The following is a 56155-nucleotide window of genomic DNA, read 5'->3' as shown; positions in this document are numbered from 1 at the left end:
CGACGGTCAAGGTGACCCCGCCGATGGTCACCAGGCTCGGGGAGATCCTCAGCCACCACAAGGGCAACACCGAGGTACGGATCAAGCTCCAGGGCCCCCGCAAGACCACGGTGCTGCGCCTGGACCGGCACCGGGTGCAGCCGGACCCGGCGCTCTTCGGCGATCTGAAGGTACTGCTCGGCCCGTCCTGCCTGGCCGGCTGATCCGCCCTCCCGCACGCGGTTGCGGCGGGTACCGGAACAACAGAGGCGCGTGCCCGGGTCGTAGCGGTACGTGCGCACACAGAAGGGGCGCCCCCGTCGTCACGGGTGCGCCCCTTCTCGTCCTGCGCGGGGTCAGTTGTGACCGAACCGCTTCTGCCGGCCCTTGTGGGCAACATCGGACGGAGTGACCTGCGACTGCCGCTGTTCGGCCTGCGCCTCCATGGCCGAACTGCGGGCCTGCTCGGCGCCGCGCTCGGCCGCCGAGGACTTCTGACTTCGGTCACGGTTCTTGTTCTTGGCCATGGTGGTGCCTCCTGTGGGACGTAGGGCCAGGGCCGCTGTCAGACTCACATAGCAGAACAACCGCCGCATTTTGGATCATTACGGTGTGTAGTAGCGGGTTGTTGAGGGTAGGGGCGGAAGGATTCGCCACGCCGATGATCGAGTTCCGGCCGTTAACCCTCCCGTGGTCGGGCAGACTCGACGGAAACCCGGAACAATCCCCGATCCGGAACCTTCCCCGATCCCGAAGTTCCCGAAAGAGGGTGGAACGCGTGGACCGCTGCGTCGTCCTGGTGGACGCCGGATATCTGCTGGGTGCCGCCGCGAGCCTCCTCGCGGGAGAACCGGCGCGTTCCCGGATCACCGTCGACCACGCCGCTCTCATCCAGGGACTGCGCGAGCTCGCCGAGGCGGACACCCAGCGCCCGCTGCTGCGCATCTACTGGTTCGACGGCGCGCCCGACCGGGTCCCGCAGCCCGAGCACCGGCGGCTGCGCGTCATGCCGCGGGTCACCGTCCGTCTCGGCGCCCTGACCCGCAGCGACGGCCGCTGGGCACAGAAGGGCGTGGACGCCGCCATGCACGCCGAGCTCACCGAACTGGCCAGAAATCGCGCATGCTCGGACGTGGTGCTCGTCACCGGTGACGGTGACCTGCTCCCCGGTCTGATGTCCGCGAAGGAACACGGCGTCGCCGTCCATCTGTGGGCCGTACAGGCCGCCGACGGCGACTACAACCAGTCCGAGGACCTCGTGGCCGAGGCCGACGAACGGCGGGTGCTCGACCGGGCATGGATCACCCGCGCCGTACGGGCCAAGGAACTCAACGGGATCTGCGCCCCGCCGCCCGTGCCCCGCCCCGAGATCGCGGCGATCCTCTCCGCCCCGCTGCCCGAATCGGCGCTCGCCGCCTCCGCCGAGCGTGCCGCCGAGGCCGTACGCAACGGCTCACAGCCCGCACCCGTGGAGAACGGCTCCGCGCCCGCCCCGGCCCCGGCCACCTCCAAGGGCGTGCCCACCCCCAAGGACCTGGCCGGACTGCGCAGCCCCGGACAGCCCACCTCACCCCATCCGCCCGGCGCCACCCTGCGCTGGTCCTCCGACAAGGGCTGGGTGGAGCGGCCCGGCAGCGCGCTCGGTGAGCCGCCCGAGACCGCCTCCCTGCCTACCCTCGCCCAGCTCACCAGCGCCGAGCAGCGCTGGGCCGACCGTGAGGAGGACATCACCACGGTCGGTGGCGACCCGTTCGAGGTGGGCCAGGTCTTCGCCCGGCGCTGGATGGAACGGCTGCCGGAATCGAGCCATGTGCACAAGCTGTCCACCATGTACCCGCGCATCCCGCACCGCATCGACGGCGAACTGCTGCGGTACGCCGCCCGCTTCGGGCTTCTCGCCCACAAGGACGACCAGATCGACGAGCACGACCGCTATGCGATCCGGGCCGGTTTCTGGCGCGAGATCGATGTACGGGCGGCCGCCGAGCACACCCCCACGGGGGAGCAGGCGGGGCCCGAGGGCATCCGGGGCGGGCGGACCCCGTAGTCTCGTACCTCGTGAGTACGGTGTGCGTGGTGCGGGATCTCGTCAAGACGTACCCCGCCGCGCGCGGCAGGCGGGGGACGCCCGGGACTCCCGAGGTGCGGGCCACCGACGGGATCAGCCTCGATGTCGGGCGTGGTGAGATCTTCGGACTGCTCGGACCCAATGGCGCCGGCAAGTCCACCCTCGTACGCCAGCTGACCGGACTGATGCGTCCGGATTCGGGCGGTGTCGAGGTACTCGGCCACGATCTGGTGCGCCACCCCGAGCGGGCGGCCCGGCTCATCGGCTACCTCGGGCAGGAATCCACCGCACTCGACGAACTGACCGTCGCGCTCGCCGCCGAGACCACCGGTCGGCTGCGCGGGCTCACCGCACGTGCGGCGCGGGCCGAGCGCGACGCCGTCCTGGAGGAGCTCGGGCTGACCAAGATCGCCGGGCGCCCCCTGAGGAAGCTGTCCGGCGGGCAGCGCCGGCTCGCCTGTTTCGCGGCGACGCTGGTCGGCGAGCGGCCGGTCCTGGTACTGGACGAGCCCACCACCGGCATGGACCCGGTGGCCCGACGCGCGGTCTGGGCCGCCGTCGACCGGCGGCGGGCCGAGCATGGCGCGACCGTCCTTCTCGTCACCCACAACGTCATCGAGGCCGAGACCGTCCTCGACCGCGTCGCCGTCCTCGACCATGGCCGGGTCATCGCCTGCGACACCCCCGCCGGGCTCAAGGAACATGTCGCCGGCGAGGTCCGGGTCGAGCTGGTGTGGCGGGACCGGGCACCCCTGGACGTGCCCGAGGTCGCAGCGCTGCGCGACGTCGCGCAGGAGTCCGGGCGGCGCTGGGTGCTCCGGCTGGCACCGGAGGAGGCGCGGGCGGCGGTCGCGGCGGTGACGGGCGGAGCGGCGTTCGCTGCGCTCGACGACTTCACGCTGGCCACGCCGAGCCTGGAGGACGTGTACTTGGCACTCGGGGGGAACGCGACGAAGGGGCTGGTCAAGGCGTGAGCATCGGGTCCGCCGCAGAGGCGGTGGCCGGGCAGGCCATGACACGGAACGCGGTGGCGTCGTCGAACGGCACCGCGGCGCCACTGGCGCCGAGGGCACGGCTGCTGCCGGCGCTCGCCGCGGTGTACCGGGCGCAGCTGTCGCGGGCCCGGGTGGCCCGCATCCCGCTGCTGTTCGTGGCGACGTTCCAATCGGTCGGGATCATGGTCCTGATGCGCGGGGTCGTCGACGGCGAAGCGGAGGCAAGGGCGGTCGTCGCGGGGGCGAGCGTGCTCGTCGTCGCGTTCGTCGCACTCAATCTGCTCGCGCAGTACTTCGGGCAGCTACGGGCCGGTGGCGGCCTCGACCACTATGCGACCCTGCCGGTGCCACCGGCGGCCGTGGTGCTCGGGGCGGCCGGTGCGTACGCGTCCTTCACGGTGCCGGGGACGGTGGTCACGGCGGTCGCGGGAAGCGTGCTGTTCCAGCTGCCGCTGACCCATCTGTGGGTGCTGGCCGCGGTGATCCCGCTGTCCGGGGCGGCACTCGCCGGCCTCGGCGCGGCGCTCGGGCTGCTCGCGCCACGCCAGGAACTCGCGACGCTGCTCGGGCAGTTGGGCATGTCGGCGGCGCTGCTGCTGGGCGTGCTGCCGGCCGACCGGCTGCCGGGGCCCATCGGGTACGCCCGTGATCTGCTGCCGTCCACGTACGGGGTGGAGGCGCTGGCCCGGACCTTCGACGCCCGTCCGGACTGGCCGGCCGTCGTCCTGGACCTCGCGGTCTGCGCGCTCGTCGGGGCGGTGTCGCTCACCGTGGCGACGTGGGCCTACCGGCGGGCGGCAGTCCGGTGAGGCGGCGCGTCCGCCCGCCTGGCACGATGGCGGGGTGACCGCACCTCTGACGCCGCCGCACCAGCCACCGCCGAACGACAATCCGTGGCAGTCCTCCCCGCCGCCTCCGTACGACGGGGCCGAGAAGGCTGCCCCGGACCCGGAGGGGGACCTCAAGCGGGACCTGCGGGACGCGGCCGTGGTGGCGCTGGTCATGACGGTGCTGGGCGTGGCGCTGGGCCTGCTGTGGCTGTGGCTGGCGCCGAAGGTGCCGCTGGTCTCCAACGGCGAGGCGGTCTTCCTCAAGGACACCGAGGGCGAAGAGGCGATCGGCGCGGACGGAACGTTCGTACTGCTGGGCGTCGCGTTCGGAGCTGTCACCGCGGCAGCGGTCTTCTGGCTCCGCCGCCGCGGAGGCATCGCCCTGGTCGTCGCCCTGGCGGTGGGCGCCCTGCTCGGCTCGTTGCTGGCCTGGGGCGTGGGCGTCTGGTTCGACCCCGCGCAGGACGTGGCCCAGCGTGCGCGGGAGGTGGGCGAGGGCGTCCCCTTCGACGCGTACCTGAAGCTCGAGGCGCAGGGGGCGCTGCTGGCGTGGCCGCTGACGGCGATGGTGGTTCACCTGGGGCTGACGGCGCTGTTCGGCCCGCGGGACCCCGAGCCGGAGTGGGAGCAGGACATCTGACAGGGGTTCTTGACCGGGGTTCCGCCCGGACCCCCGCCATTTCTGTGCGCCCGCCGACGCGGCTCGCGCCTCGCGGCGGCGGCTTCGCGCCACCGGTGCGGCGGCGTGAACGTGCAGCTCCGCTGAGTGGGATCCGGGCGATCCCGGAGGCGGATTCGCAGGTTTCTTGCCTTGCCCCGGGCCGAGGCCCGACGACGGCACCGTCGGGCCGGCGGCGCGGGCGGTGCGAACGGTGGGTCCGCTCCGGCGGGCCCAGGTGCTTGCGTACAGCGGCGGCTTCGCGCCGCGGAACGGGACGGGGCACCGAGAGCCCGGGTTCCTTTCGGGATCGCCCTGCGCGGGCGCGTCCCCCCGTGGTGGCAGCCATGCCCTCCGGGGCTACGCGCGGCCGATCGGTGCCAGGACCGCGTCGGTGAGGGTGGCCAGGTCCGTGGGGGAGAGCTCGACCTCCAGGCCGCGGCGGCCGGCCGAGATACAGATCGTGGTGTGCATCGCTGCCGAGGCGTCCAGGACCGTGGGAAGGCGTTTGCGCTGGCCCAGGGGGGAGATGCCGCCCCTGACGTAGCCCGTCGTGCGTTCCGCCGCCGCCGGGTCCGCCATCGTCGCGCGCTTGCCACCGACCGCCGCAGCCAGGGCCTTGAGGTCGAGCTGGCCCGCCACCGGGACCACCGCCACGGTCAGGGCGCCGTCGACGTCCGCGACCAGGGTCTTGAAGACCCGGTCCGGGGAGACGCCGAGGGCTTCTGCCGCCTCCTCGCCGTACGACGGGGACGACGGGTCGTGGTCGTACGCGTGGAGGGTGAAGGGCGTGCCCGCCGCCGTCAGGGCCACCGTCGCCGGTGTGCCGTTCGGCTGCTTCTTCTGCTTCTTCGCCAAGACAGGGGTCCCTCGCGTCAGTTGGGGCTCGTCGGCTGCCGGGTCAGATCGATCGCAGGCAGCGACGGCAGGTGGCGGATGACCGCCGTCTCCGAGCGCAGCAGCGTCAGCTCCTCGCGCAGCCGCGTCGCCGTGTCCGGCGCCTGCAGCAGCCGCTGCCTGGTAGGTGTGTCCAGTACCGCCGCGGCCGCGACCAGATATGACACCACCGACGGCTCGTCCGGCAGGTCGGCCCCCGTCGACAGCGACCGCTCCCGTGCCCCCGCCAGCCGCTTCTGGTAGCTGCGGAAGGCCCGCAGCACCCCCTCGGCCAGCACTCCCGCGCCGTCCCCGGACTCCTCCGGGATCTCCTCCAGTTCGGCGGTCAGGAACGGTCCGCTCGCGTCCACCGAGAGCAGTTTGACCCGGGTCGTACCGGTCGCGAGAACCTCGAAGCTTCCGTCCCCGCGCTCGCGGATCGTCGCCGCGTCCGCGACACAGCCCACCTGGTGGAACGCCTGGACCGGGTCGGTCCCGAAGCCGGCCGCAGGTCCCCGCTCGGGCAGCGCCGTCCGGTCGGGCATGCCGGGAGCGGTCGGTGCGACCTCGAAACCGTCGCGGATGGCGACCACGGCGAAGCGGCGAGGCTCGGACTCGTCCGTCTTCAGCAGTTCCCGCATCATGGCGCGATACCGCTCCTCGAAAACGTTCAGGGGCAGCACGAGGCCTGGGAACAGCACCGAGTTCAGCGGGAAGAGGGGGAGGCGAGCGGTGGTCACAGCCGTTAAGAGTAATGGCCGCCGACCGAGCTCCGTCCGCGCTGTCCACGCAGTGGCCTCATCGCCGCGACCTCGATCCGTACTCCCTCCCTGGCCTGCAGGAACTGCCCCAGCGGATCGTCCGTCACAAACGTCCACGGGAACGAGGTCGCATACAGTCCGATCAGCCGGAACTGTTCCAGCGCATCCGCCCAGCGGCCCCGCGCCACCAGTACGTACGCCAGCAGATTGCGTACCTCGGCCGGCCACGGGTCCCCGGCTTCGTAGTCCTTGGAGAGCGTGATCGCCAGATCGGCGGCGGCATCGATCCGGTCGTTCTGCACGGACGACACGGTCTCGCCGCCCAGCAGCTGGGCGAACGCCGCCCGCGCCGGCAGTGCCTGCACCAGTGAGCCCGGCAGTGCGTCCTCGGCCGCCCGCTCGGCGAAGTCGAAGCACTCGCGGTGGGAGCCGTACCACTGGGCGGACAGATACTGCAGCGCCGCGACGTGGCACCCGTAGTGGTGCGAGGAGCGCCGTACCGCCTGCTCCCACAGTGACTCGAACGCCGTGTGCGTGGCGTGTGTGCCGCGCGCGTGGTCCAGCGCGATACGCCAGGGCACCGGATCGTTCTGCTCGGCGTCCGCAGCCGCGTCGATCAGCGGGCCGACCTCGCGCAGCCGTTCCGCACGCGCCGGCGAGTCCCAGGCCTGACGGACCGCGAGCTCCGCCTTGACCACGAGGGCGTCCGGGTCACGGGGCGCGGCCCTGAGCCAGTCGCCGAGCCATTCGCCGCGGTTGTGGGCGAAGGCGGCGAGCCGCATCACATACCGGTCGCGGTTCTCCCACTCGGCCGATTCCCGCGTGGTCGCCAGCAGCTTCGCGGCCGGTTCGTATTCACCCAGCGAGGCTGCGACCAGCGCCGGACCCAGCCGGTTGTCCGGGACGTCGAGCAGCACCGCGTCGTCGGGCGGGAGGCCGTCGGACAGGTGCGGCGTATGACGGATCATGCGTGCGGCACGAATCAGGGCGCGGAGCAATGACATGGTGCGGACCATTGAAAGCCGCAGGTGAAACGCGGCGCCAGAGGGTCGGCTGTGAAGAGTTCGTAGCGGCGGAATGGTTGTCCTGACGAAAGCCAAGAGAGCGTAAAGAAAGTGGCTCGGGCGAGACGATAGGCCGATCCGGCAGGCGGTTCCGGGCGGTCTCGGGTAAGGCTCCGGCGGGCTTCGGGCGGGGCTCCGGCGGTTCCGGGGTCTCGGGGCGGGGCCACGGGGATTCCGATGCGGCTCCGGTCCGGGTCCGGACCGGACCTCGGGCGGGTCTCAGGTGCGGCGCAGCAGCCTCGACGCCCCCGCTGCCACGGTGGTCGCGAGGATCCAGCCGAGCAGCACCAGCACCGCCGACACCCACTGCCACTGGTCGTCCAGCCGCCAGTACCCGTCCTGGCCGAGATTGATCACCGGCAGCAGCAGATCCAGGGCGAACAGCGCCGGGTTCCACTGCGGATGCTCATCGGCCTTGATCGGCGGCGGGGCGATCTGGGCGAAGGCGATCGCGCCCGCCGCCCACAGCACCGCCATCCACAGCGCGGCCCGGCCCGGCCGGTAGCCGTATGCCACCGTCCAGTCCTGCAGATAGCCCCAGAGCTTCGCAGCCAGCGGCAGCGTCTCGCGGCGGCGGCGCTGCTTGGCCAGCAGCACCTCGCGGGCATCCGCGTCCTCGCCGCAGTTGCGCAGCACGGTCGCCAGGCGCTCGTACGGTTCCGGCGAGTACTCCGGCGTCGCCGACGCCACCCAGTCCAGCCGCCGTGCCAGCGGGAACTCCTCGTACGGCACCAGGTTCTCGTAGACGAAGCCGCCCATCGCGAGACCGCCGGGCCCCGGCCAGCTGGAGGCCCGGTCGATCAGCGTCACCACCTTCGCGCCGTTCAGAACGACCCGCCCCTCCTCGGGGCGCTCGGCGTTGAAGCGCAGTTCGGGTGTCGCGATCCTGCGCAGCGACAGCTCCTCACGGGGGCTGAGCACGAACACGGCCCGTTGGAGGTCGATCGCGTCGCCGAACCGCCCGTCGTCCAGCCGTACCCCGCCATGGCACTCGAAGGGCCGCAGCCGGGTGCCGCGGCCCGACGCGCCGAGGGTGGCGACGCCGAACGGGGGAGTGGCGCCCTGGTTGCCCGTGAGCTCGCTCACCCAGGCGCCCGTCATGTACAGCGTCCGCTCCACACTCAGCTGCGGTGCGTTGAGCGCCCGCCGCTCGGCTGCTGCCCGCAGTCGGCTGCCGCGCAGGCTCATCGACACGCCGACCTTGGCGCCGCGCAGACTGAACTCGCCGTACGTCTCTATCAGTTCGGCCTGTAAATCCTGCGCGACCGACATGCCGTCGGCGGTGATCGCGCGGCCCCGGCGGTCGGGCCGCACATGGATCTGGTTGATCAGCAGATCGGTGCCGATCTGCGCGTCCGTGAGCCGGATGCCGTGCTCCACCCGGCAGCGCGGCAGATGCAGATCGCCCTCGGTTCGCAGTCGCGCGGCCTCTATGCGCGGGATCGCACAGCCGACCATGCGCACCGTGGTGAAGTGCGCCTCGGGCATGAGCAGCTCGCTCTCGAAGCGGCAGCCGTTCAGCTCCACGTACGGGGCGATGCGGCCGCCGGCGAGCTTGAGCGTGCCGGTGATCTGCACCCCGCGCAGTTTGAGGGCCGCGACCCGGCCGGGTCGGGCCGGGGGCCCGCTCAGCAGCAGCCGGGCCACGATGGAGGCACGGACACTGCGCTCGGGGCCCCAGGGGCGCGGCGCGAAGGGATCGTTCAGGAGGGGATCGGTGTCGCTGAGGTCGTGCGTGCTCCCGTTCCGGAAGGCGTTCCACATGAGCAGTTCGGTCGGGCTCAGTCCGTCCGGAGGCCCGTCGTCAAGCGGCTCGGTCACTGCCGCCCCTCCGCTTCGTTGGCTCGTACAGCTGTTCTTCCCGCTGGGTAGCGGTCTGAACGCTAGTGGTCATGGTCAAGAACTGAGGCATGTATCAGCCAGTGATACGGAAGACCAGAGGCCTGAGCCGGTCTGAGAGAATTGGTCCCGTGCTGCGATCTAATCTTCTGGCTCGAATCGACCTGCGCGGCGGCGCTCTCCCCGAGGGCGGCGCGCTGCGCGACCTGCTGCCCCGTGCCGAGTTCGACGTGGAAGCCGCCCTGGAGAAGGTGCGGCCCATCTGCGAGGCCGTGCATCATCGGGGCACCGCGGCACTGATCGACTACGCGGAGCGGTTCGACGGCGTGAAGCTGGAGCAGGTGCGGGTGCCCGCGGCCGCTCTCGCCGCGGCCCTGCAGCAGCTCGACCCCGCGGTCAGGGAGGCGCTGGAGGAGTCGATCCGGCGTGCCAGGACCGTGCACCGCGCACAGCGCCGCAAGGACCACACCACCCAGGTCGTGCCCGGCGGCTCGGTGACCGAGAAGTGGGTTCCCGTCCAGCGCGTCGGTCTGTACGCCCCCGGCGGCCGGTCGGTCTACCCGTCGTCCGTCGTCATGAACGTCGTCCCGGCCCAGGAAGCCGGCGTCGAGTCCATCGCGCTGGCGTCCCCGCCGCAGAAGGAGTTCGACGGCCTGCCGCACCCCACGATCCTGGCGGCGTGCGCGCTGCTGGGCGTCGACGAGGTGTACGCGGCGGGGGGTGCCCAGGCCGTCGCGATGTTCGCGTACGGCACCGAGGAGTGCGCCCCGGCCAACATGGTCACCGGCCCCGGCAATGTCTGGGTCGCCGCCGCCAAGCGCTACTTCACCGGCCGCATCGGCATCGACACCGAGGCGGGTCCCACCGAGATCGCGATCCTCGCCGACGCGAGTGCCGACCCGGCCCACGTCGCTGCCGACCTGATCAGCCAGGCCGAGCACGACCCGCTCGCGGCGGCCGTCCTGGTCACCGACTCCGTCGAGCTCGCCGACGCGGTCGAGCGGGAGCTGGAGCCCCAGATCGCCGCGACCAAGCATGTCGAGGACCGGATCGTCCCGGCCCTGAGCGGCAGGCAATCCGCGATCGTCCTCGTCGACGGCGTCGAGGAGGGCCTGCGGGTGGTCGACGCGTACGGCGCCGAGCACCTGGAGATCCAGACCGTGGACGCGCCGGCCGTGGCGAACCGGGTGCGCAACGCGGGCGCGATCTTCGTCGGCCCGTGGGCGCCCGTCTCGCTGGGCGACTACTGCGCCGGCTCCAACCACGTGCTGCCCACCGGCGGCTGCGCCTGCCACTCCTCCGGCCTGTCCGTGCAGTCCTTCCTGCGCGGCATCCACATCGTCGACTACACCCGTGACGCGCTGGCCGACGTCACCCACCACGTGGTCACGCTGGCCGAGGCGGAGGACCTCCCGGCGCACGGCGCGGCCGTGAAGGCGCGTTTCGTCGGAGGCGAACAGGACGAGCGCAGTGTCGGAGGCGAACAGGACGAGCGCAGTGTCGGAGGCGCACAGGACAAGCACAGCGGATGGAAGGTGCCCGGCCAGTGAGCATGTCCAGCACCGGTGCCGGCATCGGCATCGATGATCTCCCCATCCGTGACGAGCTGCGCGGGAAGTCCCCGTACGGTGCTCCGCAGCTCGACGTACCGGTACGGCTGAACACCAACGAGAACCCCTACCCGCTGCCCGAGCCGCTGGTGGAGCGCATCGCCGAGCGGGTGCGAGACGCCGCACGCCTGCTCAACCGCTACCCCGACCGGGACGCTGTCGAGCTGCGTACGGAGCTCGCCCGCTACCTCACCCGGACGACCGGGTACGAGGTCGCGCTCGCCAACGTCTGGGCGGCCAACGGCTCCAACGAGGTCATCCAGCAACTGCTGCAGACCTTCGCAGGGCCCGGCAGGACCGCGATCGGCTTCGAGCCCTCCTACTCGATGCACGGCCTGATCTCGCGCGGCACCGGCACCGGCTGGATCTCCGGCCCGCGCAGCGACGACTTCACCGTCGATGTCGCCGCCGCCACGGCCGCCATCGCCGAGCACCGCCCGGACGTCGTGTTCATCACCTCGCCCAACAACCCCACGGGCACCGCGGTCGACGCCGACACGGTGCTGGCGCTGTACGAGGCCGCCCAGGCCGCCAAGCCGTCCCTGGTCGTGGTCGACGAGGCGTACGTCGAGTTCAGCCACCGCGCCTCGCTGCTGCCCCTGATCGAGGGCCGCCCGAACCTGGTGATCTCCCGGACCATGTCCAAGGCGTTCGGCGCGGCCGGGCTGCGCCTGGGCTATCTGGCAGCCCACCCCGCCGTGGTGGACGCCGTCCAGCTGGTGCGGCTGCCGTACCACCTGTCCGCCGTCACCCAGGCGACCGCGCTGGCCGCGCTGGAGCACACCGATACGCTGCTCGGCTATGTCGAACAGCTCAAGACCGAGCGGGACCGCCTGGTCGACGAACTGCGTGCCATCGGCTACGAGGTCACCGAGTCCGACGCCAATTTCGTGCAGTTCGGCCGGTTCGACGACGCACAGCTGGTGTGGCGGCAGATCCTCGACCGGGGCGTCCTGGTCCGGGACAACGGGGTACCCGGCTGGCTGCGGGTGACCGCGGGTACGCCCGAAGAGAACGACGCGTTCCTCGATGCGGTTCGCGCACTGAAGAAGGAGCAGAGCTCGTGACTCGCGTTGGGCGTGTTGGAAGAATTGAGCGCACCACCAAGGAGACCTCGGTCGTCGTCGAGATCGACCTCGACGGCACCGGGAAGGTCGATGTCGCCACCGGCGTCGGCTTCTACGACCACATGCTCGACCAGCTCGGCCGGCACGGACTGTTCGACCTGACCGTCAAGACCGACGGCGATCTGCACATCGACACCCACCACACCATCGAGGACACCGCCCTCGCGCTGGGCGCCGCCTTCAAGCAGGCCCTCGGCGACAAGGTGGGCATCTACCGCTTCGGCAACTGCACCGTGCCGCTGGACGAGTCGCTCGCCCAGGTGACCGTGGACCTGTCGGGCCGCCCGTATCTGGTGCACACCGAGCCGGAGAACATGGCGCCGATGATCGGCACCTACGACACCACGATGACCCGGCACATCCTGGAGTCCTTCGTGGCGCAGGCCCAGATCGCGCTGCACGTGCACGTGCCGTACGGGCGCAACGCCCACCACATCGTGGAGTGCCAGTTCAAGGCGCTGGCCCGCGCGCTGCGTTACGCCAGCGAGCGCGACCCGCGCGCCGCCGGCATTCTCCCGTCCACGAAGGGCGCCCTCTAATCCCATGACCGGTCTTTCCACCATCCTCATCGTCGTCGGGCTCTTCCTCGCGGGCGGTGTGTACTCCTTCTCCAAGCAGAAGCTGCCCAAGGGCCCGATCGTGCTGCTGTGCATCGCGTCGGCGATGTGTCTGCTCGCCGGTGTCCTGCGGATTCAGGGGATCTGGCAATGAGCGCATCGACGTCGCCGAAGAAGGTCGTCGTCTTCGACTACGGGTTCGGAAACGTCCGTTCCGCCGAGCGGGCGCTGGCCCGCGTCGGCGCGGACGTGGAGATCACCCGTGACTACGACACGGCCATGAACGCCGACGGGCTGCTCGTACCCGGCGTCGGCGCGTTCTCCGCCTGTATGGACGGCCTCAGGAAGGCCCGCGGCGAGTGGATCATCGACCGCCGGCTCTCCGGTGGCCGTCCCGTCATGGGCATCTGCGTCGGTATGCAGATCCTCTTCGCCCGCGGTATCGAGCACGGCATGGAGAGCGAGGGCCTCGACGAGTGGCCCGGGACCGTCGGCCCGCTGAAGGCCCCGATCGTCCCCCACATGGGCTGGAACACGGTCGACGCGCCCGCCGACAGCCGCCTGTTCGCCGGTGTCGACGCCGACGCCCGCTTCTACTTCGTGCACTCCTACGCGGTGCACGAGTGGGAGCTGGAGATCACCAGCGCCGCCATGCGAGCACCCCGGATCACCTGGGCCACGCACGGCGAGCCCTTCGTCGCCGCGGTCGAGAACGGCGCGCTGTGGGCCACCCAGTTCCATCCCGAGAAGTCCGGCGACGCCGGTGCCCAGCTGCTGACCAACTGGATCGAGACGCTGTAATGCCTTCGAACAACCTCGAACTCCTTCCCGCAGTCGACGTCCGCGACGGCCAGGCCGTCCGTCTCGTCCACGGTAAGTCCGGTACCGAGACCTCCTACGGCTCGCCGCTCGAGGCAGCGCTCACCTGGCAGCGCTCGGGCGCAGAGTGGCTCCACCTCGTCGACCTGGATGCCGCCTTCGGCACCGGCGACAACCGGGCGCTGATCGCCGAGGTCGCCGGCGCCATGGACATCAAGGTCGAGCTCTCCGGCGGCATCCGCGACGACGCCTCGCTCGCGGCGGCGCTCGCCACCGGCTGCACCCGGGTCAACCTGGGCACGGCCGCGCTGGAGACGCCGGAGTGGGTCGCCAAGGTCATCGCCGAGCACGGCGACAAGATCGCGGTCGGCCTGGACGTACGCGGCACCACCCTGCGCGGTCGCGGCTGGACCCGCGACGGAGGCGACCTCTACGAGACGCTGGCGCGCCTCGACTCCGAGGGCTGCGCCCGCTACGTCGTCACCGACATCGCCAAGGACGGCACACTCCAGGGCCCCAACCTCGAGCTGCTGAAGAGCGTCTGCGCCGCGACCGACAAGCCGGTCGTCGCCTCCGGCGGCGTCTCCTCGCTCGACGACCTGCGGGCGATCGCCGCGCTGGTCCCGGACGGAGTGGAGGGCGCGATCGTCGGCAAGGCGCTGTACGCCGAGGCCTTCACGCTGGAGGAGGCGCTCGAGGCGGTGTCGACGCGATGAGCGACGGCATCCGGCGCATCGGCTCCGGCGGTCCGTGGGAAGAGGCCTTCGGCTACTCCCGCGCAGTGGAGCTGCCGAACGGCCTCGTCCTGGTCTCCGGCAGTACGTCGGTCAAGGACGGTGCGATCCTCGACGGCGGCCCGTACGAGCAGGCGGTCAACGCCTTCAACGCCGCCCTGGCCGCGCTGGGCGAACTCGGCCTCGGCCGCGAGCAGGTGGTGCGCACCCGGATGTACATCACCCACGCCCGGGACGTCGACGAGATCGGCCGCGCCCACAAGGAGCTGTTCGACGCCGTCCGCCCGGCCGCATCGATGATCATCGTCTCCGGTTTCGTCGACCCGCGTCTGGTCGTCGAGGTCGAGGTCGAGGCGTACCGGCCCGGAGACAACGGAGGTGCCGCATGACCCTCGCGGTCCGAGTGATCCCCTGCCTGGACGTCGACAACGGACGCGTCGTCAAGGGCGTCAACTTCCAGAACCTGCGCGACGCGGGCGACCCGGTCGAGATGGCCAAGCTGTACGACGCCGAGGGCGCCGACGAGCTGACCTTCCTCGACATCTCCGCCTCGTCCGGCAACCGTGAGACGACCTACGACGTGGTGCGCCGCACCGCCGAGCAGGTCTTCATCCCGCTCACCGTCGGCGGCGGGGTGCGCAGCCCCGAGGACGTCGACAAGCTGCTGCGGGCCGGCGCCGACAAAGTCGGCGTGAACACCGCGGCCATCGCCCGCCCGGAGCTGATCCGCGAGATCGCCGAGCGCTTCGGCCGCCAGGTGCTGGTGCTGTCGGTCGATGCCCGCCGCACCGCGTCCGGTTCGTTCGAGGTCACCACGCACGGCGGCCGCACGGGCACCGGGATCGACGCCGTCGAGTGGGCGCACCGTGCGGCCGAGCTCGGGGCGGGCGAGATCCTGCTCAACTCGATGGACGCCGACGGCACGAAGGACGGCTACGACACCGAGATGATCGCGGCGGTGCGCAAGCACGTCACCGTGCCGGTGATCGCCTCGGGGGGCGCCGGGAAGCTCGCCGACTTCCCGCCGGCGATCGAGGCCGGCGCGGACGCGGTGCTGGCCGCGTCGGTGTTCCACTTCGGTGACCTGCGGATTTCCCAGGTCAAGGACACGCTGCGGCAGGCCGGTCACCCGGTCCGCTGACGGCATGGCCGGGCCCGGTCGTTCCGCGACCGGGCCCCGCGCCGCGGTGCTCACCCGGCCCGCGGAGGGACAGTTGTCGGACTGTGATGACAAAAGTGCGCAAACCTCTGGGTACCGACCGGGCGGTATGTCATTCTGCGTCGGTCAGGAACATCCGGCACGTCTCCGGTCCCTTTCCTCCCGGAGCGAGCCGAATTCGTGGAGGCCGCCGTCATGTCTCACGTCATACGCTCGCGCGTCCGGGCGCTGCCCGCGCCCTCGGCCGCGCCGCCGCGTCACCTTCGCCTGGTCGACGCGGAGGCGATCGCCGTACTGCACCGCGCGGCCCAGGTGCTCATGGACGACCTCGCCGGACTGACCAGCAGCCTCGTGGCGGCGCTGCGTGAGCAGGAGCCGGCCTACCGTGCGGTGATCGAGGCCGATCCCGCCGAGGTGTGGCAGGAGATCCATCGCTCCCTGCGGCACAGCGTCGGCTCGCTGCTCCGGCCGCGGGAGTCGCGGGACGCCGCCCTGCGCACCTCCTGGCGGATCGCCGAGTACCGGGCGGAGCAGGGCATGCCGCTCGACGCTCTGCTGCACGCGTTCCGGCTCGGCGGGGCGATTGTGTGGCAGGGCCTGGTGGACGAGACCGCCCGGCGCGACCCCGAGGACGTGCGGCTGCTCGTCCATGTCGTGGCCGACGTCTGGAACTTCGTCGACGAGCACTGCAGCCTGGTCGCCGAGGCCTACCGCCGGACGGAGCGCCAACTGGCCTGGCGGCGCGAGAACCGGCTGAGGCTGACGACGGCCGCCCTGCTGGACGGCACCCTCCGCATCACGGACCTCCCCGACGCGGCGGCGATGCTGGACCTCCCGGAGCACGCACGGTACGCGGTCGTGGCGGTGGCGGCGCTGCACCCCGCCCCGCTGGCCCTGCCCCCGGGCACCCGGGCGATCTGGCACGCGTCGGGGGACGAGGAGCTCGCGATCGTGCTGCTCGGCGAGGACGAGCAGGAGTCCGCGGACGCCGCCCCGGACCCGGCGGACCACCCGGGCAGCGGATGCGCGCCGTGGGTCGGGGGCCGGGAGCCGGACCGTGGGAGACACGACGCGAGACCCGGGCCGGGAGGGGCGGTCGGCGGCCCGGGGCACGCGCACGCTCGTCCGCGTACGGAACCCGCCGAACTCGCCGCCCGGCTGGCGCCACCGCCGGGGGTCCGTGTCGGCGTCAGTTCCGCCGTGACGGGGCTCGCCGCCCTCGGTGACGCCCGCAGGCTCGCGGGCCTCGCCCTGCGCGCCTGCGCACGCGACGGCGGAGTCGTCATCCTCGACGAGCATCTGCCGGCCGCGCTCGTCGTCTCGTCCCCCGCGCTGGGCACCGCGCTCGCCGAGCGGGTACTCGGTCCGCTCGACGGGGTCGATCCGACCGACCGGGAGCTCCTTGTGGAGACGCTCACGGTCTGGCTCGACGAGGACGGCTCCGCGCAGCGCGCCGCGGCCCGGCTCTACTGCCACCGCAACACCGTCCTCAACCGGCTGCGCCGCTTCGAACAGCTCACCGGCCGCAGTCTGTCCCGGCCGTCCGACGCCGTCGAGGTGTCGCTGGCGCTCACCGCGCGGCGGCTGCTCGACATCTGACGGACCGGCAAGTGTGCTGCCGTGCAACCCGGGAGGACCCCCGGCTGCGCGGCCCCTGCTGCTGGTCACCTCGCCGCTCGACCCGGTGGCAGGTGGTCCGCGGCACAGCATGCTCTTCGCCGTGGTCGCCCGCGCCGTTCCCTGGCGCACGAAGTCCGGCTCGCGGGCCGGACGGTGGCCGGAGTCGGTGCCGCCGTTGTGCTGCTCCCGGCCCGGGCGCGGCCGCAATCCGCAGGCGCCGCTCACGCTCTCGTTCGCCGAGGCTGTGCTGCCGCCGGTGCTGCTGCAGGCGCGTTCCGGCGCGGGCCGGCTTTCCACAAGAAATCTTGCGCAAATTATATTGCGCAAAATTCCTTTTCTATTTATCGTCGGGGACATGGCAGACAGAGAACTGCGCAGGATCACCGACATCGACACCCTCAAGGCTTTCGGCCACCCCCTGCGCATGAGGCTCTACCGGGCACTCTTCGTCGCCCGCACCGCCACCGCGTCCCAGCTCGCCGACCAGGTCGACGAAGCCGTCTCGCTCGTCAGCTACCACCTGCGCAAGCTCGCCGACCACGGACTCATCGAGGAGACCGAGCGGCAGGGCGGCGACGGCCGTGAGCGCTGGTGGCAGGTCGCGTCCGAAGGCCTGACCACGCACGACGAGGACTTCCGGGACGACCCGGCCGAGGCCGCCACCCACGCCGCCGTCTCCCGGCTGTCCTTCGAGCAGCGCAGCGAGCTCTACCGCGGCTACCTGGACGCCCGGTCCGCCTGGGACGCCGCATGGCGGTCGGCCTCGTTCAGCTCCGAGTACCTGCCGCGGCTGACCGCAGGCGAACTGGAGCGGCTCGGCACCGAACTGCACGAGCTGATCAAGAAGTACGACGCGATCGGGCGCGCCGCCGAGGAGGCGGGCGACACCGCCGGCCGCGAGAACGTCGCCCTGCACATGTACGGCTTCCCGTTCCAGCCCTGAAGGGACCGCCCCGGTATGTCCGTCGTGGACACCTCCGTACAGACGGCGAACACGCCACCCGCCGAGAAGCCCGCGTACCGCGACGCGAATGTGCTGCGCTGGCTCGGCGCCTACGCCGCGTCCGCCGTCGGCGACAGCATCTACTACCTGGCCCTGTCCTGGGCGGCCACCCGCAGCGGCAGCCCCGCACAGGCCGGCGTCGTCCTGGCGGTGAGCGCCGTGCCTCGCGCCCTGCTGATGCTCGGCGGCGGAGTGGTCGCCGACCGCATCGGCCCGCGCCGGGTCGTCATCGCCACCGATGCCGCCCGCAGCCTGATCGTCCTCGGCGTCGCCGCCCTGCTGCTCGTGGCCGCACCCGGGCTGTGGCTGCTCGCCGCCGTCGCCGTGGTCTTCGGCGTCCTCGACGCCGTGTTCATGCCTGCCGTCGGCGCCCTCCCGCCGCGGATCGCCCGGCCCGGACAGCTCGCCAGGATCCAGGGCATGCGCGGTCTCGCCTCCCGCGCCGCCACCGTCGTCGGCGCGCCGCTCGGCGGCATCGCGGTGGCGCTCGGCGGCTCGGCGACCGCGTTCGGCCTGGCAGGTCTGCTGTTCGCGCTCTCCGTGCCCCTGCTGCTCGCCGTACGGATCACCCCGCTGCCCGGCGACGACGCGGGCCGGCCCGAGGCCACCGCGCTGCGGGACCTGGCCGACGGGCTGCGGTACGTACGCCGCCACCGGATCCTCGCCCCGCTGCTCGTCGTCATCGCCCTCGGCGACCTGGGCTTCGTCGGCCCGCTGAACGTCGGACTCGCGCTGCTCGCCGACGAGCGGGGCTGGGGCGCGTCCGGCATGGGCTGGATCCTCGCCGGGTTCGGCATCGGCGCGGGCGCGACCGCGCTGCTGCTGGCCGTACGGGGCCGGGTGCCGCGCGCCGGACTGCTCCAGGGGCTCGTCCTGACCGTAGGCGCCTCGGCCCTCGCGGGCCTCGCGCTCGTCCCGTCCCTCATGGCGGCGGTCGCGGTGGCCGTGATGATCGGGCTGCTCACCGGGCTCAGCGGCACCGTGTGCGGCGCGCTGCTGCAGACCCGGTCCGACCCCGCCTACCTCGGGCGGGTCACCTCGCTCGCCACCTTCTTCAGCCTCGGCCTCGCCCCGCTGAGCTTCCCCGTCACCGGCGCCGCCGTGGGCCTGTGGGGCACCACCCCGGTCTTCGCGCTCAGTGCGGCGATCTGCGCGGCCGGCGGGGTGTACGGGCTGTGCTCCAGGGACCTGCGCCGCGCCGAGCTGCCGCGCTGACCGGCGCGATCGACGCTCAGCGCTGCCAGTCACGGCCGAGAAGCGCCGGACCCGCGCCCCCGGTCACCGTCGGCCGCGCCCGGCAACGGAGGGCGTCGCCGGCGCCCTGGTGGGGCTCATCCCGCCACAGGCCCGGTCACCGTCGATCCGCCGCCACGGCCCGGATGCACGCACACCCCGGTCACCGGTCCTTGTGGTCGCCGCGGCCCGGATGCGCACCCCGGCGCCGTCCCGGGGCAGCGAGGCCGCCGTTGCGGGGAGACCGGGTGGCTCGGCGCCCCGCGGAGCACCCCCGTTTCCGCACCCCGCCGGGCGGCTGGGGCGACCGCCTCGGCGACCTGCGGAGCACCCCGCACGGAGCGGGAACGCGGCCCTTACATCCACACCCCGAGCGCGGCCTCCCGCACCCGGGCGATCGCGTCCTTGTCACCTTCCAGGTCCACCCGGGCCACGTCCTGCCGCCCGAACGCGAACAGTGTCAGCTCGCCCGGCTCCCCGGTCACCGTCACCACCGGGGTCCCGCGGTGGGCCACCGCCGTCTGACCGTTCGGCCGGCGCAGCACCAGCCCGACCGGCGCCCGGCGCCCGAGCAGCCGGGCCGCCTTCTCCAGCCGCGCCCACAGCACGTTCTCGAAGATCTGGTCCAGCTCGCGCGGTGTCCATTCGGGCTGCGCCCGCCGCACGTCCTCCGCGTGCACGAAGAACTCGAGGGTGTTCGCGGCCTCGTCGATCAGCTTGATCCCGTACGGCGACATCCGCGGCGGACCTGTACGGATGAGCCGGATCAGCTCGTCGTACGGCCTGGCCGCGAACTCCGCCTGCACCCGCTCCATACGGTCCTTGAGCACGCCGAGCAGTACACCGCCCGCCGCGTCCGGCCGCCGTTCGCGCATCACCACATGGGCGGCGAGCTCCCGGGTCCGCCAGCCCTCGCACAGGGTGGGTGCCTCGGGGCCCGCCGCCTCCAACAGATCGGCGAGCAGAAGCCGCTCACGCTTCGCATGGGTCGACATGCTCGCCAGCGTACGACCGGTCCCCGCGGTCCGCACAGTGGACGCACCGCCCGCAGAGCCGTCCCGGCACGGCACAATGGCCTGATGACCAGCAGTGTCCCCGCAAGCGCCCTCGACCCCGCCGTCGCCGCCCGCCTCAAGCGCAGCGCCGACGGTCTGCTTCCCGCCATCGCCCAGCAGTACGACACCGGTGAGGTGCTGATGCTCGGCTGGATGGACGACGAGGCGCTGCATCGCACCCTGACCACCGGCCGCTGCACCTACTGGTCCCGCAGCCGCCAGGAGTACTGGGTCAAGGGCGATACTTCCGGCCATGTCCAGCACGTCAAGTCCGTCGCCCTGGACTGCGACGCGGACGCCGTGCTCGTCAAGGTCGACCAGGTCGGGGCCGCCTGCCACACCGGGGACCGCACCTGCTTCGACGCCGACGTGCTCCCGCTCGTCGGCGAGTAGGGTCGGACGCCATGGATCTCGAGACGTTCCGCAAGCTGGCCGCCGACCGCCGCGTCATCCCCGTCACCCGCCGTCTCCTCGCGGACGGCGACACCCCCGTCGGGCTCTACCGCAAGCTGGCCGCCGAACGCTCCGGCACCTTCCTGCTGGAGTCGGCGGAGAACGGCCGCTCCTGGTCGCGGTACTCCTTCATCGGTGTACGCAGCGCGGGCACGCTCACCGAGCGCGAGGGCAGGGCGCACTGGCTCGGCACACCGCCCGTCGGCGTCCCCACGGACGGTGATCCGCTCGCCGCCCTGCGCGCCACCGTCGAGGCCCTGCACACACCGCACGACCCGGCCTCCGGACTGCCGCCCTTCACCGGCGGCATGGTCGGCTACCTCGGGTACGACATCGTGCGCCGGCTCGAGAAGATCGGCCCCGGCGAACGCGACGATCTGCGGCTGCCCGAGCTGACCATGCTGCTCACCTCGGACCTCGCCGTACTCGACCACTGGGACGGCACCGTCCTGCTGATCGCCAATGCGATCAACCACAACGACCTCGACACCGGTGTCGACGAGGCGCACGCGGACGCCGTCGCCCGCCTCGACGCGATGGAGGCCGACCTCGCCCGGCCACTGGCCTCCGCGCCCGCCGCGCTGCCGCCCTCCGAGCTGCCGGCCTTCTCCGCACTGTGGGGCGGCGAGGACTACCAGGACGCCGTCGAGGACATCAAGGAACGCATCCGGGCGGGCGAGGCCTTTCAGGTGGTGCCGTCCCAGCGGTTCGAAACCCCGTGCACGGCGAGCGCACTGGACGTCTACCGGGTGCTGCGGGCCACCAACCCGAGCCCGTACATGTACCTCTTCCGCTTCGACGGTTTCGATGTCGTCGGCTCCAGTCCCGAGGCGCTGGTCAAGGTCGAGGACGGGCACGCCATGCTCCACCCGATCGCCGGCACCCGGCCGCGCGGCGCCACCCCGCAGGAGGACCAGGCGCTCGCCGAGGAACTGCTCGCCGACCCCAAGGAGCGCGCCGAGCATCTGATGCTCGTCGACCTCGGCCGCAACGATCTGGGCCGGGTGTGCGAACCGGGCAGCGTCGAGGTCGTCGACTTCATGTCGATCGAGCGGTACTCGCACGTCATGCACATCGTCTCCACCGTCACCGGCAAGGTCGCCGACGGCCGTACGGCCTTCGACGTACTCACCGCCTGCTTCCCCGCGGGCACCCTCTCCGGCGCGCCCAAGCCCCGGGCGATGCAGATCATCGACGAGCTCGAGCCCTCGCGGCGCGGGCTCTACGGCGGCTGCGTCGGCTATCTGGACTTCGCGGGCGACTCCGACACCGCCATCGCCATCCGTACCGCGCTGCTGCGCGACGGCACGGCCCATGTGCAGGCCGGAGCGGGTGTGGTCGCCGACTCCGACCCGGTCGGCGAGGACACCGAATGCCGTAACAAGGCAGCCGCGGTGCTGCGTGCCGTCCACACCGCCAACCGCCTGAATGCCGGGCGGACCGGTAAGGGATAGTGGACGCGTGACTGCTGTACCCGTACCCCAGCCCCGCTCCGCGGCCGCCTCCGCCGGTGAGGGCAGCCGCCGCAGCCTGGCCGCCGCCCTTCTCCTCGGTGGCGTGGGCGCGACCGTTGTGCTCCTCGCCTCCGGCCAGATCTGGGCCGAGGGCACGGCAGCGGTCGGCGGCGGAAGCGTTTCGCTCGACGCCGACGGCGGCGATGTCACCGGTGTTCCCACCGCGCTGGCCATCGTCGGTCTCGCCGCACTCGTCGCCGTGTTCGCGGTCCGCAGCGGCGGCCGGATGCTTGTCTCCGCACTGCTCGCCCTGAGTGGCGCGGGCGCGGCCGTCGCCGCCACCCTCGGCGCGTCGGACAGCGACGCACTCGACGAGAAGGCCGCCCGGACCACCGGCGACGCCGCAGCCACCATCGACGCGCTCACCCATACGGCCTGGCCCTACGTGACCGCCGCCGGCGGTCTGCTGATCCTGCTCGCGGGCCTGCTCGCGCTGCGGTACGGCAAGCAGTGGCCCGCCATGTCCGGCCGCTACGAGCGTGACGGCAGCCCGCGGCCCCGCAAGACGGCCGTCGTCGACCCCGACCGGCCGGAGGACCTGTGGAAGGCTCTCGACCGGGGCGAGGACCCGACGCGCGAAGCGTGACCCCCTGATCACGCCGACGTCGGCGTACGGGACAATCAGTGGTGAGCGTCCGGCTCAGCACAGCGCACCAGCTCACGACAGAGCACCAGATACGAGGAGCATTCTCATGGCGGGCAGCAGCCACGGACACACCCCGGCCGCCTGGACCGGTGTCATCATCGCCTTCATCGGCTTCTGTGTCGCAGGCGTCTTCATGGTGGCGGACAACCCGGTCGGCTTCTGGGCGGGCATGGCCGTCATCCTCATCGGCGGTGCCCTCGGCGGTGCGATGAAGCTCGCCGGCCTCGGTACGCCGAACGAGCCGGACGCCGTGGTGCAGGCCAGGGCGAACGCCGCCCGCTCCGAGGCCGAGGCCGAGAGCGTCGCCTGACCCGGCTTTCCTGGAACTTGTCATCGGGCGCGGCCCGGCAGGGCCGGGCTGCGCCTTCACGTGCCGGCGGAGAGAATCACGGGGTGGACGCCATGCCTTCCTCCACCGACCCGGCCCAGGGGCCGGGCGGCCCGGCCTTCGAGCCGAGTGCGACGCACGAGTCCGCCGGTTCCCCGCAGGCGCTCGGCCACCCGGTTCCCCATGTCCCCGGCCCGGCCCGCGGGCCGCGGGCGGTTCCGTTCGCGCGGCGGATCGCCATGCCGATGGCGGCCATCGCCTCGGTCGCCGCGGCCTTCGCGTACGTCGGCACGGTCGATCCGAATGAGCCCGGCCACTACCCGGTCTGCCCGCTGCTGCGCTTCACCGGCATCTACTGCCCCGGCTGCGGCGGGCTGCGCAGCGCGCACGCGTTCATCCACGGCGATCTGGCCACCGCGCTCGGCTCCAACGCCGTCGCGGTCGTCGGCTACGGCATCTTCGCCGTGGTGTGGGTGATGTGGCTGATTCGCGCCGCTGGGGGCAGGCCCCTGCGGATCTCGCTCACGCCTGCCTGGTGGTGGTCCGCCGGCGGGGTTGTACTGATCTTCAGCGTGGTGCGGAACCTGCCGTTCGGCTCGGCGCTCGCTCCATGAGTTCCAGTCCGTGGGACAGCCGACGGCCGGATGTGAGCCCGGCGCCCTCCTGCGGATACCATCGACATGGCTGATCCTGAACCATCATCACCCTCCCGGAAGGGGGCCGCTCGCGTGAGTGTGCTCGACGAGATCATCGAAGGTGTGCGCGCCGACCTGGCAGAGCGGCAGGCGCGTGTCAGCCTCGAAGAGCTCAAGGAGCGCGCCGCCAAGGCACCCGCGGCCAAGGACGGCGTCGCCGCGCTGCGCGGCGAGGGCGTCAAGGTGATCTGCGAGGTCAAGCGCTCGAGCCCGTCCAAGGGCGCGCTCGCCGCGATCGCCGACCCCGCCGGACTCGCCGCGGACTACGAGGCGGGCGGCGCGGCCATCATCTCCGTGCTCACCGAAGAGCGCCGCTTCGGCGGATCGCTCGCCGACCTGGAAGCCGTCCGGGCCCGGGTCGACATCCCGGTGCTGCGCAAGGACTTCATCGTCACCGCGTACCAGCTGTGGGAGGCCCGTGCGTACGGAGCCGACCTGGTACTGCTGATCGTGGCCGCCCTGGAGCAGGAGGCCCTGGTCTCCCTGATCGAGCGGGCCGAGTCCATCGGTCTGACGCCGCTGGTCGAGGTGCACGACGAGGACGAGGTCGAGCGGGCCGTCGCGGCCGGTGCGAAGATCATCGGTGTCAACGCCCGCGATCTGAAGACGCTCAAGGTCGACCGGTCCACCTTCGAGCGGGTCGCCCCGGAGATCCCCGCGAGCATCGTCAAGATCGCCGAGTCGGGTGTGCGCGGTCCGCACGACCTGATCGCCTATGCCAACGACGGCGCCGACGCCGTACTCGTCGGTGAGTCCCTGGTGACCGGCCGTGATCCCAAGTCGGCGGTGGCCGACCTGGTCGCCGCGGGTGCCCACCCGGCGCTGCGGCACGGGCGGGACTGACCCGGCCATGACGCACCGTCGCCACTGCCTGCCGCCCCTGGGCTCGCGCCCGGGGGATCTCGGCATGCACGCGTCGACGGTCGGACAGCCCGCGACGGGAGCGCGCACCGCGGCCTGCGGCGCTGCCGGAGCCCCTCGTGACCCCTACGCCCGGCTCGCCCGCGGCTGCCGTCCACGCGGCTGCCGCGCGCCGGCCCGGCGGGTGCACGGACGGCGGGTCCGGTACGTGATCGGGGACGAGCCCGGCCAGGTCAACGGCATGCGATGGCGCCGGAGCGCGCGCGCCTAGGCCCTGCCTGGTTCTCCGAGCGGGTTGCGCCGAGTTCGGCACGGCCGGGCTCTGCCGCGGCGGCCTGTCGCCGTCGCGACGGTCCTTGCCCGGGCAGAGGCCGCCCTCGCGACAGGGCTGTCCGCATGATGAGACGGCTGCCGCGAGCACGGCCGAGGTGCTGGGCACCTTCGATCCGCCGCAGCGGCGGTCGTCCGGCACCGCGACCCGCACCGGTCGGCCGACCGCCGGTGGCGTGCGCGCACACACCGTGACCCCGTCAGACCTACACCCAGGGCACAACGCCCCTGCGAGGTTCGCATGACCAGCGAGTTCTTCATTCCCGACCCCGACGGTCACGTCCCGAGCGCCGAGGGCTACTTCGGCGCCTTCGGCGGCAAGTTCATCCCCGAGGCGCTCGTCGCCGCGGTCGATGAGGTCGCCGTGGAGTACGACAAGGCCAAGACCGACCCGGCTTTCGCCGCCGAGCTCAACGATCTGATGGTCCACTACACGGGCCGCCCGAGCGCGCTCACCGAGGTGCCTCGCTTCGCCGAGCACGCCGGGGGCGCGCGGATCTTCCTCAAGCGCGAGGATCTGAACCACACCGGCTCGCACAAGATCAACAACGTCCTTGGGCAGGCCCTGCTCACCAGGCGGATGGGCAAGACCCGGGTCATCGCGGAGACCGGCGCCGGCCAGCACGGCGTCGCCACCGCGACCGCCTGCGCCCTGTTCGGCCTCGAGTGCACCATCTACATGGGCGAGATCGACACCCAGCGCCAGGCCCTGAACGTGGCCCGGATGCGGATGCTCGGCGCCGAGGTCGTCGCGGTGAAGTCCGGGAGCCGCACCCTCAAGGACGCCATCAACGAGGCGTTCCGCGACTGGGTCGCCAATGTGGACCGCACCCACTACCTCTTCGGCACGGTCGCGGGCCCCCACCCCTTCCCCGCCATGGTGCGCGATTTCCACCGCGTCATCGGTGTGGAGGCACGGCGGCAGATCCTGGAGCGCGCCGGACGGCTGCCGGACGCGGCCGTCGCCTGCGTCGGCGGCGGATCGAACGCCATCGGACTGTTCCACGCCTTCATCCCCGACGCCGGTGTGCGTCTGATCGGGTGCGAGCCCGCCGGGCACGGCGTCGAGACCGGGGAGCACGCGGCCACCCTGACCGCGGGCGAGCCCGGCATCCTGCACGGCTCGCGCTCCTACGTGCTCCAGGACGAGGAGGGCCAGATCACCGAGCCGTACTCGATCTCGGCCGGGCTCGACTACCCGGGCATCGGGCCCGAGCACTCGTACCTCAAGGACATCGGGCGGGGCGAGTACCGCGCGGTCACCGACGACGCGGCGATGCAGGCCCTGCGGCTGCTGTCGCGCACCGAGGGCATCATCCCGGCCATCGAGTCCGCGCACGCGCTGGCGGGCGCGCTGGAGGTGGGCCGGGAGGTGGGCAAGAACGGGCTGATCCTGATCAATCTGTCCGGACGCGGCGACAAGGACATGGACACGGCGGCCCGCTACTTCGGGCTGTACGACACCGACGCCCAGGTCGAGGCCGATGCCTCCGCCGAGAACGGCGCCGCGGAGATCCAGGGGGACGCGAAGTGAGCGGGACCGTATCGATGACCGGCGGGAAGCGCCACCTGCTCAGCGACACCCTCGCGGCGGCGAGGGCGGAGAACCGGGCCGCACTCATCGCGTACCTCCCGGCCGGGTTCCCGACCGTCGACGGCGGTATCGAAGCGGTCAAGGCCGTCCTGGACGGCGGCGCCGACATCGTGGAGGTCGGACTGCCGCACAGCGACCCGGTCCTCGACGGCCCCGTCATCCAGACCGCCGACGACATCGCCCTGCGCGGCGGAGTCAGGATCGCCGACGTGCTGAGGACGGTCCGCGAGGCCCACGCGGCCAGCGGCAAGCCCGTCCTGGTGATGACGTACTGGAACCCGGTCGACCGCTACGGCGTCGAGCGGTTCACGGCCGAGCTGGCCGAGGCGGGCGGCGCCGGGTGCATCCTGCCCGACCTGCCGGTCGAGGAGGCCGGACTGTGGCGGGAGCACGCAGAGAAGCACGGTCTTGCCACCGTCTTCGTCGTCGCGCCCAGCAGCAAGGACGCCCGGCTGGCCACGATCACGGCGGCCGGTTCCGGCTTCGTCTACGCGGCGTCCCTGATGGGAGTGACCGGTACGCGTGAGTCGGTCGGCGAACAGGCCCAGGACCTGGTACGCCGCACCCGGGCCACCACCGACCTGCCGGTCTGTGTGGGACTGGGCGTGTCCAACGCCCGCCAGGCCGCCGAGGTCGCCTCCTTCGCGGACGGTGTGATCGTCGGGTCCGCCTTCGTCAAGCGGCTGCTCGACGCGCCCGACCAGGGTGCCGGTCTCGCGGCCGTACGGGAGCTGGCGGCCGATCTCGCCCGGGGCGTGCGCCGGGAGCAGTAGCTCAAACGGGTGGAAAGCGGACCGGGGAGGCGTGCTGCATGCCTCCCCGGTTCGTTTGCGGGACGTGAGCGAGAATCAGCAAGGACAGCGGAGCGCACGCGAGCGTCTCCGGCGGGAACGCGAGTTGGACAAGGCGCGCGACAAGCGCCGCCGGACCGTGATCGTGGCCGCCGCCGTGGTGGGCGTACTGGGTCTGGCCGCCGTGGTCGGCCTGATCGCCGCCAACGCCGGGAACGACTCGGGCGGCGGGTCCGACGAGGGCCCCCTCCTCGCGCCGGCCGGTGTGCAGGGCAAGGACCAGTTGGCGATCCCGGTCGGGGCCAAGGACGCGCCCTCGACCCTCACCGTGTGGGAGGACTTCCGCTGCCCCGCCTGCGCCGCGTTCGAGAACGGGCTGCGGGACACCCTCCATGAGCTGGAGCGGGACGGGAAGATCAAGATCGAGTACCACCTCGCCACGATCATCGACGGGAACCTGGGCGGCACCGGCTCGCTGCGCGCGGCGAACGCGGCGGCGTGCGCCCAGGACGTCGGCAAGTTCGTGCCGTACCACGACGTCCTCTACATGAACCAGCCGCCGGAGACGAACGACGCCTTCGCCGACAACCGCAAGCTCATCCAGCTCGCGGGCAAGGTGAAGGGTCTGGACACACCCGAGTTCCGCAGCTGTGTCGAGGAAGGCCGGCACGACGCCTGGGTGAAGAAGTCGAACGACGCCTTCATGAGCGCGGGCTTCGGTGGTACCCCGACCGTGCTGCTCAACGGCGAGGCGATCTTCCCGAAGAAGGGCGCCGAACAGATCTCCGTCGCCAATGTGCGCAAGTGGGTCGAAGAGGCGAACAAGGGCAAGAAGCCCGGCACCGAACGGCCTACTCCGAGCCCGGCTTCCGGGGCCGGTCGCAGCCCCGCCGCCTCCGCCTCCTGAACCGCTGCCCGTTATCCAGACGTTGCCGGGTGGGTTGCCGTACGGTCCACCCGGCAGGGTAGCGTCGGTCCTGCCATGGACCTTGCCTACATTCCCAGCCCGTCGACCGGAGTGATCCACCTCGGACCGCTCCCGCTGCGCGGCTATGCCTTCTGCATCATCATCGGCGTCTTCGTGGCCGTCTGGTACGGCAACAAGCGCTGGATCGCCCGGGGCGGCAAAGCCGGCACCGTGGCCGACATCGCCGTGTGGGCCGTGCCCTTCGGTCTGGTCGGCGGCCGGCTCTACCACGTGATCACCGACTACCAGCTGTACTTCAGCGAGGGTGAGAACTGGGTCGACGCCTTCAAGATCTGGGAGGGCGGCCTCGGTATCTGGGGCGCCATCGCCCTGGGCGCGGTCGGCGCCTGGATCGGCTGCCGCCGCCGGGGCATCCCGCTGCCGGCGTACGCGGACGCCATCGCGCCCGGCATCGCCTTCGCCCAGGCGATCGGCCGCTGGGGCAACTGGTTCAACCAGGAGCTGTACGGCAAACCGACCGATCTGCCCTGGGCCCTCAAGATCACCGAGGGCACGAACCGCGAGGCCGGTCTCTACCACCCGACGTTCCTGTACGAGTCCCTGTGGTGCATCGGCGTCGCGCTGCTGGTCATCTGGGCCGACCGGCGCTTCAAGCTGGGCCACGGCCGGGCGTTCGCGCTGTACGTCGCGGCCTACTGCGCCGGCCGCGGCTGGATCGAGTACATGCGGGTCGACGAGGCGCACCATGTGCTGGGCCTGCGGCTGAACGTGTGGACGTCGATCCTCGTCTTCGCGCTGGCGGTGGCGTACATCGTCATCTCGTCGCGGCTGCGTCCGGGGCGCGAGGAGGTCGTCGAGCCGGCGGCCGTGGATCTCGCGAAGCCGAAGGCGGCGGCTGACGGTGATGAGGCCGAGGCCGGAGACAAGGCCGATGCCGAGACCGGGAGCGAAGGTGCCGAGGACGACGCGGCAGCGGGCGCCGAGCCCGAGGCCGGGGATTCCGGGCACGTGGAGGGCAGGAACAAGGCCGCGGACGGCGCGGACGCGGACGCGGAGTCGGCCGGGAAGAGCTGACGCGCGGGCTGAGTGAAAAGACCGCCGGAACGAACCGTTCCGGCGGTCTTCGCCTTTCCTGACCACGTGGGGGCAGGAGCTCAGGACACCTCGCGCCGGGCGAGGGCGAGGGTGCGCTGCGCCGCGGCGACGATGGCGGCGTCGACGAAGCGGCCGTCCGGCAGGGCGAGCGCCCCCGCGTCGTCGGCGGCCGCCTTGACGATCTCCTCGGCCGCCTCGATCTCCTGCGGGGTCGGGCGGAACGCCCGCTCGATGACCGGGAGCTGGCGTGGATGGATGGCCGCGCGGCCGAGGAAGCCGATGGCACGGCCATGGGTGCAGGACTCGTAGAGGCCGTCGAGGTCGAGGATGTCCGGGAAGACCGACTGGGTCGGGGGCGTGAGTCCGGCGGCGCGGGCGGCGACGACGATACGGGTGCGCGGCCAGTCCAGTCCGGCGGCACCGCGTACGCCGAGGTCGGCGCGTAGATCGGCCTCGCCCAGGGCGATGCCGGACAGGGCCGGGTGGGCAGTGGCGATGGCATACGCGTGCTCGATGGCGAGCGCCGATTCGAGGAGCGCGTACAGGGGGATGCCCGGCGCCCGGGCCGCGATCTGCTGGATGTCGGTGGCGTATGCGACCTTGGGCAGACGCAACGCGCTCAGGCCCGGCAGTTCGGCGAGGGCCTCGATGTCATGGGGGGTGTTGATGCGGACATGGACCGGGAGTGGCTGGGGCGAGGACAGGAGTTCGGCCGTGGCGTCCAGGGCGTACTCCTTGCGGCCGAGGGCGACCGCGTCCTCCAGATCGACGATCACGACGTCGGCCTCGGAGACGAGCGCCTTGTGCACGACGTCGGGGCGGTCACCGGGGGCATACAGCAGGGTGAGGGGGAGGGTCATAGCGCGCCTCGGGTGCGGAGTGCGGTGATGTCGGCGGGGGTCAGGCCCAGTTCGGCGAGGACCTCGTCGGTGTCGGCGCCATGCGGGCGGCCCGCCCAGCGGATGGCGCCGGGGGTCTCGGAGAGCCGGAAGAGGACGTTCTGCATACGCAGCGGGCCGAGTTCGGGGTCGGGTACCTCGGTGATGGTGTCCAGCGCCTTGAACTGCGGGTCGTCCATGACATCGCGGACGTCGTAGACGGGTGCGATGGCCGCCTCGGCCTTCTCGAAGGCGGCCAACGCGTCCGTGCGGGTCTGGCGGGAGATCCAGCCGCCGACCGCCTCGTCGAGTACGTCGGCATGGTCGGCGCGTCCGCTGCCGGTGGCGAACCAGGGTTCGTCGGTCAGTTCGGGGCGGCCGACCAGATGCATGACCCGTTCGGCGATGGACTGGGCGGAGGTGGAGACGGCGAGCCAGCAGCCGTCGGCCGTGCGGTAGATGTTGCGCGGGGCGTTGTTGCGGGAGCGGTTTCCGGTGCGCGGCTGGACATAGCCGAGCTGGTCGTACCAGAGCGGCTGTGGTCCGAGCACAGCCAGGATCGGCTCGATGATCGCCATGTCGACGACCTGGCCGCGGCCGGTCGTGGCCCGGGCAGTGAGCGCGGTCATGACCGCGTAGGCGGTGGCGAGTGCGGCGACGGAGTCGGCGAGGCCGAACGGCGGCAGGGTGGGCGGGCCCTGGGGCTCGCCCGTGATGGCGGCGAAGCCGCTCATGGCCTCGGCGAGCGTGCCGAAGCCCGGGCGGTGGGAGTAGGGGCCGAACTGTCCGAAGGCGGTGACGCGGGTCAGTACGAGGCGGGGGTTGGCGCCGCTCAGCTCGTCCCAGCCGAGGCCCCATTTCTCCAGGGTGCCGGGCCGGAAGTTCTCGATGATCACATCGGCGGTCGCGGCCAGACGCAGCAGTGTCTCGCGGCCGCCGGGCGTGGACAGGTTGAGGGTGATGTTCCGCTTGTTGCGGCCGAGCACCTTCCACCACAGGCCGACGCCGTCCTTGGCGGGACCGTGCCCGCGGGAGGGGTCGGGTTTGGCGGGATGCTCGATCTTGATCACCTCGGCGCCGAAGTCGCCGAGCATGGTGGCGCACAGAGGGCCGGCGAAGAGGGTGGCGAGGTCCAGCACACGGAGGCCGTCGAGCGGCGGCGGGGTCATGAGGCGGCGTCGATCTCGGTGCGGTACGGCATGGACGAGGAGGCTCCGGGTCGTTGGACGGAGAGGGCGGCGGCCGCGGAGGCCCAGGCCAGGGCCTGCCGGACGGGTTTGCCCTCGCCGAGCGCGACGGCGAGGGTGCCGGCGAAGGTGTCACCGGCGGCGGTGGTGTCGACGGGGGTGACCCGCGGGGCGGGCACGGTGAAGGGGTCCGTGTCCCGGGCGGCGTACAGACAGCCGGCCGAGCCGAGCGTGATCACGACCTCGGGGACAAGCCGCAGCAGTTCCTCGGCGGCCCGGTGCGGATCCGTGACCGCGGTCAGGGCGGCGGCCTCGTGCTCGTTGGGGACCAACAGGTCGGTGACCGCGAGGAGTTCGGGCGGCAGGGGCTGGGCGGGGGAGGGGGTGAGGACGGTGCGCACCCCGTGCCTGCGGGCGGCTTCGGCACCGTCGAGCACGACGCTGAGGGGGAGTTCGAGCTGGAGGAGAAGGGTGTCGGCGGTGGCGATGAGGGCCTCTTCACCGGGGGCGAGGGCGGTGACGGTGCCGTTCGCTCCGGGGATCACGACGATGGAGTTGCCGCCCTCGTCGTCCACGACGATATGGGCCGTGCCGGAGGGGCCCTCGGCGGTGCGGAGCAGATCGGTGTCGACGCCGGACGAGACGAGCGTCTGCCGCAGCCGGGTGCCGAAGTCGTCCGCGCCGACCGCGCCGAGCATGGTGACGTCCCCTCCGGCACGGGCGGCGGCCACGGCCTGGTTGGCACCCTTGCCTCCGGGGACCGTACGGAACTCGCGCCCCGTGACGGTCTCTCCGCGCTTCGGCGCGTTCGCGACATAGGCGACGAGGTCCATGTTGGTGCTGCCGAGCACCACGATGCCGGTCATGGGCGAAGAGCCTCCTGGTGCGTGAGACGGGCGAGGGTGTCGAAGCCGATGCCGTCGAAACCGGCGACCGAGGTGGCGAGCCGGTTCTTCAGAGGGGCGGTCCAGCGGTCGGGCAGGGCGCCGGGGTGGCCGGCGAGCAGCCCGGCGAGGGAACCGGCCGTCGCCCCGTTGGAATCGGTGTCGAGCCCGCCGGAAACGGCACGGCAGACCGAGCCGCTGAAGTCGCCGTCGGCGTGGGTCAGGGCAGCGGCGAGCAGAGCGGCGTTGGGGACGGCATGGACCCAGTGACAGCTGCCGTACGCGGCGTGGATCCGGTCGACGGCGTCATCGAAGTCGGCCTCCTCGCAGGCCGCTTCGACGCCGAAGCGGACGGCGCGGGCGAGCCGGGAGCGGGGCGGGACGACGGACAGCCCGGCGGCGATGGACTCATGCACATCCGCGCCGCCGCCGGCCGCGCGGGCGATGGCTGCGGCGACGAACATCGCGGCGTACACGCCGTTCGCGGTGTGGGTCAGCGCCGCGTCCCGGTACGCCTGCGCGGCGGCCGCCACGGGGTCGCCGGGATTGGTCCAGCCGTGCACGTCGGCGCGGATGGCGGCGCCGATCCACTCCCGGAAGGGATTGCGGTGGGTGGCGGTGAGCGGGGGCTCGAGCCCGCCGAGGAGATTGCGGTAGGCGACGCGCTCGGCGGTGAACGTCCGTCCGGCCGGCAGCTCGTCCAGCCACAGCCGTGCCACGTCCTCGGTGGTGAACGCCCTGCCGTGGCGCTGGAGGAGGAGCAGGTTGAGGAGGGGATAGTTGAGGTCGTCGTCCTCGGGCATCCCGTCGATGTTCTCGGCGAGGGAGGTCGTGGCGCTGCGCCGGTTCCAGGGATGTGCGGCGGCGAGCTCCGGGGGCAGGCCCTTGGCGGTGAACCAGGTGGCCAGGGGCCAGTTGCCGGTGGCGCGGGCGAGGCCGCGGATGGCGTGGAGAGGGAGCTTCTCCACGGGCTTGCCGAGAAGACAGCCGACGGCGCGGCCCAGCCAGGCGGCATGCAGGGCGTTCTCCCCCACCGGCGTGGCGGGGCCGCGGCTTCCCGAATCCGGGGCCCCGGGGCCCCGTGGCCGCGGCGCAACGCGCGAGGGCGCAGGGTTCGGTGCGGGGCGCGGGGGCGCACCGGCCTGTGATGTGTGGGCGGGCTCCGGGGGCGGGTGGGGCCCGGCGCCTCGGGCCTGTGCTCCGCGGTGAGCCGGGGGTGGGGTCCGGGGTCCGTAATCTCCCGGCGCTCGCGGGGGTCCCGGGCTCGGTGCGGGGGGTGGGACTTCGGGACGCGAGGTGGTGCGGCAGGTCTCGAGGATGGCCGTCAGCCCCGTCGGCTCGTCCTCTGCCAACGGGGAAGGCAGCCCCGCCAGTTCGTCCAGGAGCTCCAGCGCCAGGGCCCGTAGCTCCGGTGGGGGCGGGGCCGGGGACGCGCCCGCGCCGGGCGGGGCGGGGGAGCCTCCCGCCCCCAGCCAGCGGGCGCGGATGCGCGACACGTCGCGGCCGTCCTCGTCCGCCTGACGCAGTTCATGGCCGATCAGGTCCTCGGGCTGGACCCAGGTGAGACGAAGGCTCATCGGGCGTCCGTCAGGAGGGCGAACGCCGCTTCGTGGGCGCGGCGGCGTTCCATGTCGCGGGTGAAGATCTCCCGGGTCACCGCCGACAGTTGGGCGGCCGGTTCGTGCAGGTCGACCCGGCTCGCCTCGGCGACCTGTTTGGCCCAGCCCTCCGGAACCGCCGCCGCCCCGTGCAGCGCGCCCGCGATCGCCCCCGCCATCGTGGCGATCGAGTCGCAGTCACGGCCGTAGTTGACCGACGACAGCACCGTGCCAGGGTAGTCGCCGTTGTTGACCAGGAGCATGCCCAGCGCGATGGGGAGCTCCTCGATCGAGTGCAGACGGGACGGGCGGCGCGCTCCGAGCGAGGGGGAGCGGTAGTCGGGGCCGACCGTGTCGAAGGGGGCGATCGCCGCCCGGAGCGGGACCAGCGCCGATTCGAAGTCCGTGTGGCGGGCGGCGGCTTCGGCCACGGACTCGATCGCCGCCTGGGTCCCGTCCTTGGCCACGGACAGGGCCGTGTCGACGATGGTCGTGGGGGTGGCGCCCGGCACGCACGCCGCCGCGACCGCCGCCGCGAGGACTCCGGCCGCCTCCCGCCCGTACGAGGACTGGTGCGCCCCCGCGATGTCGACGGCCTCGGCGTAGGCGGCGGTCGGATGCGCCGCGTTGACCAGGCCCACCGGGGCCATGTACATCGCCGCGCCGCAGTTGACGATGTTGCCCACGCCTGCCTCGCGCGGGTCGTGGTGCCCGTAGTGCAGCCGGCTGACGATCCACTTCTCGGCGAGGAAGATCCGTTGGAGCGGGAGCGCCTCGGCCTCGAGTTCCGGGATCCAGCGCGGGGTGGAGATCAGGTCGGGGACCAGGTGGTCGGCGACGGAGTACGCGTCGAGGTGGTCGCGGACGGACGTGTACACCCGGATCAGCGCGTGGGTCATCAGGGTGTCGTCCGTGATGTGCCCGTCGCCCTTGTGGTACGGGGCGATCGGCCGGGCCGTACGCCACTGGTCCCCGTGCCATGGGCCGACGATTCCGTGGACGCGGCCGCCGTGCCGTTCCACGATCTGTTGGGGGGTGTAGCCCTCTACGGGGCCGCCGAGCGCGTCACCGACGGCTGCTCCGACGAGGCTGCCCGTGATCCGGTCATCGAGTGCGAGCGTTTCGACTGTCGTCGTCGTCATGTCGGAATTGTCCACCAGGAGCGGTCAGTTCCGTGTGTGCGAGGAGCCCGGCGAGTTCCACGAGATCCGTACCGGCGAGACGGGGGAGCGCGCAGCCGGCGAGGGTGCGGCAGGCATCCCGCCAGGTGACGGGTACGCAGTTGCCGCCGCCGAGCGCGCCGGTGAGCGCTCCGGCCAGCGCGGGCGCGGAGTCGGCGACCCGGGAAAGACAAGCGGCCGCGGGCACGGCCTCCGCGACCCGGCCGCGTGCGGCGGTTGCGACGGCGAGGGCGACCGGGACGGTCTCGGCGGCGGCGATTCCGTAGCTGTAGACGTGGTCCACGATCTGGTGCTCGAGGAGGGGGACGAGTTCGAAGGCGCCGTTCGCGGCACGGGCGAGCTTGACCGCGTGGTGGGAGTTGCGGCCGATCTCGCTGGCCTCGGGGAGCTCGGCGAGAGCCGCGTCGACGGCGTCGTCGACGCACGCGCCGCCGAGCGCGGCTGCCACGGCGGCGGCCATGGCGCGGGCGCCGTGGACCCCGTCCCCGTCCTGGGTGTAGCGGGCGTCGAACTCCGCGAGTACCGCGGCCGCGGCCGGGTCCCCGGCATGGACGACGGCCAGTACCACGGCGCGTACGCAGGCGGCGTCGTCGAAGTAGTGGGGGTTGTCGTGACCGGTGGCGGGCGGCCGCAGCCCGGTGGCGAGATTGCCGAGTCCGGCGCGTACGGAGATACGGGCGCGCAGGGGCAGTACGGCGGATTCGACCTCGGGGGCGGCCTCGGCGGCCGCGGCGACCTGGGCGGCCAGGGAGTTCCATGCGAGGTCGATGGCGGAGCGCATACGTCGGCCGGGGGGCAGACCGCGGAAGTGCTCGCCCGCCGCGGTGAGCACGGTCCGGGCGGCGAACGCGGCCCACTCGGCGTCGTCGGAGGGACCGAGGCGCAACGGCTCGGGGGGCTGATTGAGAGCGATGGGGACAGGCAGGGTCGTCGTGGCGTTCTGCTCGGCGAAGGTGTCGAGCTCGCGGGTCAGTCGCCGGGTCCACTCGGGCATCCGGGCAGCGCGGTGCCGGGCCGCGGGCCAGCCGGCGGCGTCCCCGGCGGCCAGCCCGAGGAGGAGGCCCTCGATACGGGCGCGGCGGGTGACGGGGGCGGGGTGGGCGGGTGAGGGAGCCACGCCCCGTACGAGGGTCACGACCGGGACGGGGGAGAGGGTGCGGTCCGTCCCGGGCGGGCAGGGGTGCGCCCGCTGTGTGTCCGGGCGGGCCGGCCGCAGGCGGGGAAGATCCCCCACGGCGCGCTCTCCCAGGGCTTCGCCCGGGAGGTACCCCCATCCCGAGACGGGTGGCCGGCCCTCCCCGCCGGGGGTTTCGACGAGTGCTTCGTACGTGTGCGGGGGGTGTTCCCTGGTTTCCTGGGGACCTTCGTGCCGGTGCGGGCGGTGCTCCTGGGGCTCTCGCGGCGCTTCGCACGGGTCGGGGTCCGGGCCCATGCCGCCCCGAGAGGGGGCCGGGGCCCCTGAGGGCGTCTCGTCCGGGCACGTGGCGGGCAGCGGCGGCGTGCCCGGGGAGTCCAGGGGGCGTGGCGTCATGACAGGGCCTCGGGGTCGTCGTCCGGGGTGAGCAGGTCCGCGATGTCCAGGACGTGGTGGCCCCGCATGGAGGGGAGGCAGCTGCCCCGTACGGGGCCGATAGCGGCCGCCCAGTCCTCCGGGATCGCGCAGGCTCCGGACATCGCACCGGCCAGCGCGCCCGCGACCGCCGCCGTCGTGTCGGCGTCGCGGCCCATGTTGACCGCGGTGAGCACGGAGGTACGGAAGTCTCCCCGCGCCGCCGCGAACGCACCGAACGCGAGCCCCACCGCCTCGGGCGCGAGGTCGGTCCACGGGTAGCCGCCGATGACCACGGTGGAGCGCACGGTCCGTTCGCGGGTGAGGGGGTCGGGATCGGTGCAGCCCGCCGCGACGATCGCGCGGCGCATGGAGCGGGCGGTCCAGGAGTCCATGGGGACGACGGACAGCGCCGCGCCGATCACCCCGGCCGGGCCCGCGCCCGCCATCGCGGCGGCCACTCCCGCGGCCACGGCCTGGCCGCCGTAGATGCCTTCGCCGTCGTGGCTGACGCAGCCGTCGATGGCGACCAGCCGGGCCGCCTCCGCGGGGCGGCCGGCCGCGAAGACGCCGAAGGGTGCGGCCCGCATGGCCAGGCCGTCGCTCCAGGCGTGGCGGTGCTGGGCCGAGATCGGGGCGGCGAGGCCCCTGCGGAGGTTCTCCAGTGTGCCGCGTTCGCTGAACCCCGCTCCCCGGAACGGCCCTTCGTCGAGATCCGCGATCCACTCGTGCCACGCCGCCTCGACGTGTGCGACGGTCAGCGCCGATCCGTGTCTGGCGAGCAGCAGCCCGGAGAAGATCGCGTACTCCGTGTCGTCGGTTCCTGCCGGGTCGTCGCTCACGAAGCCTTCGATACGGCCCCACCGGCGGCGGATCTCCGACGGCCGCATGTTCTCCGCGGGCGCCCCGAGCGCATCACCGACGGCCAGCCCCAGCAGCGCGCCGCGGGCCCGTTCCCTCAGGGCGGCCGATTCGGAAGGGTCGGGATCGCATGCGGTCAACTCCAACGCGTCACCCCTTTCGCGAGCGGTGAGCCTGTTCCTGGATCTGTGCCACGTGCGTCGCGCCGCGAGCCGGAGGAAACGTTTCTTCACCCGCCTGACTCCAAGTAAGTAAAGCCTGCCTTGCTAGCGCGCCCCTTACATCGCGCGTACTTTCGAGGGTGTTGGAGGGGGCGGGGCAGGTGAGCCCGTCGCTGGAGAAGGGGAGAGCTGTGTCCATCATCGAAACCGAGGCCACGCTTCACGAGGCGCACCGTGACAACCACACCCACCGTGATGTCAACGGAGGCTGGCTGCGTCCGGCGGTGTTCGGGGCGATGGACGGACTCGTCTCCAACCTGGCCCTGATGACCGGTGTCGCGGGCGGTGCCGGCTCCCAGCAGACCATCGTCATCACGGGGTTGGCCGGACTGGCCGCGGGCGCGTTCTCGATGGCTGCCGGCGAATACACCTCCGTCGCCTCCCAGCGTGAGCTCGTCCAGGCCGAACTGGACGTCGAACGGGCTCAGTTGCTGAGGCACCCGGTGGACGAGATGGAGGAGCTGGCCGCGCTGTACGTGGCGCGCGGAGTCGAACCGCCGCTCGCCCGGGAAGTGGCGATGCAGCTCTCCAGGGACCCCGAGCAGGCGCTGGAGATCCATGCCCGGGAGGAGCTCGGCATCGACCCCGACGATCTGCCGTCGCCGGCCGTCGCGGCGGTCTCGTCATTCGGCTCGTTCGCCGTGGGCGCGCTGCTTCCGGTGCTGCCGTACCTGCTCGGCGCGAGCATGCTGTGGCCGGCGGTGCTGCTCGCTCTGATCGGGCTGTTCGCCTGTGGCGCGCTGGTGGCCCGGGTGACGGCGCGCAGCTGGTGGTTCAGCGGGCTGCGGCAGCTGCTCCTGGGCGGGGCGGCGGCGGCGTTCACGTACGGCCTGGGCATGCTCATCGGCGCGGCGGTCTGAAGGCCGGGGCGGCCACACCGCCCCCGCCGCACCGCACCCCCACCGCCGCACCGGTCCCCTTCTTCCCGGGGTCGGTGCGCTGGCGTTATGAGGCCGCGTCCCGCACCCTGTGACGGACGCCCCCTCCGCACAGCGGTCGCGGGGTGAGACACTATGCAAGGCACAACATAAGTAGCCGTTACCCGGCGGTTTCGATTCCTTAATCACCGGGCATGAGCCGTAGACGCTGTAGGCAACGTGGCCTGCTCTGCGACGGTCGTCCGGATATCGATCTGTCCGGTGATGACCCACCTTCACCGTTATGCGCGGTGTCCGCATGTTGGAACGGACTATCCACTTTCCGAGAAGCACTCCATCATGTAACCTGCACGAAATTTCGCAGAGGGCCAACGTCGTCCCTCGGCAATGCACATGCCACGACGACGACGGGAGAGCCAATGCGTTCCGACGCCTGGTCGCCCATGGACGGTCGCCCCGCTCCGCAGGGGATGTACGACCCCCGTAACGAACACGACGCCTGCGGTGTCGGGTTCGTGGCCACCCTCACCGGTGTTGCCAGCCATGAGCTGGTCGAGCAGGCGCTGACCGTACTGCGCAATCTGGAGCACCGCGGCGCCACCGGCTCCGAGCCCGACTCCGGCGACGGCGCGGGCATCCTGCTCCAGGTCCCGGACGCGTTCCTCCGCGAGGTCACCGCATTCGAGCTCCCCGCGGCCGGCTCGTACGCCGTCGGTATCGCCTTCCTCCCGGCCGAGGAGGACGACGCGACGGCCGCCGCCGTCTCACGGATCGAGACGATCGCCGGCGAGGAGGGCCTGAACGTCCTCGGCTGGCGTGAGGTCCCCGTCACCCCCGACCTGCTCGGCAACGGCGCGCGCAGCACCATGCCCGCCTTCCGCCAGCTCTTCGTCGCCGACGGCGAGAGCACGGGCATCGCGCTGGACCGCAAGGCCTTCGTGCTGCGCAAGCGCGCCGAGCGCGAGGCCGGCGTGTACTTCCCGTCGCTCTCCGCCCGCACCATCGTCTACAAGGGCATGCTGACCACCGGCCAGCTGGAGCCCTTCTTCCCGGACCTGTCCGACCGCCGCTGCGCCACCGCAGTCGCGCTGGTCCACTCGCGGTTCTCCACGAACACGTTCCCGAGCTGGCCGCTGGCCCACCCGTACCGCTTCGTCGCGCACAACGGCGAGATCAACACGGTCAAGGGCAACCGCAACTGGATGCGCGCCCGTGAGTCGCAGCTCGTCTCCGACCTCTTCGGCGGCGAGACGCTGGACCGGATCTTCCCGGTCTGTACGCCGGACGCCTCGGACTCCGCCTCCTTCGACGAGGTCCTGGAGCTGCTCCACCTCGGCGGTCGTTCCCTGCCGCACTCGGTCCTGATGATGGTCCCCGAGGCGTGGGAGAACCACGACTCCATGGACCCGGCCCGGCGCGCCTTCTACCAGTACCACTCCACGCTGATGGAGCCCTGGGACGGCCCGGCCTGTGTCACCTTCACCGACGGCACCCAGGTCGGCGCGGTCCTCGACCGCAACGGTCTGCGCCCCGGTCGCTACTGGGTCACCGACGACGGCCTGGTCGTCCTCTCCTCCGAGGTCGGTGTCCTCGACATCGACCCCGCGAAGGTCGTCCGCAAGGGCCGTCTGCAGCCGGGCAGGATGTTCCTCGTCGACACCGCCGAGCACCGCATCATCGAGGACGACGAGATCAAGTCCGCCCTCGCCGCCGAGAACCCGTACCAGGACTGGCTGGAGACCGGTGAGATCGAGCTCGAGGACCTTCCCGAGCGCGAGCACATCGTCCACACCCACGCCTCGGTCACCCGCCGCCAGCAGACCTTCGGCTACACCGAGGAGGAGCTGCGCGTCATCCTCGCGCCGATGGCCCGCACCGGCGGCGAGCCGCTCGGCTCCATGGGCACGGACTCCCCGATCGCGGCCCTCTCCGAGCGCCCCCGGCTGCTGTTCGACTACTTCACCCAGCTGTTCGCGCAGGTCACCAACCCGCCGCTGGACGCCATCCGCGAGGAGCTCGTCACCTCGCTGCTCTCCTCGCTGGGCCCCCAGGGCAACCTGCTGGAGCCGACCGCGGCCTCGTGCCGCAGCGTCACGCTGCCCTTCCCGGTGATCGACAACGACGAGCTGGCCAAGCTCATCCACATCAACGCCGACGGCGACATGCCCGGCATGACCGCCGCGACGCTCTCCGGCCTCTACCGCGTCAGCGGCGGCGGCGACGCCCTCGCGGCCCGTCTCGAGGCGATCTGCGCCGAGGCCGACGCCGCCATCGAGGACGGCGCCCGCCTCATCGTGCTCTCCGACCGGCACTCGGACGCCGAGCACGCGCCCATCCCGTCGCTGCTGCTCACCTCCGCCGTGCACCACCACCTCATCCGCACCAAGCAGCGCACCCAGGTGGGCCTGCTGGTCGAGGCCGGCGACGTCCGCGAAGTGCACCATGTCGCGCTGCTGATCGGCTACGGCGCGGCCGCCGTCAACCCGTACCTGGCGATGGAGTCGGTCGAGGACCTGGTCCGCGCCGGCACCTTCATCGAGGGCCTCGAGCCCGAGCAGGCCATCCGCAACCTGATCTACGCGCTCGGCAAGGGCGTCCTGAAGGTCATGTCCAAGATGGGCATCTCCACGGTCGCCTCCTACCGCGGCGCCCAGGTCTTCGAGGCCGTCGGCCTCGACGAGGCATTCGTCGAGAAGTACTTCAACGGCACCGCCACCAAGATCGGTGGCGCCGGCCTCGAGATCGTGGCCAAGGAGGTCGCCGCCCGGCACGCCAAGGCCTACCCGGCCTCCGGCATCCCGTCGGCGCACCGCGCGCTGGACATCGGCGGTGAGTACCAGTGGCGCCGCGAGGGCGAGCCGCACCTGTTCGACCCCGAGACGGTCTTCCGGCTGCAGCACGCCACCCGCAGCCGCCGCTACGACGTCTTCAAGAAGTACACGGACCGGGTGAACGAGCAGTCCGAGCGGCTGATGACGCTGCGCGGCCTGTTCGGCTTCAACTCCGGGCGCGAGCCGATCTCCGTCGACGAGGTCGAGCCGGTCTCCGAGATCGTCAAGCGTTTCTCCACCGGCGCCATGTCGTACGGCTCCATCTCCAAGGAGGCGCACGAGACCCTCGCCATCGCCATGAACCAGCTGGGCGGCAAGTCCAACACCGGTGAGGGCGGCGAGGACCCGGAGCGGCTCTACGACCCCGAGCGCCGTTCCTCCATCAAGCAGGTCGCCTCCGGCCGCTTCGGTGTGACGAGCGAGTACCTGGTCAACGCGGACGACATCCAGATCAAGATGGCGCAGGGCGCCAAGCCCGGCGAGGGCGGCCAGCTGCCCGGCCACAAGGTCTACCCATGGGTCGCCAAGACCCGGCACTCCACCCCGGGTGTCGGTCTGATCTCCCCGCCGCCGCACCACGACATCTACTCCATCGAGGACCTGGCTCAGCTGATCCACGACCTCAAGAACGCCAACCCGGCCGCGCGTATCCACGTGAAGCTGGTCTCCGAGGTCGGTGTCGGCACCGTTGCCGCGGGTGTCTCCAAGGCACACGCGGACGTCGTCCTCATCTCCGGCCACGACGGCGGCACCGGCGCCTCGCCGCTCACCTCGCTCAAGCACGCGGGCGGCCCCTGGGAGCTGGGTCTCGCCGAGACCCAGCAGACGCTGCTGCTCAACGGCCTGCGCGACCGCATCGTCGTGCAGACCGACGGCCAGCTGAAGACCGGCCGCGATGTCGTCATCGCCGCGCTGCTCGGCGCCGAGGAGTTCGGTTTCGCGACCGCGCCGCTCGTCGTCTCCGGCTGCGTCATGATGCGCGTCTGCCACCTGGACACCTGCCCGGTCGGTATCGCCACGCAGAACCCGGTGCTGCGCGAGCGGTTCACCGGCAAGGCCGAGTTCGTCGTCAACTTCTTCGAGTTCATCGCCGAGGAGGTCCGCGAGATCCTCGCCGAGCTGGGCTTCCGCAGCGTCGAGGAGGCCGTCGGACACGCCGAGCTGCTGGACACCGCGCGGGCTGTGAAGCACTGGAAGGCGCAGGGCCTCGACCTCGAGCCGCTGTTCTACGTGCCCGAGCTGCCCGACGGCGCGGTGCGCCACCGGATCGTCGAGCAGGACCACGGCCTGGAGAAGGCCCTCGACAACGAGCTGATCGAGCTCGCGGCCGAGGCGCTGAACGCGGCCACCGCCGAGGATGCCCAGCCGGTCCGCGGACAGGTCGCCATCCGCAACATCAACCGTACGGTCGGCACCATGCTCGGCCATGAGGTGACCAAGCGGTTCGGCGGTGCGGGGCTGTCCGACGACACCATCGACATCACCTTCACCGGCTCGGCCGGCCAGTCCTTCGGTGCGTTCGTACCGCGCGGCGTCACACTGCGCCTGGAGGGCGACGCCAACGACTACGTAGGCAAGGGCCTGTCCGGCGGCCGGGTGATCGTCCGCCCGGACCGGGGCGCCGACCACCTCGCCGAGTACTCGACCATCGCGGGCAACACCATCGCCTACGGCGCGACCGGCGGCGAACTGTTCCTGAGGGGCCGTACCGGTGAGCGGTTCTGCGTCCGCAACTCCGGTGCCACGGTCGTCTCGGAGGGCGTGGGCGACCACGGCTGCGAGTACATGACCGGCGGCCACGCGGTGGTGCTCGGCGAGACCGGACGCAACTTCGCGGCCGGTATGTCTGGCGGTGTCGCCTACGTCGTCGACCTCGACCGGGACAACGTCAACTCCGGCAACCTGGAGGCGATCGAGACCCTGTCCGACGCCGACAAGCAGTGGCTGCACGATGTCGTGCGCCGCCACCAGGAGGAGACCGGATCGACGGTCGCCGCGACGCTCCTCGCCGACTGGTCCGTGAACGTGGACCGCTTCAGCAAGATCATCCCGACCACGTACAAGGCAGTGCTCGCCGCCAAGGACGCCGCTGAGCTCGCCGGTCTCTCCGAGCAGGAGACCACCGAGAAGATGATGGAGGCGGCGATCAATGGCTGACCCCAAGGGCTTCCTGACCACCGGGCGCGAAGTCGCCCAGACCCGCCCCGTGGGCGAGCGCGTCAAGGACTGGAACGAGGTCTACGTCCCCGGCTCCCTGCTGCCGATCATCAGCAAGCAGGCCGGGCGCTGCATGGACTGCGGTATCCCGTTCTGCCACAACGGCTGTCCGCTGGGGAACCTGATCCCCGAGTGGAACGACTACGCCTACCGCGAGGACTGGTCGGCCGCTTCCGAGCGGCTGCACGCCACCAACAACTTCCCGGAGTTCACCGGGCGGCTGTGCCCCGCGCCGTGCGAGTCCGCGTGCGTCCTCGGCATCAACCAGCCGGCCGTCACCATCAAGAACGTCGAAGTCTCCATCATCGACAAGGCGTGGGAGACCGGTGACGTCACCCCGCAGCCGCCGGAGCGGCTGTCCGGCAAGACCGTCGCGGTCATCGGCTCGGGCCCTGCGGGCCTGGCCGCCGCCCAGCAGCTGACCCGGGCCGGCCACACGGTCGCCGTGTACGAGCGGGCCGACCGCATCGGCGGGCTGCTGCGGTACGGCATCCCCGAGTTCAAGATGGAGAAGGTGCACATCAACCGGCGCATCGAGCAGATGCGCGCAGAGGGCACCAAGTTCCGTACCGAGGTGGAGATCGGGCGCGACATCGACGCCGCGAAGCTGCGCCGGCGCTACGACGCGGTGGTCATCGCGGCGGGCGCCACGGTCTCCCGTGACCTTCCGGTCCCGGGCCGTGAGCTGAACGGCATCCACTTCGCGATGGAGTACCTGCCGCTCTCCAACAAGGTCGTCGAAGGCGACTTCGTGGCCCCGCCGATCACCGCCGAGGGCAAGCACGTCGTCGTCATCGGCGGCGGCGACACCGGCGCGGACTGCGTGGGCACCGCCCACCGCCAGGGCGCGGCCTCGGTCACGCAGCTGGAGATCATGCCGCGGCCGGGCGAGGAGCGGAACACCAACCAGCCGTGGCCGACGTTCCCGATGCTCTACAAGGTCACCTCGGCGCACGAGGAGGGGGGCGAGCGGGTCTACTCCGTCTCCACCACCCACTTCGAGGGCGACGAGGACGGCAACGTCCAGGCGCTGCACCTCGTCGAGGTGGAGTTCAAGGACGGCAAGCTGGAGCAGAAGGCGGGCACCGAGCGCAGGATCCCCGCGCAGCTGGTCACGCTGGCGATGGGCTTCACCGGCACGGACCAGGAGAACGGTCTGGTCCAGCAGTTCGGCCTGGCGCTCGACGACCGCGGCAACGTGGCGCGGGACGCGGACTTCGCCACCAACGTGGACGGCGTGTTCGTGGCCGGTGACGCGGGCCGCGGCCAGTCGCTGATCGTCTGGGCGATCGCCGAGGGCCGCTCGGCGGCGCGCGGCGTGGACCGCTATCTGACGGGCGCGAGCGCGCTCCCGGCTCCCATCCGCCCGACGGACCGTGCGCTGACGGTCTGATCTCCCCAGTTCGTCCCGTACAACGTCGTACGGGCTGGGTCTTCCGGGACTGTGACACAAGCGGCTTGGCCGCGAGTCCCCGGACCCCGGCGTCGCGGCGCCTGCCCTGTCCCCGACCGGACACCGGGTGGGCGCCGCGGTGCGTTCTCCGCGGGCGTCGCGGACCATGTGGGGCGACGCCCCGGCGTCCCAGGGGCGCCCGCGCTGCCCGGGGGCCGCAGGCCGCAGGCCCCGCTGCCGATGGGAGCTGCCGCCGGGCAGCCGGGCCAGGCACCGGGAAAGGTCACGCGATACGCCACTTCCCCCAGGTCGCCCGACTGGGCGGGGTGTGTCGTCGGCACCCCCGCTGTTGCCTCGATCCGCGTGAGGGCAAGGCGATTGGGAGTCGAGGGAGCCCGAGAGGCTCGAGGGATATCCTCGGTGTTCCCGCCCACCGCCCGATGAACGGAGCCCTGCGTGGCCACTGCCAGCATCCCCGGACCGGCCATCAGCCTCCGCAAGGTCGAGGAGCGGGCACCCGCCCTGGTCAGCCTCTACAAGACCGCCGGCGTCAGTCTTCACCGGCACGGTCTGCACGGGCAGCGCGCCGCCGTCTATCTGGTGCTGGACTACTCGGGCTCCATGAAGGACTACTACAAGGACGGCAGCGTCCAGGCGCTGGCCGACCGGGTGCTGGGCCTCTCCGCCCATCTCGACGACGACGGATCGGTGCCGGTCGTCTTCTTCTCCACCGACATCGACGCCGTCACGGACATCGCCCTGGACAACCACGGTGGCCGCGTCGACGAGATCGTCGCGGGTCTCGGCCACATGGGCAGGACCAGCTACCACCTGGCCATGGACGCCGTCATCGACCACTACCTCGACAGCGGATCCACCGCGCCCGCCCTCGTGGTCTTCCAGACGGACGGCGGCCCGATCAGCAAGCACGCCGCCGAGCGCTATCTGTGCAAGGCGGCCCGTCTGCCGCTGTTCTGGCAGTTCATCGGATTCGGCAGCAAGCGCAGTTCTCAGTTCGACTTCCTCCACAAGCTCGACGAGCTGGCGGTCCCTGCCAAGCGGCCCGTCGACAACGCCGGCTTCTTCCACGCCGGACAGGACCCGCGCCAGGTCCCGGACGCGGAGCTGTACGAGCGGCTGGTCGGCGAGTTCCCCCAGTGGCTTGCGGCGGCCCGCGCCCAGGGCATCGTGCGATGAGGATCCTGCGGACGGCCGGCCGCGGCGCCGTGCCGTGGAAGAACGGCGGCGGGGTGACACGGGAGATCGCCGTATCGCCCGAGGGCGCGTCGATGGACGCCTTCGACTGGCGGATCAGTCTCGCGGACGTCGGCGCGGACGGCCCGTTCTCCGCCTTCCCGGGCGTGGACCGCATCCTGACCGTGGCCGAAGGTGCGGGCATGGAGCTCACGGTCGGCCCGCAGCGCCGGCTCATCGACGAGCGCTTGCGCCCCTACGAGTTCCCGGGCGACCTCGCCACCGAGGGCCGGCTGCTCGAAGGCCCGGTCGTCAACTTCAACGTCATGTACCGCAGAGGCCGTACGGCGGCCGCCACCTCGGTGGTACGGGGCCGGCTCCCGCTTCTCGTCCCGCCGGGCTCGGTCGTCGTGGTCGTGGCACTGGACGGGAACGCGGTGATCGAGGAGGGCGAGCGCCTGACGCTCGGGCAGTACGACGCGGCGGTCCTGGACCGGCCGTCCGGGGTGTTGCGTACGGAGGGGCACGCGGCGGTGGTCATGCTCCGCGGGCCGGCGTGAGCGCCACCGCGCTACCGGCCCGGTGCCGCTCGGTTTCCGGTCGGGCCTTCGGGAACCAGTAGTGGTGGACCGGGAGGATCGATCGGTCGTCACGCCCGGCAGACCACGCCCGGGGCGTGGGAGCATCCGTCACGTCGCAGGGCTGCTGCCGTCCGTGTCTGCTCACGGGCGGTGCCCCGACCTGCCCGCTCAGTGGAGCACCAGGCAGAAGGGGTGGCCCGACGGATCCGCGTGCACGCTCCAGGGCCGGCCGGCGTCACCGGGGGACAGCAGCGTCGCGCCCGGGGCGGCCACCTGGCGGCCGGTGTGGTCCAGGTCGGGGACGGCGAAGTCCAGATGGAACTGCGCAGGGCGGGCCGGGTCCCGCCACCGCGGCGGTCGGTGGCCGGCCACGCGCTGGAAGGCCAGTACCTGGCCACCGGGCGCGTGCAGGGTCGCCCAGTCGTCGCCGACGGTCCAGCGGCGGTCCGGGCGGTCGACCTCGCCGCCGAGCAGCGCCTGGTAGAAGCGGGCCAGGGACGGGGGGTCGGGGCAGTCGAGGACCGTGCACCGGAGTTCGGCGATCATGTCGCGGACGATACCCAGGACACGTGCCTAACACGACAGAGGTTGTCGGGTATCCACGGTTCCATGGGGACATGACTTCCAGTTGGGCAGACTTTCAGGCCGCGTCACCGGACTACGCCGCGATCGTGCAGCAGCGCTTCGAGAAGCACAGGCACCATGTCCTCGCGACGCTTCGCAGGGACGGATCGCCGCGGGTGACCGGCCTGGAGGTGAACTTCCGGTCCGGCGAACTGTGGCTCGGCATGATGCCGAACTCCCGTAAGGCGCAGGACCTGCGCCGCGACCCGAGGTTCGCCCTGCAGGCGAACCCCGGCAGCGGCACGTCCATGGACGGTGGGGACGTCCGCGTCGCCGGGCGGGCGGTCGAGGTGACCGATCCGCCGACGAAAGCCCGTTTCGCGCGGGACGTGGGCGAACCGCAGCCGTTCCATCTCTTCCGGGTGGAGCTCACCGAGGTGGTGCGGACCACGGTCGACGGCGACGACCTCGTCGTCCAGATCTGGCGGCCGGGCGAGCCGCTGCGGGTGGTGCGGCGCGGCAACGACGACAGCCCGCCGCGCAGCGACGACGCAGGGGAGTGACGACCGAGGGTGGTCAGGGGCGGGTCAGGCCAGTACGGCGGCCCGGCACTGCGCGGGCGTGCCCCACGCGTCGCGCAACGGCCGGGCCTTGCGCAGCCACAGTGACAGATCGAGCTCCTCGGTGTAGCCGACGGCTCCGTGCAACTGCAGGGCGGTGCGGGCGGCGGCGTACGCGGCCTCGCCCGCCGCCACCTTCGCGGCGGCGATGTCGGCCGTGTCCATGGAGAGCGCGGCCGCGTACACCAGGGGCCGGGCGAACTCGAGACCGATCAACGTGTCCGCGAGCCGGTGCTTGACCGCCTGGAAGGACCCGATGGCGGTGCCGAACTGGGTGCGCCGGCGTACGTACGCGACGGTGCGGTCCAGCAGCGCGAGCCCGACACCTAGCGCCTGCGCCGCCGTGGCGAGCCGCGCCCAGTCGCCGGCCCGCCCGGCCGCGGCCGCCACCTCGGGCCCGGCGGCCAGCACCTCGCCCCCCGGCAGCGGCACGGCCGTCCGCCGCACGGGGTCGGCCGATGTCCGCACCTGCCCGTGCCCCGGGGCGAGCCGCAGCTCGGGCGCGGCCCGGGGAGCCGCGTGCGCCGTACGACCGGCCCGGACGTCGCCGTCGTCACGGTCGGCGCCGCCGTCGCCTGGCTCGGCCGAGGGGCCGGGGTCCGCCACGACCAGGACGCAGTCCGCCAGGTCCGCGTCCAGGGCGTACGGCCCCGAGCCGGGCAGCCGTACCGTGGCCGACAGCTCGCCCGCCGCGATGCCCGGCAGCAGCCGCCCGGCCAGGGCGGCGTCGCGCACCTGTGTGAGCAGCACCGTCGCGGCGACCGTCTCCACCACCGGGCCCGGTACCGCATGGCGGCCCAGTTCCACGAAGGCGACGACGAGTTCGACCGGCAGGGCGCCCAGTCCCTCGTACGCCTCCGGCACCGTCAGCGCGAACACCCCGGCCTCGGCGAGGCGGCCCCAGATCACCCTCCCCGGCGCGGGGTCCCCCGCGGCCCAGGCGCGCGCGGCGGACGGTGTGCCGGCCGCGGTCAGCATCCTGTCCAGTGAGTGGGCGAAGGCCTGCTGTTCACCGGTGAGTACGAAGCGCATCAGCGGCGGCCCTTCGGCAGGCCGAGCAGACGCTCGGCGATGATGTCACGCTGGATCTCGTTCGTACCGGCGTAGATCGGTCCCGCGAGCGAGAAGACGTACCCCTGCGACCATGGGCCGTCCGCCGACTCGCCCTCCGCGCCCAGCAGATCGAGTGCCGTCTCGTGCAGGGCGATGTCGTACTCGGACCAGAAGACCTTGTTCAGGCTCGACCGGGCGCCGCTGCCCTCGCCCGCCGCGGACCGGGTGGCCTCGGCCCAGGTGAACAGCTGGTACGCCCGGGCGCCGATGACGGAGTCCGCGACCCGGTCCCGCAGCGCCGTGTCCGCGGGGTCGGCCGAGGCACGCCACTGCCGCTCGAGACGGTCCGCCGCGGCCAGGAAGCGGCCGGGCGAGCGCAGCGTGAGCCCCCGTTCGTTGCCCGTTGTCGACATGGCGATCCGCCAGCCCTGCCCCGGCTCCCCGATCACGTCCTCGTCCGGCACGAAGACGTCGTCGAGGAACAGCTCCGCGAAGGCGGGTCTGCCGTCGAGCCGGCCGACGGGCCGGACCGTCACGCCCGGCGCCGCCAGGTCGAACATCAGATACGTCAGGCCCTGATGAGGTTTCGGGACCGCGGGGTCGCTGCGGAAGATGCCGAACGCCCGGTCGGCGAAGGCCGCGCGTGAGGACCAGGTCTTCTGGCCGTTCAGCAGCCACCCCCCGTCCGTGCGCACCGCACGCGAGCGCAGTGAGGCGAGGTCAGAGCCGGCCTCGGGCTCGGACCAGGCCTGGGCCCAGATCACCTCGCCGCGCGCCATCGGGGGCAGCACCCGGGCGCGCTGCTCCTCGCTGCCGTGGTCGAAGAGCGTGGGGGCGAGGAGGTGGATGCCGTTCTGCGCGACGCGGCCGGGCGCGCCCGCCGCGTAGTACTCCTCCTCGAACAGCAGCCAGCGCACGAGGTCCACGCCCCGCCCGCCGTAGCGCTCGGGCCAGGAGACCGCCGACCAGCGGCCCGCCGCGAGCCGTGCCTCCCAGGCGCGGTGCGCCGCGAATCCCTCCGCGGTCTCCAGGCAGGGCAGCGGATCGGCGGGGACATGTTCGGTGAGCCAGCTGCGGGCCTCGGCGCGGAAGGCGTGCTCGTCGGCGGAGAGGTCCAGGTCCATACGGCATCCTTCCCTAACAAGTGTTTGGTAGGTTAACGTGCCGATGTGACGAGCAACAGGGCTCAGTACGTACCCGGACACGGCCTGCTGACGGGCCGCACCGCCGTCATCACCGCCGCCGCCGGAGCCGGGATCGGCGGCGCGAGTGCCCGGCGGTTCCTGGAGGAGGGCGCACGCATCCTCATCTCCGACGCCCACGCACGTCGGCTGAAGGAGACGGAGGCGGCGCTCGCCGCGGAGTTCGGGCCCGGCGCGGTGACCTCGCTGCCCTGCGACGTGACCGACGAGACGCAGGTGCAGGCACTGTTCGACACGGCGGTCCAGTGGCACGGCGGGCTCGACATCGTGGTCAACAACGCCGGGCTCGGCGGCACGGCCGCACTCGCCGACATGACCGACGAGCAGTGGTCCCGCGTCCTCGACGTCACCCTGAACGGCACCTTCCGCTGCACCCGGGCCGCCCTGCGCGTCTACCGCGCGAGCGGCCGCGGCGGCGTGATCGTCAACAACTCCTCCGTCGTCGGCTGGCGCGCCCAGGCGGGCCAGGCCCACTACGCGGCGGCCAAGGCCGGCGTCATGGCGCTCACCCGGTGCGCCGCGGTCGAGGCGGCCGAGTACGGGGTGCGCGTCAACGCCGTCGCCCCCAGCCTCGCCATGCATCCGCATCTGGTGAAGGTCACCTCCGCCGAGCTGCTGGAGGAACTGACCGCGCGCGAGGCCTTCGGCCGGTATGCCGAGCCGTGGGAGGTCGCCAACGTCATCGTCTTCCTGGCCGGCGACTACTCCTCCTATCTGACGGGCGAGGTCGTCTCCGTCAGCAGCCAGCACGCGTAGGGCGGGACGACAATGGGCACGTGCCTCCCACCAAAAAGAAGAACCAGGTGACCGCCGCCCCGCCGGAGCGGCGCCAGGAACTCCTCGACACCGCCGCCGAGGTGTTCGCCGCCCAGGGCTACAACGCCACCACCGTCCGCAAGATCGCGGACGAGGCCGGGCTGCTCGCCGGCAGCCTCTACTACCACTTCGATTCCAAGGAATCGATGCTCGACGAGATCCTCTCCACCTTCCTCACCGAGCTGTGGGAGGGGTACGACGCCGTCCTCGCCGCCGGGCTCGGACCCCGTCGGACCATCGAGGCACTCGTCACCGAGTCCTTCCGGGAGATCGACCGGCACCGTGCCGCCGTCGCCATCTACCAGAAGGAGTCACGCCATCTGGCGGCGCAGCCTCGCTTCACGTATCTCGCCGCATCGCAGGCGAAGTTCGAGAAGGCATGGCTCGGGACGCTGGAGCGCGGGGTCGCCGAGCGGGTCTTCCGTGAGGACCTGGACATCCGGCTCACCTACCGGTTCGTCCGCGACACCGTCTGGGTCGCGGCGTCCTGGTACCGGCCCGGCGGACAGCACAGCCCCGAGGAGATCGCCCGGCAGTACCTGTCGATGGTGCTGGACGGAATCGCCGTACGAACGTAGTCGGACAGGGAGTTGACGTCATGGGCGAGGCCTACATCGTCGAAGCGGTACGTACTCCGGTCGGCAGGCGCGGCGGAGGTCTCGCCGGCGTCCACCCCGCTGACCTCGGCGCGCATGTGCTGCGGGCCCTGGTCGAACGCTCCGGGATCGACCCCGTCTCTGTCGAGGACGTCGTCTTCGGCTGCCTCGACACCGTCGGTCCGCAGGCCGGCGACATCGCACGCACCTCCTGGCTGGCCGCCGGGCTTCCCGAGGAGGTCCCGGGCGTGACCATCGACCGCCAGTGCGGCTCCTCGCAGCAGGCCGTGCACTTCGCCGCGCAGGGCGTGCTGTCCGGCACCCAGGACCTGGTGGTCGCCGGCGGCACACAGAACATGACCCAGATCCCGATCGCCTTCGCCTCCCGGCAGGCGGCCGAGCCGCTGGGCCTGACCCAGGGGCCGTACGCGGGCAGCGAAGGCTGGCGGGCCCGTTACGGCCGGGCGCCGGTCAACCAGTTCCACGGCGCCCAGCTGATCGCCGGCAAGTGGGGCATCACGCGGCGCGCCATGGAGGAGTTCGCGCTCCTGTCCCACCAGCGCGCGGTCCGCGCGATCGACGAGGGCCGCTTCGACCGGGAGCTCGTGGCATACGGCTCCGTGACCACGGACGAGGGCCCCCGCCGGGACACGACCCCGGAGAAGATGGCGGCCCTGCGTCCGGTCCTCGAGGGCGGCACCATCACGGCGGCCTGCTCCTCCCAGGTCTCGGACGGAGCGGCCGCGCTGCTGATCGCGAGCGAACGCGCCGTCGCCGAGCACGGGCTCACGCCCCGGGCCCGTATCCACCACCTTTCCGTGCGCGGCGAGGACCCCATCCGGATGCTGTCGGCGCCCATCCCGGCGACGGCGTACGCGCTGAAGAAAACCGGCATGTCCATCGACGACTTCGACCTGGTCGAGATCAACGAGGCCTTCGCGCCGGTCGTGCTCGCCTGGCTGAAGGAGACCGGGGCGGACCCTTCGAGGGTCAATGTGAACGGCGGCGCGATCGCGCTCGGGCACCCGCTGGGCGCGACGGGCGCGAGGCTGATGACGACGCTGCTGCATGAACTGGAGCGCACGGGCGGGCGGTTCGGGCTGCAGACGATGTGCGAGGGGGGCGGCCAGGCGAATGTGACGATCATCGAGCGGCTCCCGGGGTGACGGGTCGTCGCTCTCCGTGCGATCGCCGCCCGTGAGTGGGGCGGGGATCACACGGGCGGGACGAAGTGTGCCCACCGTGGCGTGCTAAGGTGGCGGCGTTGCAGTTTTGGTACCCATGAACTTTGTGTGCGCCTGACGGGAAGCTTCCTCAGGCGCACGTTTTGTTTCCGGAGTTCTCCGGATGGGGGTCATTGCGGCGACAGGAAATTCACGCGGTGTGAATTTCCGGCTTGCCCCTGTTTTAGGAGAATGACATGGCAACTGGAACCGTGAAGTGGTTCAACTCGGAAAAGGGCTTCGGCTTCATCGAGCAGGACGGCGGCGGCGCTGACGTCTTCGCCCACTACTCCAACATCGCCACCTCGGGCTTCCGTGAGCTCCAGGAGGGCCAGAAGGTCTCCTTCGACGTCACGCAGGGCCAGAAGGGCCCGCAGGCGGAGAACATCGTCCCGGCCTGATCGCTGGACGCGAATGTCGCGGCCGGGGCCCGCACCTGCACGGTGCGGGCCCCGGCTCGTTCTGTCCACAGGCCCAGGAAGGCATATTCCGTATGAACCGCTCCGAACGCCCGGCACGAATGCGCTCGGCCAATTCCCGCACGAGGGTCCCCGCAAAGGCGTCCGGAAAGGGTTCCGGAAGGACGGGCGCCCGTAAAGGGACGCCGACGCCCCCGCAGGAGTTCACGCTGCCGGAAACCATCACCCCGGCGCTGCCCGCCGTCCAGGCGTTCGGTGAGCTGGACATGCCGGCCGCCCTGCTGAAGACCCTCGACGCGCAGGGCGTCACCGAGCCCTTCCCGATCCAGGCGGCGACCCTGCCGAACTCCCTCGCCGGCCGTGACATTCTCGGCCGCGGGCGCACCGGCTCCGGCAAGACCCTGGCCTTCGGGCTTGCGCTGCTCGCCCGCCTCGCGGGCCGGCGCGCCGAGCCGAGGGCGCCGCTCGCACTCGTGCTCGTACCGACGCGTGAGCTCGCTCAGCAGGTCACCGACGCTCTCGCCCCCTACGCGACGTCCGTGCAGCTGCGGCTCGCCACGGTCGTCGGCGGGCTGTCGATCAACAAGCAGGCAGGCGCGCTGCGGCGCGGTGCCGAGGTGGTCGTGGCCACGCCCGGGCGGCTGAAGGACCTCATAGAGCGCGGCGACTGCACGCTCGACCGGGTGTCGGTCACCGTCCTCGACGAGGCCGACCAGATGGCCGACATGGGCTTCATGCCGCAGGTCACGGCGCTGCTCAAGCAGGTCGAGGCGGACGGTCAGCGGATGCTGTTCTCGGCGACGCTGGACAAGAACATCGACCGGCTCGTCCGGATGTTCCTCACCGACCCCGTCGTGCACTCGGTCGACCCGTCCGCGGGAGCGGTCACCACGATGGAGCACCATGTGCTGCACGTCGCGGACGAGACCGACAAGAAGGCCGTCGCCCTGCGTATCGCCGCCCGCGACGGGCGCGTGATCCTCTTCGTCGACACCAAGCGTTCCGCGGACCGCTTCGCCAAGCGGCTTCTGGCCAGCGGTGTACGGGCCGCGGCCCTGCACGGCGGCCGCTCGCAGCCGCAGCGCAATCGCACGCTGGACCAGTTCAAGAACGGGCACGTCACCGCGCTGGTGGCGACCAATGTGGCGGCCCGCGGCATCCATGTCGACGATCTCGACCTGGTCGTCAACGTCGACCCCCCGGTCGACCACAAGGACTATCTGCACCGCGGCGGCCGCACCGCGCGGGCGGGCGAGTCCGGCAGCGTCGTGACGCTGGTGCTCCCCGAGCAGCGCCGCGAGATGACCCGGCTGATGGCGGACGCGGGGATCAGCCCGCGCTCTGCCAGGATCAAGTCGAGCGACGAGGAGCTCAGCCGTCTCACCGGCGCGCGCGAGCCCTCCGGGGTCGCGGTCACCATCGAGGTGCCGCAGCCCCAGCAGCCTCAGCAGCAGCGGCCGCCGCGCCGCCGCGCCCAGGTCCCGGGCCAGAGCGGCCGGGGCGCCCAGGCCAGCGGCGGTGGCAGTGGAAGTGGCGGCGGCAGCCGGAGCCGGGGCCGCGGCGGACAGGGCGGACAGGCCGGCCGGACCGGCCAGGCGGGCCGTCCGGGACGAGGGGCCCAGGGCGGTCGTCGCACCGCGGCCTGACACTCCTGCCCATCAAGCCCGCCCGTCGCCCGGCAGGGCGGCGAGCACGTGCCGGGCCTCGGACATCACACGGGTGATCAGCTCCTCGCAGCTGGGGACGTCGTCGATCAGACCCGCGACCTGTCCCGAGGCCATCACGCCGAGGTCGGTGCGTCCCTCGACCATGGACGCCCTCAGCAGCATGGGGGTGTTGACGGCGAGCAGGACCTGACTCCAGGTCAGGTCCTTGCCGTGCTTCATCGCGAGGCCGTCGCGGACCAGCTGCGCCCAGCTCAGCCCCGACAGTTTCCTGAACCCGGCGGCGCGGCGCACGGACCGTGCAAGGCGCCGCGCACCGCCCGACCGTTCCAGGGCGTCCACCAGCTCGGTACGGATCATGCGGTGCGGCAGCCCGTCGACCGCCCGGGTGACCGTGATGTCCGCGACCGTCGCGGCGAGATACCGGGCCTTGACCGCGTCCGGGACCGTCGAGTCGGAGGTCAGCAGGAAGCGGGTGCCCATAGCGATGCCCGCCGCGCCGTAGGCGAGTGCCGCGACCAGCCCGCGGCCGTCGTGGAACCCGCCCGCCGCGATCACCGGGATGCCGACCGCGTCGACCACCTGCGGAAGCAGCACCGAGGTCGCCACATCCCCGGTGTGTCCACCGCCCTCCCCGCCCTGCACGATCACCGCGTCGGCGCCCCACGCCGCCACCTTCTCCGCATGCCGGCGGGCACCGACGGACGGGATCACGAGCACGCCGGCGTCCTTGAGTTCGCCGATCAGTTCGCGCGAGGGCGCAAGTGCGAAGGAGGCGACGCGTACCCCTTCGTCGATGATGATCCGCACCCGTTCCCGCGCATCCCCGGCGTCGGCGCGGAGGTTGACCCCGAAGGGCGCGTCGGTGCGGGACGCGACTTCGCGGACGGCCGTGCGCAGTTCACCCGCGGTCATCGTCGCGGAGGCGAGGATGCCCAGTGCCCCGGCACGTGCCGCTGCGGACACCAGCCGGGGCCCGGCCACCCAGCCCATCCCGGTCTGGACGATGGGGTGGCGGATCCCGGTGAGCCTGGTCAGGGCGGTCTCCATCAGGAGGCGACCTCCCGTTCGCGCAGGCCGTCCGGGTCGATCACCGTACGGATCAGCCGCAGCTCATCAGCGGTGGGCTCGCGGGTGCACGGCACCTCGCCCGCGACGGCCAGGTCGAATCCGGTGGCCTTGCGGACCTGCGCCGGGCTCACCCCGGGATGCAGCGACACGATCCGCATCGAGCGGTCCCCGGTCTCGAAGTCGAAGACCCCCAGGTCGGAGACGACGCGCGGGATGCGGTGGTAGCGCGTCGCGGCCGGCCCGGCGGCGGCC

56 protein-coding genes (2 of these 56 cut by a window edge) are annotated in these 56155 nt (G+C 72.0%); 38 read left to right on the top strand and 18 right to left on the bottom strand.

The genetic code is table 11. The features are described 5' to 3' along the window. Positions 1-203 carry the end of a DNA polymerase III subunit alpha gene (dnaE, locus tag ACFYWI_RS06290; protein ID WP_389225929.1) on the top strand. It extends 3337 nt beyond the left edge of the window, so the window shows 203 of its 3540 coding nt (coding positions 3338-3540); the start codon falls outside the window, past its left edge; it ends in the stop codon at positions 201-203. A 132-nt stretch (positions 204-335) separates the two neighbouring features. Here dnaE and ACFYWI_RS06285 read toward each other — a convergent pair whose 3' ends face one another. After that, positions 336-506 carry a hypothetical protein gene (locus tag ACFYWI_RS06285; protein ID WP_389225926.1) on the bottom strand — a complete coding sequence of 57 codons (171 nt, stop codon included), beginning with the start codon at positions 504-506 and terminating at the stop codon, positions 336-338. A 242-nt stretch (positions 507-748) separates the two neighbouring features. On the opposite strand from ACFYWI_RS06285, the gene ACFYWI_RS06280 reads away from it, so the two are divergent. Genes ACFYWI_RS06280 through ACFYWI_RS06265 form a run of 4 tightly spaced genes read left to right on the top strand, consistent with a single transcriptional unit; the run spans position 749 to position 4512 of the window. Further along, a complete protein-coding gene (locus tag ACFYWI_RS06280; protein ID WP_389225924.1) occupies positions 749-2026 on the top strand; it encodes an NYN domain-containing protein in 1278 nt (425 codons plus the stop codon). Positions 2027-2046: 20 nt separating this feature from the next. Then, entirely contained in the window at positions 2047-3021 is a 975-nt protein-coding gene (locus tag ACFYWI_RS06275) for an ABC transporter ATP-binding protein (RefSeq protein WP_389226320.1), read from the top strand. Positions 3022-3059: 38 nt separating this feature from the next. After that, positions 3060-3851: an ABC transporter permease gene (locus tag ACFYWI_RS06270; RefSeq protein WP_389226317.1), complete on the top strand. Its 792-nt coding sequence runs from the start codon at positions 3060-3062 to the stop codon at positions 3849-3851. 34 nt (positions 3852-3885) lie between these two features. After that, the gene (locus tag ACFYWI_RS06265) at positions 3886-4512 is read left to right on the top strand and encodes an ABC transporter permease (protein ID WP_389225921.1); all 627 of its coding nucleotides are present in this window, start codon (positions 3886-3888) and stop codon (positions 4510-4512) included. Between the two features lie 378 nt (positions 4513-4890). Here ACFYWI_RS06265 and ybaK read toward each other — a convergent pair whose 3' ends face one another. The 4 genes from ybaK to ACFYWI_RS06245 all read right to left on the bottom strand — a co-directional run bounded on the left by ybaK (position 4891) and on the right by ACFYWI_RS06245 (position 9052). Further along, on the bottom strand, positions 4891-5388 hold the full coding sequence (gene ybaK, locus ACFYWI_RS06260) for a Cys-tRNA(Pro) deacylase (protein WP_389225918.1): 498 nt from the start codon (positions 5386-5388) through the stop codon (positions 4891-4893). Positions 5389-5405: 17 nt separating this feature from the next. Continuing rightward, on the bottom strand, positions 5406-6146 hold the full coding sequence (locus ACFYWI_RS06255; protein WP_389225915.1) for an LON peptidase substrate-binding domain-containing protein: 741 nt from the start codon (positions 6144-6146) through the stop codon (positions 5406-5408). 5 nt (positions 6147-6151) lie between these two features. After that, positions 6152-7183: a hypothetical protein gene (locus ACFYWI_RS06250; RefSeq protein ID WP_389225913.1), complete on the bottom strand. Its 1032-nt coding sequence runs from the start codon at positions 7181-7183 to the stop codon at positions 6152-6154. 267 nt (positions 7184-7450) lie between these two features. Further along, positions 7451-9052, bottom strand: coding sequence for an oxidoreductase (locus ACFYWI_RS06245; RefSeq protein ID WP_389225910.1), 1602 nt, complete (start codon positions 9050-9052; stop codon positions 7451-7453). A 152-nt stretch (positions 9053-9204) separates the two neighbouring features. Here ACFYWI_RS06245 and hisD point away from each other — a divergent pair, with 152 nt between their 5' ends. From hisD to ACFYWI_RS06190, 11 genes are all read left to right on the top strand, one after another. Beyond that, positions 9205-10620 carry a histidinol dehydrogenase gene (hisD, locus tag ACFYWI_RS06240; protein ID WP_389226314.1) on the top strand — a complete coding sequence of 472 codons (1416 nt, stop codon included), beginning with the start codon at positions 9205-9207 and terminating at the stop codon, positions 10618-10620. Positions 10621-10622: 2 nt separating this feature from the next. Continuing rightward, complete coding sequence (locus tag ACFYWI_RS06235; protein ID WP_389226312.1) at positions 10623-11747, top strand: histidinol-phosphate transaminase; 1125 nt, start codon at positions 10623-10625, stop codon at positions 11745-11747. 23 nt (positions 11748-11770) lie between these two features. Then, entirely contained in the window at positions 11771-12346 is a 576-nt protein-coding gene (gene hisB / locus ACFYWI_RS06230; RefSeq protein WP_389226309.1) for an imidazoleglycerol-phosphate dehydratase HisB, read from the top strand. Between the two features lie 4 nt (positions 12347-12350). Next, positions 12351-12518 carry a hypothetical protein gene (locus ACFYWI_RS06225; protein ID WP_389225907.1) on the top strand — a complete coding sequence of 56 codons (168 nt, stop codon included), beginning with the start codon at positions 12351-12353 and terminating at the stop codon, positions 12516-12518. Then, the gene (gene hisH, locus ACFYWI_RS06220) at positions 12515-13165 is read left to right on the top strand and encodes an imidazole glycerol phosphate synthase subunit HisH (RefSeq protein WP_389225904.1); all 651 of its coding nucleotides are present in this window, start codon (positions 12515-12517) and stop codon (positions 13163-13165) included. The genes ACFYWI_RS06225 and hisH overlap by 4 nt, the downstream gene beginning before the upstream one ends. Further along, positions 13165-13899 (top strand): bifunctional 1-(5-phosphoribosyl)-5-((5-phosphoribosylamino)methylideneamino)imidazole-4-carboxamide isomerase/phosphoribosylanthranilate isomerase PriA, encoded by a 735-nt coding sequence (gene priA / locus ACFYWI_RS06215; protein WP_389225901.1) that lies wholly within the window; start codon positions 13165-13167, stop codon positions 13897-13899. Before hisH ends, priA begins: the two co-directional genes overlap by 1 nt. After that, positions 13896-14306 carry a Rid family hydrolase gene (locus ACFYWI_RS06210; RefSeq protein ID WP_389225898.1) on the top strand — a complete coding sequence of 137 codons (411 nt, stop codon included), beginning with the start codon at positions 13896-13898 and terminating at the stop codon, positions 14304-14306. The genes priA and ACFYWI_RS06210 overlap by 4 nt, the downstream gene beginning before the upstream one ends. Beyond that, complete coding sequence (gene hisF, locus ACFYWI_RS06205) at positions 14303-15058, top strand: imidazole glycerol phosphate synthase subunit HisF (RefSeq protein ID WP_389225895.1); 756 nt, start codon at positions 14303-14305, stop codon at positions 15056-15058. Before ACFYWI_RS06210 ends, hisF begins: the two co-directional genes overlap by 4 nt. Before the next feature lie 213 nt (positions 15059-15271). Further along, complete coding sequence (locus ACFYWI_RS06200; protein WP_389225892.1) at positions 15272-16675, top strand: PucR family transcriptional regulator; 1404 nt, start codon at positions 15272-15274, stop codon at positions 16673-16675. 376 nt (positions 16676-17051) lie between these two features. Beyond that, positions 17052-17639: a helix-turn-helix domain-containing protein gene (locus tag ACFYWI_RS06195; protein WP_389226306.1), complete on the top strand. Its 588-nt coding sequence runs from the start codon at positions 17052-17054 to the stop codon at positions 17637-17639. 15 nt (positions 17640-17654) lie between these two features. After that, the gene (locus ACFYWI_RS06190; RefSeq protein WP_389225889.1) at positions 17655-18914 is read left to right on the top strand and encodes an MFS transporter; all 1260 of its coding nucleotides are present in this window, start codon (positions 17655-17657) and stop codon (positions 18912-18914) included. 374 nt (positions 18915-19288) lie between these two features. On the opposite strand, the gene ACFYWI_RS06185 is transcribed toward ACFYWI_RS06190, so the two are convergent. Further along, the gene (locus ACFYWI_RS06185) at positions 19289-19927 is read right to left on the bottom strand and encodes a TIGR03085 family metal-binding protein (protein ID WP_389225886.1); all 639 of its coding nucleotides are present in this window, start codon (positions 19925-19927) and stop codon (positions 19289-19291) included. A gap of 84 nt (positions 19928-20011) precedes the next feature. Here ACFYWI_RS06185 and hisI point away from each other — a divergent pair, with 84 nt between their 5' ends. The 11 genes from hisI to lgt all read left to right on the top strand — a co-directional run bounded on the left by hisI (position 20012) and on the right by lgt (position 29201). Further along, positions 20012-20380 carry a phosphoribosyl-AMP cyclohydrolase gene (gene hisI, locus ACFYWI_RS06180; RefSeq protein WP_389225883.1) on the top strand — a complete coding sequence of 123 codons (369 nt, stop codon included), beginning with the start codon at positions 20012-20014 and terminating at the stop codon, positions 20378-20380. Positions 20381-20391: 11 nt separating this feature from the next. Beyond that, positions 20392-21894: an anthranilate synthase component I gene (locus ACFYWI_RS06175; RefSeq protein WP_389225880.1), complete on the top strand. Its 1503-nt coding sequence runs from the start codon at positions 20392-20394 to the stop codon at positions 21892-21894. After that, positions 21869-22540, top strand: a complete 672-nt coding sequence (locus tag ACFYWI_RS06170; RefSeq protein WP_389225877.1) for a TIGR02234 family membrane protein — start codon at positions 21869-21871, stop codon at positions 22538-22540. The genes ACFYWI_RS06175 and ACFYWI_RS06170 overlap by 26 nt, the downstream gene beginning before the upstream one ends. 106 nt (positions 22541-22646) lie before the next feature. Beyond that, positions 22647-22910 (top strand): HGxxPAAW family protein, encoded by a 264-nt coding sequence (locus tag ACFYWI_RS06165; protein ID WP_389225874.1) that lies wholly within the window; start codon positions 22647-22649, stop codon positions 22908-22910. 92 nt (positions 22911-23002) lie between these two features. Next, entirely contained in the window at positions 23003-23542 is a 540-nt protein-coding gene (locus ACFYWI_RS06160; RefSeq protein ID WP_389225871.1) for a DUF2752 domain-containing protein, read from the top strand. A 114-nt stretch (positions 23543-23656) separates the two neighbouring features. Next, complete coding sequence (trpC, locus tag ACFYWI_RS06155) at positions 23657-24466, top strand: indole-3-glycerol phosphate synthase TrpC (protein ID WP_389225868.1); 810 nt, start codon at positions 23657-23659, stop codon at positions 24464-24466. A gap of 64 nt (positions 24467-24530) precedes the next feature. Beyond that, complete coding sequence (gene trpM / locus ACFYWI_RS06150) at positions 24531-24755, top strand: tryptophan biosynthesis modulator TrpM (protein WP_389225866.1); 225 nt, start codon at positions 24531-24533, stop codon at positions 24753-24755. A gap of 300 nt (positions 24756-25055) precedes the next feature. Next, positions 25056-26348, top strand: a complete 1293-nt coding sequence (gene trpB / locus ACFYWI_RS06145; RefSeq protein ID WP_389225863.1) for a tryptophan synthase subunit beta — start codon at positions 25056-25058, stop codon at positions 26346-26348. A gap of 14 nt (positions 26349-26362) precedes the next feature. Beyond that, positions 26363-27181 (top strand): tryptophan synthase subunit alpha, encoded by an 819-nt coding sequence (trpA, locus tag ACFYWI_RS06140; RefSeq protein ID WP_389226303.1) that lies wholly within the window; start codon positions 26363-26365, stop codon positions 27179-27181. Between the two features lie 64 nt (positions 27182-27245). Further along, positions 27246-28106: a DsbA family protein gene (locus ACFYWI_RS06135; RefSeq protein ID WP_389225860.1), complete on the top strand. Its 861-nt coding sequence runs from the start codon at positions 27246-27248 to the stop codon at positions 28104-28106. A 75-nt stretch (positions 28107-28181) separates the two neighbouring features. Further along, a complete protein-coding gene (gene lgt / locus ACFYWI_RS06130; RefSeq protein ID WP_389225857.1) occupies positions 28182-29201 on the top strand; it encodes a prolipoprotein diacylglyceryl transferase in 1020 nt (339 codons plus the stop codon). Positions 29202-29281: 80 nt separating this feature from the next. Here the strand turns inward: lgt and ACFYWI_RS06125 are convergent, their stop codons facing one another. From ACFYWI_RS06125 to ACFYWI_RS06095, 7 genes are all read right to left on the bottom strand, one after another. Further along, complete coding sequence (locus ACFYWI_RS06125) at positions 29282-30082, bottom strand: HpcH/HpaI aldolase/citrate lyase family protein (RefSeq protein ID WP_389225854.1); 801 nt, start codon at positions 30080-30082, stop codon at positions 29282-29284. Continuing rightward, on the bottom strand, positions 30079-31269 hold the full coding sequence (locus ACFYWI_RS06120; RefSeq protein WP_389225851.1) for a CaiB/BaiF CoA transferase family protein: 1191 nt from the start codon (positions 31267-31269) through the stop codon (positions 30079-30081). Before ACFYWI_RS06120 ends, ACFYWI_RS06125 begins: the two co-directional genes overlap by 4 nt. Next, a complete protein-coding gene (gene rbsK / locus ACFYWI_RS06115; protein WP_389225848.1) occupies positions 31266-32153 on the bottom strand; it encodes a ribokinase in 888 nt (295 codons plus the stop codon). Before rbsK ends, ACFYWI_RS06120 begins: the two co-directional genes overlap by 4 nt. Beyond that, complete coding sequence (locus tag ACFYWI_RS06110) at positions 32150-33748, bottom strand: ADP-ribosylglycohydrolase family protein (RefSeq protein WP_389225845.1); 1599 nt, start codon at positions 33746-33748, stop codon at positions 32150-32152. Before ACFYWI_RS06110 ends, rbsK begins: the two co-directional genes overlap by 4 nt. Next, positions 33745-34911, bottom strand: a complete 1167-nt coding sequence (locus ACFYWI_RS06105; protein WP_389225842.1) for an ADP-ribosylglycohydrolase family protein — start codon at positions 34909-34911, stop codon at positions 33745-33747. The genes ACFYWI_RS06110 and ACFYWI_RS06105 overlap by 4 nt, the downstream gene beginning before the upstream one ends. Further along, the gene (locus ACFYWI_RS06100) at positions 34874-36184 is read right to left on the bottom strand and encodes an ADP-ribosylglycohydrolase family protein (RefSeq protein WP_389225839.1); all 1311 of its coding nucleotides are present in this window, start codon (positions 36182-36184) and stop codon (positions 34874-34876) included. The genes ACFYWI_RS06105 and ACFYWI_RS06100 overlap by 38 nt, the downstream gene beginning before the upstream one ends. Positions 36185-36477: 293 nt before the next feature. Beyond that, complete coding sequence (locus ACFYWI_RS06095) at positions 36478-37506, bottom strand: ADP-ribosylglycohydrolase family protein (protein WP_389225836.1); 1029 nt, start codon at positions 37504-37506, stop codon at positions 36478-36480. 206 nt (positions 37507-37712) lie between these two features. Between ACFYWI_RS06095 and ACFYWI_RS06090 the strand changes: the two genes are divergently transcribed. From ACFYWI_RS06090 to ACFYWI_RS06070, 5 genes are all read left to right on the top strand, one after another. Beyond that, positions 37713-38441: a VIT1/CCC1 transporter family protein gene (locus tag ACFYWI_RS06090; protein WP_389225833.1), complete on the top strand. Its 729-nt coding sequence runs from the start codon at positions 37713-37715 to the stop codon at positions 38439-38441. Positions 38442-38878: 437 nt separating this feature from the next. After that, positions 38879-43447 (top strand): glutamate synthase large subunit, encoded by a 4569-nt coding sequence (gene gltB / locus ACFYWI_RS06085; RefSeq protein WP_389225830.1) that lies wholly within the window; start codon positions 38879-38881, stop codon positions 43445-43447. Beyond that, a complete protein-coding gene (locus tag ACFYWI_RS06080; protein WP_389225826.1) occupies positions 43440-44900 on the top strand; it encodes a glutamate synthase subunit beta in 1461 nt (486 codons plus the stop codon). The genes gltB and ACFYWI_RS06080 overlap by 8 nt, the downstream gene beginning before the upstream one ends. A 456-nt stretch (positions 44901-45356) precedes the next feature. Further along, on the top strand, positions 45357-46097 hold the full coding sequence (locus ACFYWI_RS06075; RefSeq protein WP_389225823.1) for a vWA domain-containing protein: 741 nt from the start codon (positions 45357-45359) through the stop codon (positions 46095-46097). Beyond that, positions 46094-46654, top strand: a complete 561-nt coding sequence (locus ACFYWI_RS06070; protein ID WP_389225820.1) for a HutD family protein — start codon at positions 46094-46096, stop codon at positions 46652-46654. The genes ACFYWI_RS06075 and ACFYWI_RS06070 overlap by 4 nt, the downstream gene beginning before the upstream one ends. A gap of 189 nt (positions 46655-46843) precedes the next feature. On the opposite strand, the gene ACFYWI_RS06065 is transcribed toward ACFYWI_RS06070, so the two are convergent. Continuing rightward, complete coding sequence (locus ACFYWI_RS06065) at positions 46844-47221, bottom strand: VOC family protein (protein WP_389225817.1); 378 nt, start codon at positions 47219-47221, stop codon at positions 46844-46846. Between the two features lie 71 nt (positions 47222-47292). On the opposite strand from ACFYWI_RS06065, the gene ACFYWI_RS06060 reads away from it, so the two are divergent. After that, positions 47293-47802, top strand: a complete 510-nt coding sequence (locus ACFYWI_RS06060) for a pyridoxamine 5'-phosphate oxidase family protein (protein WP_389225814.1) — start codon at positions 47293-47295, stop codon at positions 47800-47802. 24 nt (positions 47803-47826) lie between these two features. On the opposite strand, the gene ACFYWI_RS06055 is transcribed toward ACFYWI_RS06060, so the two are convergent. After that, positions 47827-48891: an acyl-CoA dehydrogenase family protein gene (locus tag ACFYWI_RS06055; RefSeq protein ID WP_389225811.1), complete on the bottom strand. Its 1065-nt coding sequence runs from the start codon at positions 48889-48891 to the stop codon at positions 47827-47829. Beyond that, complete coding sequence (locus ACFYWI_RS06050) at positions 48891-50036, bottom strand: acyl-CoA dehydrogenase family protein (RefSeq protein ID WP_389225808.1); 1146 nt, start codon at positions 50034-50036, stop codon at positions 48891-48893. Before ACFYWI_RS06050 ends, ACFYWI_RS06055 begins: the two co-directional genes overlap by 1 nt. Positions 50037-50081: 45 nt before the next feature. On the opposite strand from ACFYWI_RS06050, the gene ACFYWI_RS06045 reads away from it, so the two are divergent. The 5 genes from ACFYWI_RS06045 to ACFYWI_RS06025 all read left to right on the top strand — a co-directional run bounded on the left by ACFYWI_RS06045 (position 50082) and on the right by ACFYWI_RS06025 (position 54814). Then, complete coding sequence (locus ACFYWI_RS06045) at positions 50082-50870, top strand: SDR family oxidoreductase (protein ID WP_389225805.1); 789 nt, start codon at positions 50082-50084, stop codon at positions 50868-50870. 20 nt (positions 50871-50890) lie between these two features. Continuing rightward, the gene (locus ACFYWI_RS06040; RefSeq protein ID WP_389225802.1) at positions 50891-51508 is read left to right on the top strand and encodes a TetR/AcrR family transcriptional regulator; all 618 of its coding nucleotides are present in this window, start codon (positions 50891-50893) and stop codon (positions 51506-51508) included. A gap of 20 nt (positions 51509-51528) precedes the next feature. Beyond that, a complete protein-coding gene (locus tag ACFYWI_RS06035) occupies positions 51529-52692 on the top strand; it encodes an acetyl-CoA C-acetyltransferase (protein WP_389225799.1) in 1164 nt (387 codons plus the stop codon). A 254-nt stretch (positions 52693-52946) separates the two neighbouring features. Continuing rightward, positions 52947-53150 carry a cold-shock protein gene (locus ACFYWI_RS06030; RefSeq protein WP_003969786.1) on the top strand — a complete coding sequence of 68 codons (204 nt, stop codon included), beginning with the start codon at positions 52947-52949 and terminating at the stop codon, positions 53148-53150. A gap of 92 nt (positions 53151-53242) precedes the next feature. Next, positions 53243-54814 (top strand): DEAD/DEAH box helicase, encoded by a 1572-nt coding sequence (locus tag ACFYWI_RS06025; RefSeq protein WP_389225796.1) that lies wholly within the window; start codon positions 53243-53245, stop codon positions 54812-54814. A 12-nt stretch (positions 54815-54826) separates the two neighbouring features. Here the strand turns inward: ACFYWI_RS06025 and ACFYWI_RS06020 are convergent, their stop codons facing one another. Continuing rightward, on the bottom strand, positions 54827-55882 hold the full coding sequence (locus tag ACFYWI_RS06020; RefSeq protein WP_389225793.1) for an NAD(P)H-dependent flavin oxidoreductase: 1056 nt from the start codon (positions 55880-55882) through the stop codon (positions 54827-54829). Then, positions 55882-56155 carry the 3' end of a CoA-transferase subunit beta gene (locus tag ACFYWI_RS06015; RefSeq protein ID WP_389225791.1) on the bottom strand. The gene runs 458 nt beyond the window's last position, so the window shows 274 of its 732 coding nt (coding positions 459-732); its start codon lies off the right edge, out of view — the gene reads right to left on this strand; its stop codon occupies positions 55882-55884. The genes ACFYWI_RS06020 and ACFYWI_RS06015 overlap by 1 nt, the downstream gene beginning before the upstream one ends.

The organism is Streptomyces sp. NPDC002889 (assembly GCF_042888425.1).
In the GTDB taxonomy this organism is placed as follows: domain Bacteria; phylum Actinomycetota; class Actinomycetes; order Streptomycetales; family Streptomycetaceae; genus Streptomyces.
Note: the sequence above shows the minus strand (reverse complement) of the source record. Positions and strands in the feature narration are given on the sequence as shown.

Bases quoted from the DNA above. Each gene is read 5' to 3' on its own strand.
- ACFYWI_RS06285 (WP_389225926.1), bottom strand. From the start codon at position 506: ATGGCCAAGAACAAGAACCGTGACCGAAGTCAGAAGTCCTCGGCGGCC.
- ACFYWI_RS06270 (WP_389226317.1), top strand. From the start codon at position 3,060: ATGACACGGAACGCGGTGGCGTCGTCGAACGGCACCGCGGCGCCACTG.
- ACFYWI_RS06250 (WP_389225913.1), bottom strand. From the start codon at position 7,183: ATGGTCCGCACCATGTCATTGCTCCGCGCCCTGATTCGTGCCGCACGC.
- ACFYWI_RS06235 (WP_389226312.1), top strand. From the start codon at position 10,623: ATGTCCAGCACCGGTGCCGGCATCGGCATCGATGATCTCCCCATCCGT.
- ACFYWI_RS06225 (WP_389225907.1), top strand. From the start codon at position 12,351: ATGACCGGTCTTTCCACCATCCTCATCGTCGTCGGGCTCTTCCTCGCG.
- hisH (WP_389225904.1), top strand. From the start codon at position 12,515: ATGAGCGCATCGACGTCGCCGAAGAAGGTCGTCGTCTTCGACTACGGG.
- priA (WP_389225901.1), top strand. From the start codon at position 13,165: ATGCCTTCGAACAACCTCGAACTCCTTCCCGCAGTCGACGTCCGCGAC.
- ACFYWI_RS06210 (WP_389225898.1), top strand. From the start codon at position 13,896: ATGAGCGACGGCATCCGGCGCATCGGCTCCGGCGGTCCGTGGGAAGAG.
- hisF (WP_389225895.1), top strand. From the start codon at position 14,303: ATGACCCTCGCGGTCCGAGTGATCCCCTGCCTGGACGTCGACAACGGA.
- ACFYWI_RS06200 (WP_389225892.1), top strand. From the start codon at position 15,272: ATGTCTCACGTCATACGCTCGCGCGTCCGGGCGCTGCCCGCGCCCTCG.
- ACFYWI_RS06195 (WP_389226306.1), top strand. From the start codon at position 17,052: ATGGCAGACAGAGAACTGCGCAGGATCACCGACATCGACACCCTCAAG.
- ACFYWI_RS06190 (WP_389225889.1), top strand. From the start codon at position 17,655: ATGTCCGTCGTGGACACCTCCGTACAGACGGCGAACACGCCACCCGCC.
- ACFYWI_RS06185 (WP_389225886.1), bottom strand. From the start codon at position 19,927: ATGTCGACCCATGCGAAGCGTGAGCGGCTTCTGCTCGCCGATCTGTTG.
- hisI (WP_389225883.1), top strand. From the start codon at position 20,012: ATGACCAGCAGTGTCCCCGCAAGCGCCCTCGACCCCGCCGTCGCCGCC.
- ACFYWI_RS06175 (WP_389225880.1), top strand. From the start codon at position 20,392: ATGGATCTCGAGACGTTCCGCAAGCTGGCCGCCGACCGCCGCGTCATC.
- ACFYWI_RS06170 (WP_389225877.1), top strand. From the start codon at position 21,869: ATGCCGGGCGGACCGGTAAGGGATAGTGGACGCGTGACTGCTGTACCC.
- ACFYWI_RS06165 (WP_389225874.1), top strand. From the start codon at position 22,647: ATGGCGGGCAGCAGCCACGGACACACCCCGGCCGCCTGGACCGGTGTC.
- ACFYWI_RS06160 (WP_389225871.1), top strand. From the start codon at position 23,003: ATGCCTTCCTCCACCGACCCGGCCCAGGGGCCGGGCGGCCCGGCCTTC.
- trpM (WP_389225866.1), top strand. From the start codon at position 24,531: ATGCACGCGTCGACGGTCGGACAGCCCGCGACGGGAGCGCGCACCGCG.
- trpB (WP_389225863.1), top strand. From the start codon at position 25,056: ATGACCAGCGAGTTCTTCATTCCCGACCCCGACGGTCACGTCCCGAGC.
- trpA (WP_389226303.1), top strand. From the start codon at position 26,363: ATGACCGGCGGGAAGCGCCACCTGCTCAGCGACACCCTCGCGGCGGCG.
- lgt (WP_389225857.1), top strand. From the start codon at position 28,182: ATGGACCTTGCCTACATTCCCAGCCCGTCGACCGGAGTGATCCACCTC.
- ACFYWI_RS06125 (WP_389225854.1), bottom strand. From the start codon at position 30,082: ATGACCCTCCCCCTCACCCTGCTGTATGCCCCCGGTGACCGCCCCGAC.
- ACFYWI_RS06120 (WP_389225851.1), bottom strand. From the start codon at position 31,269: ATGACCCCGCCGCCGCTCGACGGCCTCCGTGTGCTGGACCTCGCCACC.
- rbsK (WP_389225848.1), bottom strand. From the start codon at position 32,153: ATGACCGGCATCGTGGTGCTCGGCAGCACCAACATGGACCTCGTCGCC.
- ACFYWI_RS06110 (WP_389225845.1), bottom strand. From the start codon at position 33,748: ATGAGCCTTCGTCTCACCTGGGTCCAGCCCGAGGACCTGATCGGCCAT.
- ACFYWI_RS06105 (WP_389225842.1), bottom strand. From the start codon at position 34,911: ATGACGACGACGACAGTCGAAACGCTCGCACTCGATGACCGGATCACG.
- gltB (WP_389225830.1), top strand. From the start codon at position 38,879: ATGCGTTCCGACGCCTGGTCGCCCATGGACGGTCGCCCCGCTCCGCAG.
- ACFYWI_RS06080 (WP_389225826.1), top strand. From the start codon at position 43,440: ATGGCTGACCCCAAGGGCTTCCTGACCACCGGGCGCGAAGTCGCCCAG.
- ACFYWI_RS06070 (WP_389225820.1), top strand. From the start codon at position 46,094: ATGAGGATCCTGCGGACGGCCGGCCGCGGCGCCGTGCCGTGGAAGAAC.
- ACFYWI_RS06065 (WP_389225817.1), bottom strand. From the start codon at position 47,221: ATGATCGCCGAACTCCGGTGCACGGTCCTCGACTGCCCCGACCCCCCG.
- ACFYWI_RS06060 (WP_389225814.1), top strand. From the start codon at position 47,293: ATGACTTCCAGTTGGGCAGACTTTCAGGCCGCGTCACCGGACTACGCC.
- ACFYWI_RS06055 (WP_389225811.1), bottom strand. From the start codon at position 48,891: ATGCGCTTCGTACTCACCGGTGAACAGCAGGCCTTCGCCCACTCACTG.
- ACFYWI_RS06050 (WP_389225808.1), bottom strand. From the start codon at position 50,036: ATGGACCTGGACCTCTCCGCCGACGAGCACGCCTTCCGCGCCGAGGCC.
- ACFYWI_RS06035 (WP_389225799.1), top strand. From the start codon at position 51,529: ATGGGCGAGGCCTACATCGTCGAAGCGGTACGTACTCCGGTCGGCAGG.
- ACFYWI_RS06030 (WP_003969786.1), top strand. From the start codon at position 52,947: ATGGCAACTGGAACCGTGAAGTGGTTCAACTCGGAAAAGGGCTTCGGC.
- ACFYWI_RS06025 (WP_389225796.1), top strand. From the start codon at position 53,243: ATGAACCGCTCCGAACGCCCGGCACGAATGCGCTCGGCCAATTCCCGC.
- ACFYWI_RS06020 (WP_389225793.1), bottom strand. From the start codon at position 55,882: ATGGAGACCGCCCTGACCAGGCTCACCGGGATCCGCCACCCCATCGTC.